This is a genomic window from Streptomyces sp. SID8374 (assembly GCF_009865135.1).
Classification (GTDB): Bacteria; Actinomycetota; Actinomycetes; order Streptomycetales; family Streptomycetaceae; genus Streptomyces.
In genome coordinates, this window is the sequence record NZ_WWGH01000002.1 from 401,813 (window position 1) to 457,780 (window position 55,968).

Annotated in this window: 55 protein-coding genes and 2 pseudogenes (1 of these 57 running past the window's edge); 43 read left to right on the forward strand and 14 right to left on the reverse strand. The window is 71.1% G+C overall.

What is annotated here, in order from left to right:
* The 8 genes from GTY67_RS25390 to GTY67_RS25425 form a co-directional block, all read left to right on the forward strand.
* Positions 1 to 250 carry the 3' portion of an acetolactate synthase large subunit gene (locus GTY67_RS25390; protein ID WP_161280403.1) on the forward strand. It extends 1,607 nt beyond the left edge of the window, so 250 of the gene's 1,857 nt are visible here — the last part of the coding sequence; the start codon falls outside the window, past its left edge; the stop codon is at positions 248 to 250.
* Positions 251 to 273: 23 nt separating this feature from the next.
* The gene (gene ilvN / locus GTY67_RS25395; protein WP_006127785.1) at positions 274 to 801 is read left to right on the forward strand and encodes an acetolactate synthase small subunit; all 528 of its coding nucleotides are present in this window, start codon (positions 274 to 276) and stop codon (positions 799 to 801) included.
* A gap of 109 nt (positions 802 to 910) precedes the next feature.
* A complete protein-coding gene (gene ilvC, locus GTY67_RS25400) occupies positions 911 to 1,912 on the forward strand; it encodes a ketol-acid reductoisomerase (RefSeq protein ID WP_093692566.1) in 1,002 nt (333 codons plus the stop codon).
* Between the two features lie 310 nt (positions 1,913 to 2,222).
* The gene (gene serA / locus GTY67_RS25405) at positions 2,223 to 3,815 is read left to right on the forward strand and encodes a phosphoglycerate dehydrogenase (RefSeq protein WP_093692567.1); all 1,593 of its coding nucleotides are present in this window, start codon (positions 2,223 to 2,225) and stop codon (positions 3,813 to 3,815) included.
* A 194-nt stretch (positions 3,816 to 4,009) separates the two neighbouring features.
* Positions 4,010 to 6,532, forward strand: coding sequence for a Tox-REase-5 domain-containing protein (locus GTY67_RS25410; protein WP_202462346.1), 2,523 nt, complete (start codon positions 4,010 to 4,012; stop codon positions 6,530 to 6,532).
* Between the two features lie 124 nt (positions 6,533 to 6,656).
* Positions 6,657 to 7,355: a hypothetical protein gene (locus tag GTY67_RS25415; protein WP_093692569.1), complete on the forward strand. Its 699-nt coding sequence runs from the start codon at positions 6,657 to 6,659 to the stop codon at positions 7,353 to 7,355.
* A complete protein-coding gene (locus tag GTY67_RS25420) occupies positions 7,352 to 7,882 on the forward strand; it encodes a hypothetical protein (protein WP_093692570.1) in 531 nt (176 codons plus the stop codon). The genes GTY67_RS25415 and GTY67_RS25420 overlap by 4 nt, the downstream gene beginning before the upstream one ends.
* Before the next feature lie 105 nt (positions 7,883 to 7,987).
* Positions 7,988 to 8,770, forward strand: a complete 783-nt coding sequence (locus GTY67_RS25425; protein ID WP_093692571.1) for an isoprenyl transferase — start codon at positions 7,988 to 7,990, stop codon at positions 8,768 to 8,770.
* Positions 8,771 to 8,803: 33 nt separating this feature from the next.
* Here GTY67_RS25425 and GTY67_RS25430 read toward each other — a convergent pair whose 3' ends face one another.
* Positions 8,804 to 9,955, reverse strand: a complete 1,152-nt coding sequence (locus GTY67_RS25430; RefSeq protein WP_161280404.1) for a helix-turn-helix domain-containing protein — start codon at positions 9,953 to 9,955, stop codon at positions 8,804 to 8,806.
* A gap of 214 nt (positions 9,956 to 10,169) precedes the next feature.
* Between GTY67_RS25430 and GTY67_RS25435 the strand changes: the two genes are divergently transcribed.
* From GTY67_RS25435 to GTY67_RS25520, 19 genes are all read left to right on the forward strand, one after another.
* The gene (locus GTY67_RS25435) at positions 10,170 to 11,150 is read left to right on the forward strand and encodes a proline dehydrogenase family protein (RefSeq protein WP_093692573.1); all 981 of its coding nucleotides are present in this window, start codon (positions 10,170 to 10,172) and stop codon (positions 11,148 to 11,150) included.
* An 80-nt stretch (positions 11,151 to 11,230) separates the two neighbouring features.
* Complete coding sequence (pruA, locus tag GTY67_RS25440; RefSeq protein ID WP_093692574.1) at positions 11,231 to 12,862, forward strand: L-glutamate gamma-semialdehyde dehydrogenase; 1,632 nt, start codon at positions 11,231 to 11,233, stop codon at positions 12,860 to 12,862.
* 225 nt (positions 12,863 to 13,087) lie between these two features.
* Complete coding sequence (locus GTY67_RS25445; RefSeq protein ID WP_161280405.1) at positions 13,088 to 14,158, forward strand: S1 family peptidase; 1,071 nt, start codon at positions 13,088 to 13,090, stop codon at positions 14,156 to 14,158.
* 126 nt (positions 14,159 to 14,284) lie between these two features.
* A complete protein-coding gene (locus GTY67_RS25450) occupies positions 14,285 to 14,836 on the forward strand; it encodes a GNAT family N-acetyltransferase (RefSeq protein ID WP_161280406.1) in 552 nt (183 codons plus the stop codon).
* A gap of 290 nt (positions 14,837 to 15,126) precedes the next feature.
* Positions 15,127 to 15,255: a hypothetical protein gene (locus GTY67_RS35360; RefSeq protein ID WP_093692577.1), complete on the forward strand. Its 129-nt coding sequence runs from the start codon at positions 15,127 to 15,129 to the stop codon at positions 15,253 to 15,255.
* Positions 15,256 to 15,418: 163 nt separating this feature from the next.
* Positions 15,419 to 16,465, forward strand: coding sequence for a 3-isopropylmalate dehydrogenase (locus tag GTY67_RS25455; protein ID WP_093692578.1), 1,047 nt, complete (start codon positions 15,419 to 15,421; stop codon positions 16,463 to 16,465).
* A 256-nt stretch (positions 16,466 to 16,721) separates the two neighbouring features.
* Positions 16,722 to 17,825, forward strand: coding sequence for a branched-chain amino acid aminotransferase (locus tag GTY67_RS25460; protein WP_093692579.1), 1,104 nt, complete (start codon positions 16,722 to 16,724; stop codon positions 17,823 to 17,825).
* Positions 17,826 to 17,986: 161 nt separating this feature from the next.
* The gene (locus GTY67_RS25465) at positions 17,987 to 19,018 is read left to right on the forward strand and encodes an agmatine deiminase family protein (RefSeq protein WP_161280407.1); all 1,032 of its coding nucleotides are present in this window, start codon (positions 17,987 to 17,989) and stop codon (positions 19,016 to 19,018) included.
* 48 nt (positions 19,019 to 19,066) lie between these two features.
* Entirely contained in the window at positions 19,067 to 19,681 is a 615-nt protein-coding gene (locus GTY67_RS25470; protein WP_161280408.1) for a TetR family transcriptional regulator C-terminal domain-containing protein, read from the forward strand.
* 376 nt (positions 19,682 to 20,057) lie between these two features.
* The gene (gene cimA, locus GTY67_RS25475; protein WP_161280409.1) at positions 20,058 to 21,665 is read left to right on the forward strand and encodes a citramalate synthase; all 1,608 of its coding nucleotides are present in this window, start codon (positions 20,058 to 20,060) and stop codon (positions 21,663 to 21,665) included.
* Between the two features lie 313 nt (positions 21,666 to 21,978).
* Positions 21,979 to 22,953, forward strand: coding sequence for a LacI family DNA-binding transcriptional regulator (locus GTY67_RS25480; RefSeq protein WP_093692583.1), 975 nt, complete (start codon positions 21,979 to 21,981; stop codon positions 22,951 to 22,953).
* An 87-nt stretch (positions 22,954 to 23,040) separates the two neighbouring features.
* Entirely contained in the window at positions 23,041 to 24,720 is a 1,680-nt protein-coding gene (locus GTY67_RS25485; protein ID WP_093692584.1) for an ABC transporter substrate-binding protein, read from the forward strand.
* 18 nt (positions 24,721 to 24,738) lie between these two features.
* Positions 24,739 to 25,812 carry an ABC transporter ATP-binding protein gene (locus GTY67_RS25490; RefSeq protein WP_161280410.1) on the forward strand — a complete coding sequence of 358 codons (1,074 nt, stop codon included), beginning with the start codon at positions 24,739 to 24,741 and terminating at the stop codon, positions 25,810 to 25,812.
* The gene (locus GTY67_RS25495) at positions 25,809 to 26,789 is read left to right on the forward strand and encodes an ABC transporter permease (protein ID WP_093692586.1); all 981 of its coding nucleotides are present in this window, start codon (positions 25,809 to 25,811) and stop codon (positions 26,787 to 26,789) included. The genes GTY67_RS25490 and GTY67_RS25495 overlap by 4 nt, the downstream gene beginning before the upstream one ends.
* A gap of 6 nt (positions 26,790 to 26,795) precedes the next feature.
* Entirely contained in the window at positions 26,796 to 27,821 is a 1,026-nt protein-coding gene (locus GTY67_RS25500) for an ABC transporter permease (protein WP_161280411.1), read from the forward strand.
* A complete protein-coding gene (locus GTY67_RS25505; RefSeq protein WP_161280412.1) occupies positions 27,818 to 28,813 on the forward strand; it encodes an ABC transporter ATP-binding protein in 996 nt (331 codons plus the stop codon). The genes GTY67_RS25500 and GTY67_RS25505 overlap by 4 nt, the downstream gene beginning before the upstream one ends.
* Positions 28,814 to 28,856: 43 nt before the next feature.
* A complete protein-coding gene (locus GTY67_RS25510) occupies positions 28,857 to 30,269 on the forward strand; it encodes a GH1 family beta-glucosidase (protein ID WP_161280413.1) in 1,413 nt (470 codons plus the stop codon).
* 132 nt (positions 30,270 to 30,401) lie between these two features.
* On the forward strand, positions 30,402 to 33,500 hold the full coding sequence (locus GTY67_RS25515; protein ID WP_161280414.1) for a glycoside hydrolase family 3 N-terminal domain-containing protein: 3,099 nt from the start codon (positions 30,402 to 30,404) through the stop codon (positions 33,498 to 33,500).
* Positions 33,501 to 33,558: 58 nt separating this feature from the next.
* A complete protein-coding gene (locus GTY67_RS25520; RefSeq protein WP_161280415.1) occupies positions 33,559 to 34,947 on the forward strand; it encodes a DUF4449 domain-containing protein in 1,389 nt (462 codons plus the stop codon).
* A 17-nt stretch (positions 34,948 to 34,964) separates the two neighbouring features.
* On the opposite strand, the gene GTY67_RS25525 is transcribed toward GTY67_RS25520, so the two are convergent.
* Complete coding sequence (locus GTY67_RS25525) at positions 34,965 to 35,972, reverse strand: ElyC/SanA/YdcF family protein (RefSeq protein WP_161280416.1); 1,008 nt, start codon at positions 35,970 to 35,972, stop codon at positions 34,965 to 34,967.
* Positions 35,973 to 36,063: 91 nt separating this feature from the next.
* Between GTY67_RS25525 and GTY67_RS34685 the strand changes: the two genes are divergently transcribed.
* From GTY67_RS34685 to GTY67_RS25540, 4 genes are all read left to right on the forward strand, one after another.
* Positions 36,064 to 36,228 carry a hypothetical protein gene (locus tag GTY67_RS34685; RefSeq protein WP_202462755.1) on the forward strand — a complete coding sequence of 55 codons (165 nt, stop codon included), beginning with the start codon at positions 36,064 to 36,066 and terminating at the stop codon, positions 36,226 to 36,228.
* Positions 36,229 to 36,295: 67 nt separating this feature from the next.
* Entirely contained in the window at positions 36,296 to 36,529 is a 234-nt protein-coding gene (locus tag GTY67_RS25530) for a hypothetical protein (protein WP_093692595.1), read from the forward strand.
* Between the two features lie 177 nt (positions 36,530 to 36,706).
* On the forward strand, positions 36,707 to 37,591 hold the full coding sequence (locus tag GTY67_RS25535; RefSeq protein WP_161280417.1) for an AraC family transcriptional regulator: 885 nt from the start codon (positions 36,707 to 36,709) through the stop codon (positions 37,589 to 37,591).
* Positions 37,592 to 37,767: 176 nt separating this feature from the next.
* Positions 37,768 to 38,010 (forward strand): hypothetical protein, encoded by a 243-nt coding sequence (locus GTY67_RS25540; protein WP_093692597.1) that lies wholly within the window; start codon positions 37,768 to 37,770, stop codon positions 38,008 to 38,010.
* 100 nt (positions 38,011 to 38,110) lie between these two features.
* On the opposite strand, the gene GTY67_RS25545 is transcribed toward GTY67_RS25540, so the two are convergent.
* Together GTY67_RS25545 and GTY67_RS35170 are read right to left on the reverse strand one after the other, a co-directional pair.
* Complete coding sequence (locus GTY67_RS25545; RefSeq protein WP_161280418.1) at positions 38,111 to 38,380, reverse strand: DUF397 domain-containing protein; 270 nt, start codon at positions 38,378 to 38,380, stop codon at positions 38,111 to 38,113.
* 29 nt (positions 38,381 to 38,409) lie between these two features.
* Positions 38,410 to 39,204 (reverse strand): annotated as a pseudogene (locus GTY67_RS35170) (helix-turn-helix transcriptional regulator); the annotation flags it as partial.
* A 113-nt stretch (positions 39,205 to 39,317) separates the two neighbouring features.
* Between GTY67_RS35170 and GTY67_RS25555 the strand changes: the two are divergent.
* Positions 39,318 to 39,731 (forward strand): ATP-binding protein, encoded by a 414-nt coding sequence (locus tag GTY67_RS25555; protein ID WP_161280420.1) that lies wholly within the window; start codon positions 39,318 to 39,320, stop codon positions 39,729 to 39,731.
* Positions 39,732 to 39,808: 77 nt separating this feature from the next.
* A complete protein-coding gene (locus tag GTY67_RS25560; RefSeq protein ID WP_237502912.1) occupies positions 39,809 to 40,798 on the forward strand; it encodes an NAD(P)/FAD-dependent oxidoreductase in 990 nt (329 codons plus the stop codon).
* Between the two features lie 37 nt (positions 40,799 to 40,835).
* Here the strand turns inward: GTY67_RS25560 and GTY67_RS34690 are convergent, their stop codons facing one another.
* Positions 40,836 to 41,009, reverse strand: a complete 174-nt coding sequence (locus GTY67_RS34690; protein WP_202462756.1) for a hypothetical protein — start codon at positions 41,007 to 41,009, stop codon at positions 40,836 to 40,838.
* A 146-nt stretch (positions 41,010 to 41,155) separates the two neighbouring features.
* Entirely contained in the window at positions 41,156 to 41,551 is a 396-nt protein-coding gene (locus GTY67_RS25565) for a hypothetical protein (protein ID WP_161280421.1), read from the reverse strand.
* A gap of 101 nt (positions 41,552 to 41,652) precedes the next feature.
* Here GTY67_RS25565 and GTY67_RS25570 point away from each other — a divergent pair.
* A pseudogene (locus tag GTY67_RS25570) lies at positions 41,653 to 42,582 on the forward strand (S66 peptidase family protein).
* 31 nt (positions 42,583 to 42,613) lie between these two features.
* Here the strand turns inward: GTY67_RS25570 and GTY67_RS25575 are convergent.
* On the reverse strand, positions 42,614 to 43,228 hold the full coding sequence (locus GTY67_RS25575) for a GNAT family N-acetyltransferase (RefSeq protein WP_161280422.1): 615 nt from the start codon (positions 43,226 to 43,228) through the stop codon (positions 42,614 to 42,616).
* Positions 43,229 to 43,358: 130 nt separating this feature from the next.
* On the opposite strand from GTY67_RS25575, the gene GTY67_RS25580 reads away from it, so the two are divergent.
* On the forward strand, positions 43,359 to 43,634 hold the full coding sequence (locus tag GTY67_RS25580; protein ID WP_161280423.1) for a hypothetical protein: 276 nt from the start codon (positions 43,359 to 43,361) through the stop codon (positions 43,632 to 43,634).
* A 75-nt stretch (positions 43,635 to 43,709) separates the two neighbouring features.
* Here GTY67_RS25580 and GTY67_RS25585 read toward each other — a convergent pair whose 3' ends face one another.
* Entirely contained in the window at positions 43,710 to 44,159 is a 450-nt protein-coding gene (locus GTY67_RS25585) for a hypothetical protein (protein ID WP_161281599.1), read from the reverse strand.
* On the reverse strand, positions 44,159 to 44,584 hold the full coding sequence (locus tag GTY67_RS25590; protein WP_093692605.1) for a helix-turn-helix domain-containing protein: 426 nt from the start codon (positions 44,582 to 44,584) through the stop codon (positions 44,159 to 44,161). Before GTY67_RS25590 ends, GTY67_RS25585 begins: the two co-directional genes overlap by 1 nt.
* Positions 44,585 to 44,693: 109 nt before the next feature.
* Between GTY67_RS25590 and GTY67_RS25595 the strand changes: the two genes are divergently transcribed.
* Positions 44,694 to 45,101 carry a RidA family protein gene (locus GTY67_RS25595; protein ID WP_093692606.1) on the forward strand — a complete coding sequence of 136 codons (408 nt, stop codon included), beginning with the start codon at positions 44,694 to 44,696 and terminating at the stop codon, positions 45,099 to 45,101.
* A 24-nt stretch (positions 45,102 to 45,125) separates the two neighbouring features.
* Here GTY67_RS25595 and GTY67_RS25600 read toward each other — a convergent pair whose 3' ends face one another.
* Positions 45,126 to 45,857: an MBL fold metallo-hydrolase gene (locus GTY67_RS25600; RefSeq protein WP_161280424.1), complete on the reverse strand. Its 732-nt coding sequence runs from the start codon at positions 45,855 to 45,857 to the stop codon at positions 45,126 to 45,128.
* A gap of 393 nt (positions 45,858 to 46,250) precedes the next feature.
* On the opposite strand from GTY67_RS25600, the gene GTY67_RS25605 reads away from it, so the two are divergent.
* Positions 46,251 to 46,517, forward strand: a complete 267-nt coding sequence (locus GTY67_RS25605; protein WP_093692608.1) for a GlsB/YeaQ/YmgE family stress response membrane protein — start codon at positions 46,251 to 46,253, stop codon at positions 46,515 to 46,517.
* A 177-nt stretch (positions 46,518 to 46,694) separates the two neighbouring features.
* Positions 46,695 to 48,218, forward strand: coding sequence for a catalase (locus GTY67_RS25610; protein WP_093692609.1), 1,524 nt, complete (start codon positions 46,695 to 46,697; stop codon positions 48,216 to 48,218).
* 91 nt (positions 48,219 to 48,309) lie between these two features.
* Here GTY67_RS25610 and GTY67_RS25615 read toward each other — a convergent pair whose 3' ends face one another.
* Entirely contained in the window at positions 48,310 to 48,885 is a 576-nt protein-coding gene (locus GTY67_RS25615; protein ID WP_093692610.1) for an MSMEG_1061 family FMN-dependent PPOX-type flavoprotein, read from the reverse strand.
* Positions 48,886 to 49,098: 213 nt separating this feature from the next.
* On the opposite strand from GTY67_RS25615, the gene GTY67_RS25620 reads away from it, so the two are divergent.
* From GTY67_RS25620 to GTY67_RS25635, 4 genes are all read left to right on the forward strand, one after another.
* Positions 49,099 to 50,169, forward strand: a complete 1,071-nt coding sequence (locus tag GTY67_RS25620) for an iron chelate uptake ABC transporter family permease subunit (protein WP_176727539.1) — start codon at positions 49,099 to 49,101, stop codon at positions 50,167 to 50,169.
* Positions 50,166 to 51,242, forward strand: a complete 1,077-nt coding sequence (locus GTY67_RS25625; RefSeq protein ID WP_161280425.1) for an iron chelate uptake ABC transporter family permease subunit — start codon at positions 50,166 to 50,168, stop codon at positions 51,240 to 51,242. Before GTY67_RS25620 ends, GTY67_RS25625 begins: the two co-directional genes overlap by 4 nt.
* Position 51,243: 1 nt before the next feature.
* The gene (locus GTY67_RS25630) at positions 51,244 to 52,116 is read left to right on the forward strand and encodes an ABC transporter ATP-binding protein (protein ID WP_093692612.1); all 873 of its coding nucleotides are present in this window, start codon (positions 51,244 to 51,246) and stop codon (positions 52,114 to 52,116) included.
* Between the two features lie 94 nt (positions 52,117 to 52,210).
* On the forward strand, positions 52,211 to 53,233 hold the full coding sequence (locus GTY67_RS25635) for an iron-siderophore ABC transporter substrate-binding protein (protein ID WP_093692613.1): 1,023 nt from the start codon (positions 52,211 to 52,213) through the stop codon (positions 53,231 to 53,233).
* Positions 53,234 to 53,382: 149 nt separating this feature from the next.
* Here GTY67_RS25635 and GTY67_RS25640 read toward each other — a convergent pair whose 3' ends face one another.
* Positions 53,383 to 53,643 carry a hypothetical protein gene (locus tag GTY67_RS25640; protein ID WP_237502914.1) on the reverse strand — a complete coding sequence of 87 codons (261 nt, stop codon included), beginning with the start codon at positions 53,641 to 53,643 and terminating at the stop codon, positions 53,383 to 53,385.
* 62 nt (positions 53,644 to 53,705) lie between these two features.
* Positions 53,706 to 54,332, reverse strand: coding sequence for a YceI family protein (locus tag GTY67_RS25645; protein WP_161280426.1), 627 nt, complete (start codon positions 54,330 to 54,332; stop codon positions 53,706 to 53,708).
* A gap of 293 nt (positions 54,333 to 54,625) precedes the next feature.
* Between GTY67_RS25645 and GTY67_RS25650 the strand changes: the two genes are divergently transcribed.
* Positions 54,626 to 55,150, forward strand: coding sequence for a hypothetical protein (locus GTY67_RS25650; protein ID WP_093692615.1), 525 nt, complete (start codon positions 54,626 to 54,628; stop codon positions 55,148 to 55,150).
* 49 nt (positions 55,151 to 55,199) lie between these two features.
* Here GTY67_RS25650 and GTY67_RS25655 read toward each other — a convergent pair whose 3' ends face one another.
* Positions 55,200 to 55,862 carry a peptidoglycan-binding protein gene (locus tag GTY67_RS25655; protein ID WP_161280427.1) on the reverse strand — a complete coding sequence of 221 codons (663 nt, stop codon included), beginning with the start codon at positions 55,860 to 55,862 and terminating at the stop codon, positions 55,200 to 55,202.
* Positions 55,863 to 55,968 lie beyond the last annotated feature (106 nt).

Genomic DNA, 55,968 nt, shown 5'->3' on the forward strand with positions numbered 1-55,968 from the left:
CACCCGCGTCCCGGACTTCGTCAAGCTGTCCGAGGCCATGGGCTGCTACGCCATCCGCTGCGAGGACCCGGCCGACCTGGACAAGGTCATCGAAGAGGCCAACTCCGTCAACGACCGCCCCGTCGTGATCGACTTCATCGTCCACGAGGACGCCATGGTCTGGCCGATGGTCGCCGCCGGCACCTCCAACGACGAGGTCCAGGCCGCACGCGGCGTCCGCCCCGACTTCGGCGACAACGAAGACGACTGAGAGACAGAGAGAGAACGACTCCCATGTCCGAAAAGCACACGCTCTCCGTCCTGGTCGAGAACAAGCCCGGTGTCCTCGCCCGGATCACCGCCCTGTTCTCCCGACGCGGCTTCAACATCGACTCGCTCGCGGTCGGTACCACCGAGCACCCCGACATCTCCCGCATCACCATCGTCGTGAATGTCGAGGGCCTGCCCCTGGAGCAGGTGACCAAGCAGCTCAACAAGCTGGTCAACGTCCTGAAGATCGTCGAACTCGAGCCCTCCGCCGCGATCCAGCGGGAGCTCGTCCTGGTGAAGGTCCGTGCCGACAGCGAGACCCGCTCCCAGATCGTCGAGATCGTCCAGCTGTTCCGCGCCAAGACCGTCGACGTCTCCCCGGAGGCCGTCACGATCGAGGCGACCGGCGGGGCCGACAAGCTGGAGGCGATGCTCAAGATGCTGGAGCAGTACGGCATCAAGGAGCTCGTCCAGTCCGGCACCATCGCCATAGGGCGTGGCGCGCGGTCCATCACCGACCGCTCCCTGCGCGCCCTTGACCGCTCCGCCTGACCGGCGGAAGGACGGCGCCCGCGCCGCTCGCATGGCGAGACCCGATCACGTACACGACGCCCCCGCCGTACGGTGGGACGCAACACCTGCACACCAAGGAGAAGACCCAGTGGCCGAGCTGTTCTACGACGACGATGCCGACCTGTCCATCATCCAGGGCCGCAAGGTCGCGGTTCTCGGTTACGGCAGCCAGGGCCACGCCCACGCGCTGTCGCTCCGTGACTCCGGCGTCGACGTCCGCGTCGGTCTGCACGAGGGCTCGAAGTCCAAGGCCAAGGCCGAGGAGCAGGGCCTGCGCGTGGTGACCCCGTCCGAGGCCGCCGCCGAGGCCGACGTCATCATGATCCTCGTCCCGGACCCGATCCAGGCCAAGGTCTACGAGGAGTCCGTCAAGGACAACCTCAAGGACGGCGACGCGCTGTTCTTCGGCCACGGCCTGAACATCCGGTTCGGCTTCATCAAGCCGCCGGCCAACGTGGACGTCTGCATGGTCGCCCCGAAGGGCCCCGGCCACCTGGTCCGCCGCCAGTACGAGGAGGGCCGCGGCGTCCCGTGCATCGTGGCCGTGGAGCAGGACGCCTCGGGCAAGGGCCTGGAGCTGGCCCTGTCGTACGCCAAGGGCATCGGCGGCACGCGGGCCGGCGTCATCAAGACCACCTTCACCGAGGAGACCGAGACCGACCTCTTCGGTGAGCAGGCCGTCCTCTGCGGTGGCACCGCCGCCCTGGTGAAGGCCGGTTTCGAGACGCTGACCGAGGCCGGCTACCAGCCGGAGATCGCGTACTTCGAGTGCCTCCACGAGCTGAAGCTCATCGTCGACCTCATGTACGAGGGCGGCCTGGAGAAGATGCGCTGGTCCATCTCGGAGACCGCCGAGTGGGGCGACTACGTCACCGGCCCGCGGATCATCACCGACGCGACCAAGGCCGAGATGAAGAAGGTCCTCACCGAGATCCAGGACGGCACCTTCGCCAACGCCTGGATGGCCGAGTACCACAACGGCCTGCCCAAGTACAACGAGTACAAGAAGGCCGACAGCGACCACCTGCTGGAGACCACGGGCCGTGAGCTGCGCAAGCTCATGAGCTGGGTGAACGACGAAGAGGCCTAGGCCTCGGGGGAGCGGGGCGGGTCCTGCTGGACCCGCCCCGCTCCGCACCCCGCCTCGCACCCCCGTGTCACTGCGGAGACCGGGTGCGAGGCGGTCGCGGATGCGGTGGTTCCGTACGGGTGTACACCACGTCCACCCTCGTGCGGGTGATCCTTCCACCAGGGCGCAGTGGAGAGCCCTCCGCACCACTACACTTCTCAACACATACACGCGTCAGGGCCCACAGTGTCGTGCGTCTACCACGCGGCTAGCCCCTCCACCGCCTGCGGCCGTCGGGACGGCCGTCCGCACTGGACTTGTGAGGACTCACGTGAGCTCGAAACCTGTCGTACTCATCGCTGAAGAGCTGTCGCCCGCCACGGTCGACGCCCTGGGTCCGGATTTCGAGATCCGGCACTGCAACGGCGCTGACCGCGCCGAACTCCTCCCCGCGATCGCCGACGTCGACGCCATCCTGGTGCGTTCCGCCACGAAGGTCGACGCCGAGGCCATCGCCGCCGCGAAGAAGCTCCGCGTGGTGGCCCGCGCGGGCGTCGGTCTGGACAACGTCGACGTCTCCTCGGCCACCAAGGCCGGCGTGATGGTCGTCAACGCCCCGACCTCCAACATCGTGACCGCCGCCGAGCTGGCCTGCGGTCTGCTGGTCGCCACCGCGCGCAACATCCCGCAGGCCAACACCGCCCTGAAGAACGGCGAGTGGAAGCGCTCCAAGTACACCGGGGTGGAGCTCAGCGAGAAGGTCCTCGGCGTCGTCGGCCTCGGCCGCATCGGCGTCCTGGTCGCGCAGCGCATGTCGGCCTTCGGCATGAAGATCGTCGCCTACGACCCCTACGTCCAGCCGGCCCGCGCCGCGCAGATGGGCGTCAAGCTCCTCAGCCTGGACGAGCTCCTTGAGGTCGCCGACTTCATCACCGTGCACCTGCCCAAGACCCCCGAGACCCTCGGTCTCATCGGGGACGAGGCGCTGCACAAGGTGAAGCCCTCGGTCCGCATCGTCAACGCCGCCCGTGGCGGGATCGTCGACGAGGAGGCGCTGTACTCCGCACTCAAGGAGGGCCGCGTCGCCGGCGCCGGCCTGGATGTGTACGCGAAGGAGCCCTGCACGGACTCCCCGCTCTTCCAGTTCGACCAGGTCGTCTGCACCCCGCACCTCGGCGCCTCCACCGACGAGGCCCAGGAGAAGGCGGGCATCGCGGTCGCCAAGTCGGTGCGCCTCGCACTCGCCGGTGAGCTGGTCCCGGACGCGGTCAACGTCCAGGGCGGCGTCATCGCCGAGGACGTACGCCCCGGCCTGCCGCTCGCCGAGAAGCTCGGCCGGATCTTCACCGCCCTCGCGGGCGAGGTAGCGGCCCGCCTCGATGTCGAGGTGTACGGCGAGATCACCCAGCACGACGTGAAGGTGCTGGAGCTCTCCGCGCTCAAGGGCGTCTTCGAGGACGTCGTCGACGAGACCGTCTCGTACGTCAACGCCCCGCTCTTCGCCCAGGAGCGCGGGGTCGAGGTCCGCCTCACCACCAGCTCCGAGTCGCCCGACCACCGCAACGTGGTCACGGTGCGCGGCACGCTCGGCAGCGGCGAGGAGGTCGCGGTCTCCGGCACGCTGGCGGGCCCCAAGCACCTCCAGAAGATCGTGGCCATCGGCGAGCACGACGTGGACCTGGCCCTCGCCGACCACATGGTCGTCCTGCGCTACCAGGACCGCCCCGGCGTGGTCGGCGCGGTCGGCAAGATCCTCGGCGAGGCCGGGCTGAACATCGCGGGCATGCAGGTGTCGCGGGCGGCGGAGGGCGGCGAGGCCCTGGTGGTCCTCACCGTCGACGAGACCGTCCCGCAGACGGTGCTGACTGAGATCGCCGACGAGATCGGCGCCTCCTCGGCCCGCTCGGTGAACCTCACCGACTGACGCACCCAGCACCCGTACGACCCCGGCTGCCGGGCGCCCCTTCACCGGGGTGCCCGGCAGCCGTTTGCGTAAGAAGCACCAACCCGCCCCTATGGGCCCCGGGTTGGGTCCTGGGGCCCACGACGGGTGAGGCGCCCCGACCCTAGGGTGACCGGTTGTCATGTCACTCATGGGCACCGGGGGTCGGATCACGTATGTCTGCTGTCGGTGGCATACCCGTAGCGGGAGGCCCGGCTCCGGCCCCGGCCCCGCGGCGTGACCTCCCGGGCCCGCTCGCCGCCGTGCGGGTGCTGCTCCTCGTCCTGGTCGGCGCGACGGCACTCGGCGCGATCGGCCTCTCCGGCTCCGCGATCGCCGCCGACGCCATGGGCGCGCAGGTGCTCGGCATCCTGCTGTACGCCTCCGCCCCCGGGGTGCTCTGCGCCCTGCTGGCCTGGCACCTGCGGACGGGCGGCAGGCTCGTCCGGTGGGGGATCGTCGCCGCCCAGGTCTGGCTGATCGCCGGGGGCCTCGGCAACCTGGCGGACGGTTCACCGGACGGCCTCACCCAACTGGTGCTGCCCGTCCTGATCCTGGTGCTGCTGAGCCGGGCGCAGAGCCGGGCGTGGTTCCTGCTGCCGCCCCGGGAGCGCGGGGAGCCGCCGAAGTTCTCGCTCCCGCACATGATCACCTGGAAGCGGGACCGGGGTCAGTCCGCGCTGGAGTACCTGGGCCTGGTCCTGATCGTCGTCGCGCTGATCGCGGCGCTGACGGTGGGGGGCCTCGGCGGCCGGATCACGGAGGGGCTCCAGTCGGCGATCTGCTCGCTCACCGGCAGCTCGTGCCCGGTCTCGGGCGGCAGCGGCTCGGTGGAGGCGGGGGACACGTCGGGCGGGACGGGGGCGGACGGGGGTTCGTCGCAAGGCGCTGACGGGGGTTCCTCCCAGGGTGCTGACGGGGGTGCGGACGGCGGTTCGTCGGGTGATGCCTCCGGTGGTACGGACGCGGGTTCGACCGTCACGGGCGGTACGGGAGCCTCCGGCGGCGACGCGACCGGCGGTACGGGTGCCACGGGCGGGACTGGTGGGACCGGCGGTGACACGACCGGCGGCGAGACCTCCGGCACCGAAGGCTCCACGGGATCATCAGGCTCCACCGGCACCACCTCCGGCACTACAGCAGGCGGCGGCACCGGCGGCCCCGACGACGACGGCCGCCCCGGCACCGGTGAGGACACCTTCCCCGAGGACCACGAGGAGCCCGAGGCCGCCTACGACATCCCCGCCTCCGCCGACGGGGACGGCGAGAGCGGCGGCGAGAAGGCCGACGAGCAGGAGGACTGTAGCGGCTGGGGCTTCTTCGGCTGCGCCTGGGACCGTACGACGCAGGTCTTCAAGGGCCTTGTGGTGGACGGCATCTGGGGCGACATCTCCGGGATCATCGACCTGTTCAAGCCCGAGACCTGGGCCGGGCTCGCGGAGTACGGACGGCAGCTCGGCGACCAGTGGCTGAAGGACTCCCAGGGCGCGGGCGACAAGTGGAGCGACGGCGACTACCTGGGCGCCCTCTGGGACTGGGGCAAGGCCTCCGTCAACACCGTGGTCACGGTCGGGGACGACGTCTTCGTCGGCGACGAGGTCCGCGAGCGCTGGAACAACGGGGAGAAGACCCGGGCCGTCACCGATGTGATCTGGAACGTCGGTTCGCTCTTCATCCCCGGCTACAACGTGGCCAAGGTGGTCGGCAAGGCCGGGAAGCTCGGCAAGGTCGGCAAGGTGGCCTCCGAGCTGGCGGACGCGGCGGGCGACGCGGGCGCGGCCGCGCGGCGGGCCCGCAAGGCGGCGGAGGCGGGAGACCTCGACGGCGTACGCAAGGCGGCGAAGGAGGCGGACGAGGCGGCCGACAGCGCCGAGGCCGCCGCGCGCCGGACCGGTTGTGTCATCGCCTCCGGGCCGTCGCCCCTGGTGCCGTACGGGGGCGGGTCGCCGGGCGGAGTCCCCGGCTCCGGTACGGGGGTCCTGGCGGGCGGTTCACCGGGCCGGGTGATCCTGGCCAACGGCGGCTGCGACGAGGCGGCCAAGAAGGCGGCGGCCGAGGCGCGGGCGGCGGAGCGGGCCGCTCACCTGGAGCAGAAGCGTCTTGAGGAGCCGGAGCGGGCGCGCAAGGCGCAGCTGGAGAAGAAGCAGCACCCGGAGCCGAAGCGCAACGACACCTCCGACCCGCGCAACTACAACCCGCCGTCCTGGGCGGACGACCTCAAGTCCCGCACCCTCGGTGACGCGGACGCGGGCGACGGCTACTGGGCGAGCCGGGACCGCAACCCCGCGCCCAACTGGAAGAACGAGTCCTGGCTGCGCTACCAGGAGCAGATCACCGGCACGAACCGGGGCCACGAGTACGTCGTCCCCCACCCGCACGAGGGCAAGCCGGCCGTGGAGTTCGACGGCTGGGACTCCTCCCGGCAGACGTATCTGGAGGCCAAGAACGGCTACGACAGCTATCTGTCCAAGTCCGACAGGGGCGCCCTCAACGAGTCCGGCAAGAACAAGTTCGTCACCGAGGCCCGCGCCCAGGTGCAGGCGTCCGGCGGGCGGACCGTGGAGTGGCACTTCTCCGACCCGGACGTGGCCAGGGCCGCGCGCAAGGCGTTCCGTGAGGAGGGACTGCCGATCAAGGTGGTCCACAGCCCGGCGAAGCCCAACGACAGCACGCGGAAGCCGGGGGCCTTCGACGAGTAGGCCGCGCCTGTACGCGAGGCCCCGCACGGAAGGCCGCAAGCCGAGTAGCCTGCGACGCGTGGTGATCCCCGGCCCCCGGCCGGGGGCCGCGTGGAGCGGGCCGGCCGACGGAGGAGAGACGAGCATGCAGCGTGTGGTGCGGGGCTTCTGGGGCCCCCGGGCGGAGCCGGTCGAGACAGTGGCCGACCGGTGGCTGCGGACCCTCGACGGACTCGCCGAGCTGGTCCCGCAGGCGGCCGACGCCTGGAGCCAGGTCCACAGCAGCGGTCCCGCCACCGCCCTCACCGCCGACCGGGACGCCCTGCTCGGCGCGCTCGCCACCGCCCGGAGCGCCACCGACTGGTCGGACGTCACCGGCACCGGGCTGCGGCTCGTCGGCACCGGGGCGCCCGGCTGGCAGGCCGAGGTCAGCGGACTGGCCGGGGGAGCGCCGGAGTTCCTGCTCCAGTCGCTCGCGGTCATCCTGCACGCCCCGGACGAGGCCGTGGTCCCCGAGGAGGCGCTTCTCACCCTGGTCGCCCGGGTGTGGGAGCCGGACTTCGGCGATGTGAGCGACGACGACGTGCTGGACGCGCTGGAGGACGACGCCGACTACTCCGTCGGCGATCCCGTCGTCGGGCGCGTCGGCTACCTCTCCCCGGCCCGCGCCGCCCTCGTCCCCGACGACCTGGGGACCGTACGCGAACCCCTGCCCGGCGGCGGGGAGTTGCTGAGCATCGCGGCTCCGGGCGACAGCGCTGCCGTGGTGCGGGTGTACGAGCGGCTGCGCGAGGCGGGGGCGCTGGCTCCGCTGCCCCGCCCGATGGACCGGGCCGTCCTGTGACCTGCCGGGCGGGCGAGGCCTTCGACGTGGAGCGTGCGACGGCGGAGGTGGCCGGGCTCCTGACCGCTCCGGTGCCGTCCGAGGGCCCCACCGCCGCCGCGGGCGACCCGGTCACCGGCGAGTGGACGGTCACCGTGGGGGAGGGCTTCCGGATCGTGCCGCTCTGGGAGGGCGACCCGCTCACCGGCGTGTACGCCCCCGAGTGGAACGACGCCGAGGAGGCCGCCGCGTCCCATCTCGCCGAGCTGGCCCGGGCGTTGGACGGCCGCTGGGGGCCGCACCGCACGGTGCGGCTGGACGGGCCGCTGATGCGGCGGCAGGCCGGCTCGCCGGTGGAGCCGCTGTTCGAGGCGCTGTTCGCCGAGGACCTGTACGGGGACCTGGAGGTCTGGGGCCCTGTCGGACCGGGCGGCCGGTGGATCGCCCTGATCTGCGGCCACAGCGACGGGGACGCGCCGTTCGTGCTGGCCGCCCTGGTCGGCGACCGCCCGCTCCCCGAACCGGCGGACGCCGACTGGCCGTTGTGAGCCCTGCCCGGTCCGGCCGGAGGGGGCCGCGGCCGCCGATGCGGAGGGGCCACGGGCCGCTGATAAGGTCCTGCGGCATCAGCCGTCATGTGTTGGAGAGGGTCCATGAAGCTGCTTCCCCTGTTCCTCCGACGGCCCATCGAAGCGGTGTACGAGCGCCGGCTGGCCTCCACCCTGGTCGGGCTGCCGCGCCCCCAGCACGTCGGCATCATGGTCGACGGCAACCGGCGCTGGGCCCGCAAGGCCGGGCACACGGACGTCCGCGAGGGGTACCGGGCGGGCGGCGCCAAGGTGACCACGTTCCTCGGCTGGTGCACGGCCGCCGGGATCGAACACGTCACCCTCTTCATGCTCTCCGACGACAACCTGGGCCGCCCCGCCGAGGAGCTGGGCCCCCTGATCGAGGTCATCGAGGAGACCGTCCGGGACATCACCGCCGAGGGCCGGGACTGGGAGGTCCAGGTGATCGGCTCCCTCGACATGCTGCCCGGCACCAGCGCCCAGGTGCTCAAGGAGGCCACCGCCGCGACGACCGGGCGCGGCGGCCTCAAGGTGGACGTGGCCGTCGGCTACGGCGGCCGGCGCGAGATCGTCGACGCGGTGAAGCGGGCCTTCGAGGAGCACATGGCGGCCGGGGGCGACCCGGCCGAGCTGGTCGCCCGGTTCGGGATCGACGACATCTCCCGCCACCTCTACTCGCCGATCGCCGACCACACCGACTTCATCATCCGCACCTCCGGCGAGCAGCGGCTCTCCGGCTTCCTGCTCTGGCAGTCCGCCTACGCCGAGATGCACTGGGTGGACTGCTACTGGCCGGCCTTCCGCCATGTGGACTTCCTGCGCGCCCTGCGCTCGTACGCCAACCGGGAACGCCGTTTCGGCAAGTGACGGGGCCCGCGGAGCCGCCCCCACAGCAGCCCTCTACAGCCGCGCCCGCTTCACCGCCATGTGCAGCAGCAGCCGGTCCTCGCCGTCGGCCAGGTCGAGGCCGGTGATCTGTTCGATGCGGGAGAGGCGGTAGTAGAGCGTCTGGCGGTGGATGCCCAGCTCGGCCGCCGTCCGGCTCGCCTGGCCCGCGCAGTCCAGGAACGCTTCCGCCGTGTGCGCCAGCTCCTTGTGCAGCGGGGTGAGCAGCGAGGCGACCGCCGGGTCGGCGGGGTCGGTGCCGGTGCCGGGGAGGGCGGTGAGCAGGCGGTACGGGCCGATGGCCGACCAGCGGGCGACCGGGCCGAACCGGGTCTCGGCCCGGGCCGCGCGGGCGGACGCCACCGCCTCGCGCCAAGAGGCCGGCAGCGCGTCCAGGCCCCGCCGGGGCGCCGCGATCCCCCCGGTGGCCCCCGGCCCCGCCCCCGTACGCAGACGTTCGGCGGCGCTCACCGCCGGGTCCAGCCGGTCCGCCGAGCGCAGCCGGATGAGCGCGGCCAGCGAGACGGCTCCGGCGCCCCCGGGCGGGGAGACCGCCGCCAGGGCGGCCGCCGAGGCCACGCCCCGTACCGACGGGGTGTCGTCCGCCCCCCACGGCGTCACGCACACCACCGTGTGCAGCCCCTCCGCGTCCTGCCCCAGCGCCTCCCGCAGCGCCGCGACCGCCGTGTCGTGCTGCCGCCCGGGCCCGGCCGTGAGGACCGCGCCGAACTCCCGGGAGAGGTCCGCGCCCGCCCGGGCCTCGTCGGCGAGCAGCGCCCCGATCCGGGCGGCGACCTCCATCGCGGCGGCCAGCCGGTCCTCGGTCGGCCCGGGGTCGGTGTCGAGGAGCCAGACGTAACCGAGGACGACACCCCGATGGCGTACCGGAAGGCAGATCCTGTCCCGGAAGACCCCGGCCTCCGGGGCGGCGGGGATGCGGACCGGGCCGGTCGCCCGGGTGATGCCGAACCCCTCGAACCAGGCGCGGACGGCCGGGGTGGAGCGGCGGGTCAGGATCGACCGGGTGCGGACCGGGTCCATCGCCGTGTCGTCGTCGCTGTCATGGGCCCCGAAGGCGACCAGGCCGAAATCGCGGTTCTCCAGGGTGGCGGGGGCGCCGAGGAGGGCGGAGATCTCGTCGACCAGTTCCTGGTAATCGCCTGTCACACCGCCATTCTCGCACCCCTCCCCGCCGTTCTTCATACAGATGTCTGAGATGGCGGCCACGGATGCGTGACAGGTGTCGATGGCACAGGGCGGAAGGGGTACCTAGATTTCACAGTGGTTATCCGTGCCGTACCGGTCTGTTCATGCCCGTTCATCTACGTTCATGTATCTGCCGTTACGCCCCCTCTCGTCCGTACATTCGTGGAGGTACCCCGTGCTGGGTCCCGTGATTCTCGCCGCGTCCCGCAGCGACAAGATGCGCCGGTTCGTCTCGGCCGCGCCCGGCACCAAGCAGGTCGTCGACCGCTTCATCGCCGGGGAGAGCGTCGACCAGGTCGTCCCGATCGTCCAGGACGCCGCGGACAAGGGGCTGGAGGTCACCCTCGATGTCGTCGGCGAGGACATCACCACCCCCGCGCAGGCCGAGGCCGCCCGCGACGCCTACCTGGAGCTCATCGAACGCCTGAAGGTCCTGGACCTGGGCCCCCGCGCCGAGATGTCCGTGAAGCTGTCGATGTTCGGCCAGTCCCTCCCGTCGCCCGCCGCCACCCTCAACGGAGAGCCCTCCGGGCTCGCCCCCACATTCCCGGGCGGCCATGAGCTGGCCCTCGCCAATGTGCGTCCCGTCGTCGAGGCGGCGGCCGCCATCGGCACCACGGTCACCCTGGACGCCGAGGACCACACCACCCTCGACTCGATGTTCGCCATCCACGAGGAGCTGCGGAAGGACTTCCCGCAGACCGGCTGTGTCATCCAGTCCTACCTGTTCCGCACCGAGGACGACGCCCGCCGCCTGGCCGCCGCCGGCAGCCGCGTCCGCATCGTGAAGGGCGCCTACAAGGAGCCCGCCTCCGTCGCGTACCAGGACAAGGCCGAGATCGACAAGGCGTACGTCCGCATCACCAAGATCCTGATGGCGGGCGAGGGCTACCCGATGATCGGGTCCCACGACCCCCGTCTCATCGCCATCGCCCAGGAGCTGGGCCGCCAGTACGGGCGCAAACTGGATGAGTACGAGTTCCAGATGCTGTACGGCATCCGCAGCGACGAGCACATCCGGCTCGCGGCCGAGGGCCACCGGATGCGCGTCTACACGGCGTACGGCACCGACTGGTACGGATACTTCATGCGCCGCCTCGCGGAGAAGCCGGCCAACCTGCTGTTCTTCGGCCGCTCGGTCCTCACCAAGGGCTGAGCACTCCGGCCCCGACCCGGGGCCGAACCGGCCACGGCCGACCCACCCACCCCCGCCGACACCAAGGAGACAAGGCAACCATGGACGCCGTCACCCAGGTCCCCGCGCCGGTCAACGAGCCGGTCCACTCCTACGCCCCGGGCTCCCCGGAGCGCGCCCGTCTGGAGGTGAAGCTCAAGGAGCTCGCCGACAACCCGATCGACCTGCCGATGACCATCGGCGGCGAGAAGCGGATGGGCGGCGGCGAGCGTGTGAACGTCGTACAGCCGCACAACCACCAGGCCGTCATCGGCACCTTCGCCGGGGCCACCCAGCAGGACGCCCAGGACGCCATCGACGCGGCCCTCGCCGCCGCTCCGGCCTGGCGCGCGATGTCCTTCGACGACCGCGCCGCGATCATCCTGCGCGCCGCCGAGCTGCTGTCGGGCCCCTGGCGCGAGACGCTGGCCGCCTCCACCATGCTCGGCCAGTCCAAGACCGCCCAGCAGGCCGAGATCGACACCCCCTGCGAGCTCGTCGACTTCTGGCGCTTCAACGTGCACTACGCGCGCCAGATCCTCGCCGAGCAGCCCCCGGCCAACTCCCCGGGCGTGTGGAACCGCATGGACCACCGCCCGCTGGAGGGCTTCGTCTACGCGATCACGCCGTTCAACTTCACGGCCATCGCGGGCAACCTCCCCACCGCCCCCGCCCTCATGGGCAACGTCGTGGTGTGGAAGCCGTCCCCGACCCAGACCCACGCCGCCGTGCTGCTGATGCAGCTGCTGGAGGAGGCCGGTCTGCCCAAGGGCGTCATCAACCTGGTCACCGGCGACGGCAAGGCCGTCTCCGAGGTGGCGCTGAACCACCGCGACCTGGCCGGCATCCACTTCACCGGCTCCACCCCCACCTTCCAGCACCTGTGGAAGACGGTCGGCAACAACATCGCCAACTACCGCACCTACCCGCGGCTCGTCGGCGAGACCGGCGGCAAGGACTTCGTCGTCGCGCACCCCAGCGCCGACCGCGCCGTGCTGAAGACCGCGCTGACCCGCGGCTCCTTCGAGTACCAGGGCCAGAAGTGCTCCGCTTCCTCCCGTGCGTACGTCCCCGCCTCCATCTGGAACTCCGGTTTCAAGGAGGAGTTCGCGGCCGAGGTCGACTCCATCAAGATGGGTGACGTCACCGACCTGAGCAACTTCATCGGGGCCGTCATCGACGAGCGCTCGTTCGCCAAGAACAAGGCCGCGATCGACCGCGCCAAGTCCGACCCGGCGTGCGAGATCGTCGCGGGCGGTACGTACGACGACTCGGTGGGCTACTTCGTCCGCCCGACCGTCATCGTCTGCTCGGACCCCGAGAACGAGGTCTTCACGACCGAGTACTTCGGCCCGATCCTCGCGATCCACGTCTACGAGGACGCGCACTACGACGCCATGCTGGAGCAGATGGAGTCGGTCTCCGACTACGCGCTGACCGGCTCGGTGATCGCGGGCGACCGCGCGGCGGCCGCGTACACGATGGACAAGCTCCGCTACGCCGCGGGCAACTTCTACATCAACGACAAGTCGACCGGCGCCGTCGTCGGCCAGCAGCCCTTCGGCGGCGGCCGCGCCTCCGGCACCAACGACAAGGCGGGCGCCCCGCAGAACCTCCAGCGCTGGACCCTCACCCGGGCCATCAAGGAGACCCTGGTCGCGCCGACCGAGTACACCTACCCCCACCAGGGCTGACCCCCTCCCCGGGGCGCCGCAGCACGACGCCCCGGGCTCCAGGGGCCGAGCCCCTTCCCGAGCACCGCCCCCCGTCCGGTCCCCCAACCGGCCGGGGGGCGGTTTCCATGTACGCGGGCTCCCGCCACGCGCCCCCGGGGCCACGCGGTCTTGTGGTGAAGGTAATGAACATGTCAAATTCCTTCTCGGTACGTCCCCACACGTCACCCGAGAAGGAGTTCCCCCATGAGACGCGACTCCCGCGCGCCCCTGAGCCTTTCCCTGCTGCTCCTCGTCGGCGCCCTCGGCCTCGGCGCCACCCCCGCCACCGCCGCCGAAGTCCACTCCGCCGCTGCCCCCTCGGCGATCCCCTCCGCGTCCGCGTACGCACTCGACGCCACCGTCGAACGCACGCTCGGCGCCGACACCGCCGGAACCTACCTGGACCGCACGACCGGCGAACTCGTCGTCACCGTCACCACCGACCGGGCCGAGGAGCAGGCCCGCGCCACCGGGGCCACCGTGCGCCGGGTGGCCCGCAGCGCCGCCCAACTCGACGCCGCCATCGAGACCCTGGAGGCCGAGGCGAAGATCACCGGCACATCCTGGGGCGTCGACCCGCGCACCAACCAGGTCGCCGTCGAGGCCGACTCCTCCGTCTCCGCACGGGACATGGCCCGCCTCGAAGCCGTCGCGAAGCGGCTCGGCGGGGCCGTCAGCATCAGCCGCGTACCCGGCGTCTTCCACCGCGAGGTGCTGGGCGGTGGAGCCATCTACGGCGGCGGCAGCCGCTGCTCGGCCGCCTTCAACGTCACCAAGGGCGGCGCCCGTTACTTCGTGACCGCCGGACACTGCACCAACATCTCCGCCAACTGGTCGGCCAGCTCCGGCGGTTCGGTCATCGGTGTCCGCGAGGGCACCAGCTTCCCGACCAACGACTACGGCATCGTCCGCTACACCGACGGCTCCTCGCCCGCCGGAACCGTCGACCTCTACAACGGCTCCACCCAGGACATCACCTCCGCCGCCAACGCCGTCGTCGGCCAGGCGATCCGCAAGAGCGGCTCCACCACCAAGGTGACCTCCGGCACGGTCACCGCCGTCAACGTCACCGTCAACTACGGTGACGGGCCCGTCTACGGCATGGTCCGCACCACCGCCTGCTCCGCCGGAGGCGACAGCGGCGGCGCCCACTTCGCCGGAACCGTCGCCCTCGGCATCCACTCCGGCAGCTCCGGCTGCTCCGGCACCGCGGGCTCGGCCATCCACCAGCCGGTGGTGGAGGCGCTCCAGGCGTACGGCGTCTCGGTGTACTGAGCCGGTGCACCGACCTCGCGGCGCACCGAGCCGTGAGCCCCGGGGTACGGAGCCGCCACGACCGGCTCCGTACCCCGGATCGCCCCTGCGTGCCTGGTCGGAGCGGGTGCCTGGGAAACTGGGATCATGACCGAGCTCCCCGCGGTGCGCGCCGCCCACACCTATGAGCTGACCGCGGCTGTACGGGACGAGATCCGCACCCTGCTGGACTCCGCCTTCGAGGGCGACTTCAGCGACGACGACTGGGAGCACTCCCTCGGCGGCGTCCACGCCCTGGTGCGCGACACCGGCGGGCTCCTCATCGCCCACGGCTCCATCGTCCAGCGCCGGGTGCTCCACGACGGCCGCTCGCTGCGCGCCGGATACGTCGAAGCCGTCGCCGTCCGCGCGGGCCGCCGCCGCCAGGGGCTCGGCCACCGGGTGATGGGCGCGCTGGAGCGGGTCGTCGACGGGGCGTACGAGTTCGGCGCGCTCTCCGCGTCCGACGCGGGCGCGGCGCTCTACGCGGCGCGCGGCTGGCAGGTGTGGCCGGGCGGCCTCGCCGCCCTCGGCCCGCACGGAACCGTGGCGCTGCCGGGGGAGGAGGGCTCCACCTACGTCCGCCCGGCCGCCGGCCACGCGCTGCCCCCGGCCACGTACCCCCTGGTCTTCGACTGGCGCGAGGGCGACCTGCTGTAGGGCGGGCGGAAGACGGCTGGTCGGAGAGGTGCCGTCTCAGATAGTAGGAAGTCCGACTAACTGTGGGGACAGATCGGCCGGACTGTCCTAGCTTTGTAGAAGCCGAACGAATCGCTCGATCGAGTGACTGTGGCGGTCGCGGGCGCACGCCCCTGAGCAGGTGACCCCTGTGGCGTACGCTCCCCGCTCCTTCCGGCACCTCGAAATCCGATCCCGGCCCGGCCTCGGCGCCGCACCGCGATGTGCGGCCTGCCCCCGGCATCCACGCGATCTCAAGGAGTCGATCCACCATGGCCAACACCACCACCCGCCGCGTCCGCCACTCCTCCCGCCAGGCCGAGGCCGAGCGCAAGAACGCCGCCGCCGCCCTCCAGCGCGCCCTCGACCGCCGGGACAACGGCGGCGCGACCGGCCACTGAGCCGCCGCGCCCGGCCGCGCGGGCCGCAGTGCCCGCCCCGCGCGCACCACTCGCCGCTCGCCCCCACCCCGTAACGCCCGTACACCGCCCCGAACGCCTTTGCGCTCGTCCGCATGGTGGACGTCGGATGTCATGGGGTGGGACGCACCGTTAGGCTTCCCGCATGTCTCGCAGCATCGATCTCGCAGTGATCCCCGGTGACGGAATCGGCCAGGAAGTTGTGGCCCAGGGCCTCAAAGTCCTCAACGCTGTCCTCCCGCAGGATGTGAAGCTGGAGACCAAGGAGTACGACCTTGGCGCCCAGCGCTGGCACCGCACCGGCGACACCCTCCCGGACGCGGAGCTGGAGGCGCTCAAGAACCACGACGCCATCCTCCTCGGCGCGATCGGCGACCCGTCCGTGCCCTCCGGCGTCCTGGAGCGCGGGCTGCTGCTGAAGCTGCGTTTCGCCTTCGACCACTTCATCAACCTGCGCCCCTCCAAGCTCTTCCCGAACACCGCGACCCCGCTCGCCGGCCGCCCCGACATCGACTTCGTCGTCGTCCGCGAGGGCACCGAGGGCCCGTACACCGGCAACGGCGGCTCGCTGCGCACCGGCACCCCCGCCGAGGTCGCCACCGAGGTCAGCGTCAACACGGCGTACGGCGTGGAGCGCGTGGTCCGGGACGCCTTCGAGCGGGCGGCCGCGCGCCCGCGCAAGAAGCTGACGCTGGTCCACAAGAACAACGTCCTCGTCTACGCCGGCCACCTGTGGAAGAACACCTTCGACAAGGTCGCCGCCGAATACCCGCAGGTCTCCACCGACTACCTGCACGTCGACGCCGCGACGATCTTCTTCGTCACCCAGCCGGAGCGCTTCGACGTCATCGTCACCGACAACCTCTTCGGCGACATCCTCACCGACCTCGCCGCCGCCGTCACCGGCGGAATCGGCCTGGCCGCCTCCGGCAACATCAACCCGACGGGCGCGTTCCCGTCGATGTTCGAGCCGGTCCACGGCTCCGCCCCCGACATCGCGGGGCAGGGCAAGGCCGACCCGACCGCCACGGTCCTCTCCGTCGCCCTCCTGCTGCGCCACCTCGGTTACGAGGCCGAGGCCGTGCGCATCGAGGACGCCGTCTCCGCCGACCTCGCGGAGCGCGACGGTGCCGCTGCCACGCGTACGACCGACGAGATCGGCGACGCGCTCGCGGTACGCGTAGCGAGCTGACCCGACGACTCCACTTCGAAGCCGCCGGGTCGCATCAGCGCCCGGCGGCTTCTCCTGTGCGGCCCCCGGGTGCCACCATCGACCCCTGGACCGCAAACCCACCATTTCGTGCCTGGCCCCCCGCGGGAGATAATCGAACGCGGGGCCGCGGCTCGCGGTGAAGCTCGGACGTCCTAGGACCTGGCCGGAAAGTGCCGGGCCGAGACGGGCGTGGGCGCGGTCCATCACACACAAGACCGGTGAAGGACACGCACTCATGACGACGCCCACGATCGAGCTCAAGCCCTCCTCGAACCCGCTGTCCGACGCGGAGCGCGAGGCGATCCTGGCCAGCCCCGGATTCGGCCGGCACTTCACCGACCACATGGTGACGATCCGCTGGACCGAGGGCCGCGGCTGGCACGACGCCGAGCTGGTCCCCTACGGTCCGCTGTCGCTGGACCCGGCCAACATGACCCTGCACTACGCGCAGGAGATCTTCGAGGGGCTGAAGGCCTACCGCCAGCCCGACGGCTCGGTCGCCTCGTTCCGCCCCGACGCCAACGCCCGCCGCTTCCAGCGCTCGGCCGCCCGCCTCGCCATGCCCGAGCTGCCCGTCGAGACGTTCATCGCGGCGTGCGACGCGCTGGTCCAGCAGGACAAGGCGTGGGTCCCGGCGCACGGCGGCGAGGAGTCGCTGTACCTGCGCCCGTTCATGATCGCGACCGAGGTCGGCCTCGGCGTGAAGCCGGCCAACGAGTACCTCTTCCTGGTCATCGCCTCGCCCGCCGGCGCCTACTTCCCCGGTGGTGTGAAGCCCGTCTCCATCTGGCTCTCCGAGAACCGCGTCCGCGCCGTCCCCGGTGGCATGGGCGACGCCAAGACCGGCGGCAACTACGCGGCCTCCCTGCTGGCCCAGGCCGAGGCCGCCGAGCACGGCTGCGCCCAGGTCGCCTACCTCGACGCCGTCGAGCACAAGTGGGTCGAGGAGCTCGGCGGGATGAACCTGTACTTCGTGTACGAGCAGGAGGACGGCTCCAAGAAGATCATCACGCCCGCCCTCACCGGCTCCCTCCTCGCAGGTGTCACCCGCGACTCCCTCCTCAAGGTCGCCCGCGACCTCGGTTACGGCTCCGAGGAGGGCCGTATCTCCATCGACCAGTGGCGCGACGACACCGCGAAGGGCACCCTCACGGAGGTCTTCGCCTGCGGCACCGCCGCCGTCATCACCCCCGTCGGCCTCGTGAAGACCGCGAGCGACGAGTGGAACCAGGGCGACGGCACCCCCGGCGAGGTCACCATGAAGCTGCGTGACCGCCTGCTGGACATCCAGCGCGGCATCGCCGAGGACACCCACGGCTGGATGCACCCGCTCGGCTAGGGCTTCGCGCCCAGGAACAGGCCGCACCCGGCGCCCAGCCGGTGCGGCCTTTTTCCCGCCCGAGGAATAGAGCACCGCTCGAAAGTGACCGGAGAAAACTTCCGTACGGCTTCCAAAAGTGGTTAGAGTGGCGCTCTAAAGTGCTACGACCAGGAGCCCCCATGTCCGCCACCCCCGCCCCCTTCCGCATGCCCCCCGAGTGGGCGCCCCACGAGCGCACCTGGATGGCCTGGCCCGGGCCCAACCCCACCTTCGCCTCCGACGCCGAGCTGGAGGAGGCCCGCCGCGCCTGGGCCGCCGTCGCCCGGGCCGTACGCCGGTTCGAGCCGGTCACGATGGTCGTCGGGCCCGGGCAGGAGGAGGGGGCCGCCGCCCTGCTCGGCCCCGATGTGGAGCTGGCCGTCCGGCCGCTGGACGACGCCTGGATGCGGGACATCGGCCCCACCTTCGTCACCGACGGCCGCACCCTCGCCGCCGTCGACTGGACGTTCAACGGCTGGGGCGCCCAGGGCTGGGCCCGCTGGGAGAGCGACCAGCACATCGCCCGGGCCGTCGCCGAGCTGACCGGCACCCCCGCCCACAGCTCCCCGCTCGTCAACGAGGGCGGCGCGATCCACGTCGACGGCGAGGGGACCGTCCTGCTCACCGAGACCGTCCAGCTCGGCAAGGAGCGCAACCCCGGCTGGAGCAAGGAGCGGGTCGAGGCGGAGATCCACGCCCGCCTGGGCACCGAGAAGGCCATCTGGCTGCCGCGCGGGCTGACCGGCGACTACGGGACGTACGGCACGCTCGGCCATGTCGACATCGTCGCCGCCTTCGTCCGCCCGGGCACGGTCGTCGCCCACGTCCAGCCGGACCCGGCCCACCCCGACCACGAGGTCACCCGGGAGCTGCTGGCGGTGCTGCGGGCCGCCACGGACGCAAAGGGGCGCCCGCTGGAGGTCATCGAGGTGCCCGCGCCCACCGTGCTCCGCGACGAGGACGGCGAGTGGGCCGACTACTCCTACATCAACCACTACCTCTGCAACGGCGGCGTGGTCCTCTGCGCCTTCGACGACCCGCGCGACGAGGAGGCCGCCGCGATCTTCCGGGACCTGTTCCCGGACCGTACAGTGACCCTCGTCGATGCCCGTACGATCTTTGCCGGCGGTGGAGGCATCCACTGCATCACCCAGCAGCAGCCGAAGGTCTGACACCCGGCAGCCCAAGGCCGCCCCACCCCGAAAGCCCGGTCCCGTCCCATGCCCCCCGCCCCCCGCCGCACCCACCACGCCGCCCCGCCCCGCGAGGACGTCCTGGCCGCCGCCATGGCCACCATCGCCGCACGCGGTCTGGACGGGCTGACCATGGCGGGGCTCGGGCGCGAGGTCGGGATGAGCAGCGGGCACCTCCTCTACTACTTCCGCACCAAGGACGAGCTGCTGCTCCGGACCCTGGAGTGGAGCGAGAACCGCCTCGGGGCCGAGCGCCGCGCCCTCCTCGCCGAACCGGGCACCGCCCGCGAGCGGCTGGACGCGTACATCGACCTCTACCTCCCCGCCGGCCACCGCGACCCGCACTGGACGCTCTGGCTGGAGGTCTGGGGCCGCTCGCAGAACGCGGACGACGACGCCCGGGCCCGGCAGGCCGCCATCGAGGGGGCCTGGCACCGGGACCTGGTGGCGCTGGTCGCCGAGGGGGTCTCGCGGGGGGAGTTCCGGGCGGTGGACGCGGACCGGTTCGCGACCCGGCTGCGGGCGCTGCTGGACGGGTTCAGCGTGCATGTGACGGTCGGGATCCCGGGGACGGGCCGGGAGCAGGTGCTGAGCCAGGCGGCGGAGTTCCTGGACGAGACACTGACGCCGGCCGCCCCGTGACGGACGCGACCGGTGCCACGACCGGGGTCCTGAAGCGCGATGCGACCAGCGTCACGACCGCATCCTGAGACACCACCGTCACGGACGCGTCACTGTGCGAGACTTCTGCCGTGTCCTCGTTCGTCATGATTATTGGCAGCAGGCGCGCCGGTCCGCAGTGACCGTCCCGTACCACCATGTGCGGCACGGCCACCGTGCCCCAGACCCGCGCGCAGACCTCTCGCACCCGCGAGGGGTTTTTTCGTTTTCCGGCCCCCACCCGGGCCGGGCGGAGCGCGCGGGATGATGGGGGCAAGTGGAGCTGGGGGCTGTTCCGGGTTCCCCGGTACAGCCCCAGACCGTCCGGATCCACTCATCCGACAGGAGTCAGATCAGCATGACCACCAAGGCCAACGCCACCGACGACAGTTTCCATGTCTTCGACACCACACTGCGCGACGGTGCTCAGCGTGAGGGCATCAACCTGACGGTCGCCGACAAGCTGACCATCGCCCGGCACCTGGACACCTTCGGCGTCGGGTACATCGAGGGCGGCTGGCCGGGTGCCAACCCGCGCGACACCGAGTTCTTCGCCCGGGCCCAGCAGGAGATCGCATTCGAGAACGCCCAGCTGGTGGCGTTCGGCGCGACCCGCAGAGCCGGTGGCAGCGCGGCGACGGACCCCCAGGTGCAGGCGCTCCTGAACTCCGGTGCCCCGGTGGTCACGCTGGTCGCCAAGGCGCACGACCGCCATGTGGAGCTGGCCCTGCGCACCACCCTGGACGAGAACCTGGAGATGGTCCGCGACACCGTCTCCCACCTGCGTGAACAGGGCCGCCGGGTCTTCGTGGACTGCGAGCACTTCTTCGACGGCTACCGGGCCAACGCCGAGTACGCCAAGTCCGTGGTCCGTGTGGCGTACGAGGCGGGCGCCGAGGTCGTCATCCTCTGCGACACCAACGGCGGCATGCTCCCCGCCCAGGTCCAGGCGGTCGTCTCCACGGTCATCGCGGACACCGGGGCCCGGCTCGGCATCCACGCCCAGGACGACACGGGCTGTGCGGTCGCCAACACCCTGGCGGCCGTGGACGCGGGCGCCACCCACGTCCAGTGCACGGCCAACGGCTACGGCGAGCGCGTCGGCAACGCCAACCTCTTCCCCGTGGTCGCGGCCCTGGAGCTGAAGTACGGCATGAAGGTGCTGCCCGAGGGCGCGCTCGCCGAGATGACCCGGATCTCGCACGCCATCGCGGAGGTCGTCAACCTCACCCCCTCCACCCACCAGCCGTACGTGGGTGTCTCGGCCTTCGCCCACAAGGCCGGGCTGCACGCCTCCGCGATCAAGGTCGACCCCGACCTGTACCAGCACATCGACCCGGAGCTGGTCGGCAACACCATGCGGATGCTGGTCTCCGACATGGCGGGCCGCGCCTCCATCGAGTTGAAGGGCAAGGAGCTGGGCGTCGACCTCGGCGACGACCGCGCCCTGGTCGGCCGGGTCGTGGAGCGGGTCAAGGAGCGCGAACTCCAGGGCTACACCTACGAGGCCGCCGACGCCTCCTTCGAACTCCTGCTGCGCGGCGAGGTGGAGGGCAGGGCCCGGCGCTACTTCCGTACGGAGTCCTGGCGGGCGATCGTCGAGGACCGCCCCGACGGCACCCACGCCAACGAGGCCACGGTGAAGCTCTGGGCCAAGGGCGAGCGCATCGTCGCCACCGCCGAGGGCAACGGCCCGGTCAACGCCCTGGACCGGGCCCTGCGCGTCGCCCTGGAGCGGATCTACCCCCAGCTCGCCAAGTTGGAGCTGGTCGACTACAAGGTCCGTATCCTGGAAGGCCGTACGGGCACCGAGTCCACCACCCGGGTCCTGATCACCACGGGCGACGGCGACGCCGACTGGGCCACCGTGGGCGTCGCGGAGAACGTCATCGCCGCGTCCTGGCAGGCGCTGGAGGACGCGTACACCTACGGGCTGCTCCGCGCGGGTGTGGAGCCCACCGAGTAACGCGCCCCGTCCCGCCCGCGAGAGACCCGCGACAGACCCGCCGAAGCCGCCGTCCCGACCCGGGGACGGCGGCTTTCGTACGTTCAAGAGGTGAACGCACAACGCGCCCTGCCTGGTCAGCAGATGGGTCCGGACCAATCTCGGTGTGAAGTATTGACGGCCCTGTGTCGGCGGGGTTAACTCCTGCCGCAACGCCGGTACCGGTTCCGGAACCGGTACCGGAACGCGTCTCCCGTACGTGCTCCGCAGCCCTGCCCCAGCCCTGTCCCTGCTCTGCTCAGCCTGCCCCTTGCCTGGTCCAACGGAGGCCCAGATGCGTGTCACCATCGCCGATGTCGCCCGTGAGGCCGGCGTCAGCAAGACGACCGTGTCGCGGGTCATCAACACCAAGGGCGAGGTGGACGGTGCCACCGCCGCCCGTGTTCGTGAAGTGATCGCACAGCTCGGCTATGTGCCCAGCTCCGGAGCGGTGGGCCTGGCCCGTGGCTCCAGCCGTACCGTCGGGATGCTGGTCCCCTCGCTGACCTGGCCGTGGATGGGGGAGCTGCTCCAGGGGGTCGTCGACACCGTCGAGGCCGCCGACCACGGGCTGCTGCTGTTCACCTGCAACCGGGGTGCCGAGTCCGTCCAGCGCTTCACCACCCAGGTGACCGCGCGCGCCTTCGACGGGCTCGTCGTCGTGGAGCCGGAGAACACCCTCGGCCACCTCACCGCCCTGCACCGCGACGGCCTGCCGATCGTCCTCATCGACGACCGCGGCCACCACCCCGCGTTCCCCTCCGTCGTGACCACCAACCACGAGGGAGGAGCGTCGGCGGCCCGCCACCTGCTCGCCGCCGGACGCTCCAGGCCCGTCGTCCTCACCGGACCCCAGCACTTCGGCTGCGTACGGGACCGGCTCGGCGGGTTCCGCTCGGTCCTGCCCGAAGTCCGCGTCGTCGAAGGGGACTTCACCGAAGTCGGCGGCCGCCTGGCCATGGAGGAACTCCTCGCCCGGGGCGTCGGGTTCGACTCCGTCTTCGCGCACAACGACATCAGCGCGGCCGGTGTGCTGCGGGCCCTGCGCGCCGCCGGACGCCGGGTCCCGGACGATGTCGCGGTCGTCGGCTTCGACGACATCCCGATGGCCGAACACACCGAACCGCCCCTCACCACCGTGCGCCAGCCCACCCGCCGCATGGGTGAGACGGCCGCCCGGATGCTGCTCTCCCACCTCGGCGGCACGCCCGTACCCGACGGCCCGGCCGTGCTGCCCACCGAACTGGTCGTGCGCCACTCGGCGCCGTGACGGACCCGGCCCCCGGCCGCGCCCCGCCTCACCCCTTCCACCCTCCGCCGGATCGACCCGACCCGGCAGCCCTTCCCTGGAGTCGCCATGCCCGTACGCCGTCGCACCACGCTCAGAGCGGTCGCCGCTGCCACCGTCGTGATCGCCCTCGCCGCAGGCTGCTCGAACGCCAACTCCGGTGCCAACAAGGGCGGTGGCGCCTCCGCCACCGGCGTACTGACCCTCGGCAAGCCGGACGGGCCGCAGACCAACAACAGCAACCCGTTCCTCAACACCTCGGCGGGCGCCACGCTCGGCTACCGGTACATGATCTACGAGCCGCTGGCCATGACGAACATGATCAAGCCCACCGACAAGGCGGACCCCTGGCTCGCCACCGACTGGGAGTGGGAGGCCAACTTCACCAAGGTCACCTTCACCCTGGACGCCCGGGCGAAGTGGGCCGACGGCAAGCCCCTGACGGCGGCCGACGTGGAGTACACGTTCAACCTCTTGAAGAAGCACCCGGCGCTCAACGGCAACGGAATCCCCTTCGACGGGATCGCGGTCGAGGACGGGAAGGTCGTCCTGACCTTCAAGGAGTCCCAGTTCGTCAACCAGAACAAGATCATCCAGACCTTCATCGTGCCCAAGCACATCTGGGAGAAGGTCGACAACCCGGAGACGTGGCCCAACCGCACGCCCGTCGGCTCCGGCCCGTACAAGCTGAAGACGTTCACCCCGCAGACCACCACCCTGATCGCCACGCCGACCTACTGGAACGGCAAGACCAAGGTGAAGGAGCTGCGCTACACGGCGTACAACGACAACAGCGCCGCCACCACCGCGCTGGCCACCGGCAAGGTCGAGTGGTCCTTCGTCTTCATGCCGAACCACAAGCAGCTCTTCATCGACAAGGACCCCAAGAACCACAAGCTGTGGTTCCCCTCCGGCCTCGGCATCCACGGCCTCTGGTTCAACACCGCCCGCAAACCCTTCGACAACCCGGCGCTCCGCAAGGCGATGGCGATGGTGGTGGACCGCAAGGCCATCCACATCCAGGCCCAGGCCACGCTCTACCCGGAGATCACCAACCCCACCGGCATCCCGCTCCCGGCCGGTGAGCCCTTCCTCGCCCCCGAGTACCAGAGCGCCAACACCAAGCCCGATGTCGCCGGGGCGAAGAAGCTGCTGGCCGACGCCGGGTTCACACTTCAAGGCGGGGTGCTCAAGGACCCGTCCGGCAAGCCGGTGACACTCACCTTCACCGACCCGGCCGGCTGGAACGACTACATCACCGGTCTCGCGATCATCAAGGACAACATCAAGCAGCTCGGCATCGAGGCCAAGGTCAAGACCCAGACCGCCGAGGCCTGGGGCGTGGACGTGGCCAACGGCAACTTCGACGCCACCCTGCACTGGACCAACAGCGGCGCCACGCCCTACGACATGTACCAGAACATCATGGACGGCGCCCTGCTCCAGCCCATCGGCAAGAGCTCCCAGCTGGGCAACTTCGGCCGCTTCAAGAACGACGAGGCCACCGCCGCCCTCAAGGAGTACGCCAACGCCAAGGACGAGGGGACCCGTACCAAGGCGCTGCACACCCTCCAGAAGATCTTCGTGGAGCAGGCGCCCGTGATCCCGACGGCCGCCGCCCCGATCGGCGCCGAATACTCCACCAAGAACTGGATCGGCTGGCCCACCGAGGCCAACCCGTACGCCCCGCCGCAGCACACCCAGCCCAGCGCGCTGGAGATCGTGCTGAACCTCACGCCCGCCAAGTAGTACGGGGAAGAACCGGCCATGACCACCGATCAGTCCGAGCCCGTGCGCACCGGCACCGATGTGGTGCTGGAAGCGCGCGGGGTCACCAAGCACTTTCCCCTGCGCCGCACCGCGCGCGACCTGTTCGCCCGTGAGCGCCGCAGCGTCCACGCCGTCGACGACGTCTCGCTCCGGCTCCGGCGCGGCACCGTCACGGCCCTGGTGGGGGAGTCCGGCTCGGGCAAGTCCACCGTCGCCCGCCTGCTCGCCCAGCTCTATCCGCTCACCTCGGGTGAGATACGGCTGGGCGGCAAGCCGGTCGTGGCCGGTCGTGGCCGGTCCTTCCGCCGTTACGTCCGCCGGGTCCAGCTGATCTTCCAGGACCCGTTCGCCTCGCTGAACCCGGTGCACACCGTGCGCTACCACCTCACCCGCGCCCTGAAGATCCACGGCCGGGCGGGCAGCGGCGACAAGGAGCTGGAGCAGGCCCTCACCGACCTGCTGAACCGGGTCCAGCTCACCCCGCCCCACCAGTACCTGGACAAGTTCCCGCACGAGCTGTCCGGCGGGCAGCGCCAGCGCGTCGCCATCGCCCGCGCCCTCGGCGCCGACCCGCAGGTCCTCCTCGCCGACGAGCCGGTCTCCATGCTGGACGTGTCGATCCGGCTCGGCGTCCTCAACCTGCTCCGGGACCTCAAGGAGCGCCTGCACCTGGCGATCCTCTACATCACCCACGACATCGCCTCCGCCCGCTACTTCGCCGACACCACCCTCGTCATGTACGCGGGGCGGATCGTCGAGGGCGGCGACAGCGAGACCGTCACCCAGCGCCCGGCCCACCCCTACACCCAGCTCCTCATCGCCTCCGCGCCCGACCCGGACCGGATCGTCGCCGAGGAGGAGCAGGAGGAGACCGGCACCGGCGAACCGCCCTCCCTCATCGCCCCGCCGGCCGGCTGCCGCTTCCACCCCCGCTGCCCCAAGGCGATGGAGCGCTGCCGCACCGAACTCCCGCCCCGCTTCGACCTGGCGGACGGGCAGTGGGCGGCGTGCTGGCTGTACGACGGCACGGGTGCCGGTGCGACCGTGGCCGGCAAGGAGGCCTCCCGGTGAAGTACCTCCTCCAACGGCTCGCCTTCTACGCCGTCACCGCCTGGGCCGCCATCACCATCAACTTCCTCATCCCGCGCCTGATGCCCGGCGACCCCGTGCAAGCCCTGCTCAGCCGCTACCAGGGCCAGCTGGACACCAAGGCCATCGACTCCCTCAAGGCCCTGTTCGGCCTCGACAAGCAGCAGTCGCTCTGGCAGCAGTACACCGACTACTGGGCCCACCTCCTCGACGGCGACCTCGGCCTCTCCTTCACCTTCTTCCCGACCCCGGTCAGTGAGGTGATCACGCAGTCCCTGCCGTGGACGCTCGCCCTGGTCGGCGTCACCACCCTCCTCAGCTTCGTCCTCGGCACCGGCATCGGCGTCTACAGCGGCTGGAAGCGCGGCTCGTGGCTGGACGGACTGCTGCCCGTCACCACCTTCATCTCCTCCATCCCCTACTTCTGGCTCGGCCTCATCGCCATCGCCCTGTTCGCCGAGAAGTGGTCCCTCTTCCCGAACTCCGGCGGTTACGACAACAGCCTCGTCCCGGCCTTCGACTGGCCGTTCATCTCCAGCGCGCTCTACCACGCCTTCCTGCCCGGTGTGACGATCGTGCTCAGCGCGGTGGCCGGCTGGATCCTCGGCATGCGGAACATGATGGTCACCGTCTCCTCCGAGGACTACGTGATGGTGGCGCAGGCCAAGGGACTCTCCGAGCGGCGCGTGATGTTCGGCTACGCCGCCCGCAACGCCGTCCTCCCCAACATCTCCGGCTTCGCCCTCTCGCTCGGCTTCATCGTCGGCGGCACGCTGCTGGTCGAGATGGTCTTCACCTATCCGGGGATCGGCTTCCAGCTGCTCCAGGCGGTCGGCGCCAAGGACTACCCGCTGATGCAGGGCGTCTTCCTGATCATCACGCTCTCGGTCCTGGCCGCCAACCTGCTCGCCGACCTCGTCTACGCCGCCCTCGACCCCCGCACCCGGAAGGAGGCGTAGCCCGCCATGTCCATCACCGCCACCGATGTCGCCGTCCTGGACGGCGCGCCCGCACCCGAGGCGCCCACCCGCCGGGCCCGGCTCCGGTTCCTGCGCGGGGGCAAGACCCGTACCGGGCTGCTCATGCTCGCGTTCTTCGTCCTGCTCGCCGTGATCGGCCCGTGGATCGCCCCGTACGACCCCGACGCGATGAGCGACCAGCTCCTCCAACCGCCGTCCGGCGCCCACTGGTTCGGCACCACCCACACCGGGCAGGACGTCCTCTCCCAGATCCTCGTGGGCACCCGGGGCGTCCTGATCGTGGGGTTCGTCGCGGCGGTCATCGCCACCGTGCTCTCCGTCCTCATCGGGGTCAGCGCCGGGTTCCTCGGCGGGGCGGTCGACGAGATCCTCTCCGCGCTCGCCAACATCTTCCTGGTGCTGCCGGGCCTCCCGCTGATCATCATCGTCGCGAGCTTCGTCCCCGACACCGGCGATCTGCTCATCGCGTTCGCCATCGCCCTGACCTCCTGGGCCTGGGGCTCGCGCATCCTGCGCGCCCAGACCCTGTCGCTGCGCCGCCGCGACTACGTGGAGGCCGCCCGCGCCACCGGCGAGTCGACCTGGCGGATCATCCTCTTCGAGATCATGCCGAACCTGACCGCCGTGATCGCCTCCGGCTTCGTCGGCACGGTCATCTTCGCCGTCCTCACCGAGATCACCCTCGCCTTCATCGGCGTCGCGGACATCTCGCACTGGAACTGGGGCACCGTCCTCTTCTGGGCCCAGTCCAACCAGGCCCTCGCCCAGGGCGCCTGGTGGTGGTTCGTCCCGGCCGGCCTCTGCATCGCCCTGCTGGGCACCGCGCTCGCCCTGATCAACTTCGGCATCGACGAGTTCGTCAACCCGCGCCTGCGCACCGCCACCGGCTCCTCCCGGAAGGTCAAGATGCGCGTCGGCTTCACCCCCGTCGCCCGCAAGCCCCTGAACGGCGGCCACCGGCCCCCGGGTGCCGACCACCGCAAGCACAGCAGCAAGGAGCCGCGCCCATGAGCGCCGAGCCGGTCCTCACCATCAGCGGACTGAACGTCGACTACGGCACCGACGAGCGGGCGGTGCACGCCCTGCGGGACATCGACCTCACCCTCCACCGGGGCGAAGTCCTCGGCCTGGCAGGGGAGTCGGGGTCGGGCAAGTCGACCCTGGCGTACGCCGTGACCCGGCTGCTCCAGCCGCCCGGGGTGATCACCGGGGGAGACGTCCACTACCACCGGCCGGGCGGCGACCGCCTCGACATCCTCTCGCTCTCCCCGGAGCAGCTGCGCGCCTTCCGCTGGCAGGAGCTGTCCATCGTGTTCCAGGGGGCGATGAACTCCCTCAACCCGGTGCACACGGTCCACAGCCAGCTCACCGACGTCCTCAAAGCCCACCGCCCCGAACTGAAGAAGGCCCAACGCACGGACCGGGCCAAGGAGTTGCTGAGCCTCGTCGGGATCTCCGCCGACCGGCTCGCCGCCTACCCGCACCAGCTCTCCGGCGGGATGCGGCAGCGCGTGATGATCGCGATGGCGCTCGCCCTGGAGCCCGAGATCGTCATCATGGACGAGCCGACGACCGCGCTGGACGTCGTGATGCAGCGTCAGATTCTGCGGCGGCTGGTCCAGTTGAGGGAACAGCTCAACTTCTCCGTCGTGTTCATCACCCATGACATCTCGCTCCTGATCGAATTCTCGGACCGGATCGCGATCATGTACGGGGGCCGCATCGTGGAGGAGGCGGGCGCGGCGGAGATCTACCGCGACCCCCGACACCCCTACAGCGACGGGCTGCTCCACTCCTTCCCCGCGCTCCACGGCCCGCGCCGCGAGCTGACCGGCATCCCCGGCTCGCCCCCGCACCTGTCCGCGATGCCGACCGGCTGCGCGTTCCACCCGCGCTGCGGCAAGGCGTTCGAGCCGTGCGACGTACGGGTCCCGCTGCTGGCGGCCCCGGCCCTGTCACCCGCCGAAGACCGCCGCACGGTCGCCTGCCACCTGCACTCCTGACCAGGCTGCCCCACCCGACCAGGCCCCTACGTACGGAGACCGGATGAACCTCGCCACCACCCCGCAGCGAATCCTCCGTCCCACCGCGGTACGGGGACTCCCGGCCGGCTTCCGCTGGGGCGTCGCCACCTCCTCGTACCAGATCGAGGGAGCCGCCGCCGAGGACGGCCGCACCCCCTCCATCTGGGACACCTTCTGCCGGGTCCCCGGCGCCGTCGAGGGCGGCGAGAACGGGGACGTGGCCTGCGACCACTACCACCGGATGCCGCAGGACGTGGAGCTGATCGCGGGCCTCGGCGTCGACACGTACCGCTTCTCGCTCGCCTGGCCGCGCATCCAGCCGGGCGGCCGGGGCCCGGCCAACGACAAGGGGCTGGACTTCTACAAGCGGCTGGTCGACGAGCTCCAGGGGCGGGGCGTCACCCCCTGGATCACCCTCTACCACTGGGACCTGCCGCAGGAGCTGGAGGACGCGGGCGGCTGGCCCGCGCGGGACACGGCCCTGCGGTTCGCGGAGTACGCCGCTCTCGCGTACGAGGCGCTCGGCGACCGGGTGGAGCACTGGACCACGCTGAACGAGCCCTGGTGCTCGGCGGTGCTCGGGTACGCGGAGGGCGTCCACGCCCCCGGCCGCAAGGACTTCGGCGCCTCCCTGCACGCCGTCCACCATCTGCTCCTGGGCCACGGCCTGGCCGCGCGGGCGATGCGGGAGGCGGCGGGAAGCAACCCGCTGGAGCTCGGCATCACCCTCAACCTGGGCACCGCCACCCCGGAGACGCCCAGCGAGGCCGACCGGGAGGCCTGCCGCCGGGCCGACGGCATGGGCACCCGCCTCTATCTGGACCCGCTCGTCCACGGCCGCTACCCGCAGGACGTCGTCGCGGACCTGGCCGACCGGAACATCGAACTCCCCGTACAGGACGGCGACTTGGCCGCCATCTCCACGCCCCTGGACATCCTCGGCGTCAACTTCTACCGGGGCATGCAGTTCTCCGGCACCACCGAGGACGGATCGACGGCCGACACCGACGGGCTGCCCGTGGTCCGGGTGGTGGAACGGGATCTGCCGCGTACGGCCATGGACTGGGAGATCACCCCCACCGAACTCACCGACCTCCTCGTGCGGTTGGAGAACGACTACGGAATCCCGACCGTCATCACCGAGAACGGCGCCGCCTTCGACGACACCGTCGCCGACGACGGCTCGGTCCCCGACGCCGACCGCACCGCCTACCTCGCCGACCACATCGACGCCGTCGTCGCCGCCCGCGCCCAAGGGGCCGACGTACGGGGCTACTTCGCCTGGTCGCTGATGGACAACTTCGAGTGGGCCTACGGCTACGACAAGCGGTTCGGCATCGTCCGCGTCGACTACGCCACCCAGACCCGCACCCTCAAGGACAGCGCCAAGTGGTACCGCGACACGATCCGGCTCACCCGGGACGAACAGCGGTAACATCCCCGGCCCATCCGGGACGAACAGCGGTAACATCCGTGCGCACCCCGGGACTCCACCGCGTGATGCCTCAACGCCCCTGATCCGTAACACCGTCAATCCACCCGGCCCCAAAATGAGAGCGCTCTCACCATGGCTGACACCCCGTACCGCCGCCCCCGCAAGGGCAGAAGCAGACCGGCGACCGCCTTCCTGGCCGCCGCCGCGATCCTGGCCACCCTGCTCGCCGGAGCCGCGCCCAGCCAGGCCGCCGCCGACGACCCGGCCCCCGTGCTCATCGACCGCTTCGAGGGCGAGGTGCCGCTCGGCAACAACCCGCCCGCCGACGCCATCTTCACCTGGGGCGGCAACGCCACCGACCACCCGCAGCTGAAGCTCGCCGAGCGCGCGGACGCCCCCGAGGGCGAGAAGGTCCTCGAAGGCTCCTACGACATCAGCGCGTACGGCGGGTTCAGCCACGAGTTCGCCGTCGACACCCCGCCGCAGGACTGGACCGCGCACAAGGGCGTCCGCTTCTGGTGGTACGGCCAGAACACCGCGCCCCTGCCGCCCGGTTCGGGCAAGCGCATCCACTTCGAGATCAAGGACGGCGGCGCGAACGGCGGCGCGTCCGAGCTGTGGACCACCTCCTTCACCGACGACTGGGAAGGCTGGCAGCTGGTCGAGATCCCCTTCGCGGACTTCGTCTACCGGGCCGACTACCAGCCCGTCGGCGGCATCGACCAGATCCTCGGCCTCAACGAGATGTGGGGCTACGCCTTCACCTTCCCGACCGGCGCCCCCGGCACCTTCGCCCTGGACGCCGTGGAGCTGTACGGCAAGGCGGACCCGGCGCTCACCGCGAGCGTGGTCGCCGACGCGGCCGTCCACCCCGTGAAGAACGGCACCAGCGCGGGCATCACCCTCTCCGTCGCCACCACCGGCTCCGTCCCCACCGAGGAGCCCATCACCGTCGAGTACGCCACCAAGGGCGGCACGGCGGTCGCGGGCAAGGACTACACCCCGGTCACCGGCAGCCACACCTTCCCCGCGGGCACCGCGTCCGGGACCACGCACAAGGTCACCGTGCGCACAGCGAAGGCGGCCGCGCCCTCCGAGGCGAAGACGATCCCGCTGGAGCTGACCGTCACCGGCGCCAAGGCCCCCGCGGAGAACCCGCAGGTCGTCATCGACGCCCACGGACTCCCGTACCAGAACGCCAAGTTGCCGGTGAAGCAGCGCGTCGCGGACCTGCTGGCCCGCATGTCGCCCGCCGAGAAGGCCGGCCAGATGACCCAGGCCGAGCGCAACGCGCTGCGCACCCCCGGCGACATCGCCGCCTACGACCTCGGCTCGCTGCTCTCCGGCGGCGGCTCGGTCCCCACCCCCAACACGGCCGCCGCCTGGGCCAAGATGGTCGACGCCTACCAGCTGCGCGCCCAGGCCACCCGCTTCCAGATCCCGCTGATCTACGGCGTGGACGCGGTGCACGGCCACAACAACGTCATCGGCGCGACGATCATGCCGCACAACATCGGCATCGGCGCGGGCCGCGACCCGAAGAGCGCCGAGAAGACGGGCGCCGTCACCGCCAGGGAAGTCCGCGCCACCGGCATCCCGTGGGACTTCGCCCCCTGCGTCTGCGTGACGCGCGACGAGCGCTGGGGCCGCTCCTACGAGGCGTTCGGTGAGGACCCGGCGCTGGTCGAGGCCATGGAGACGGTCATCCAGGGCATGCAGGGCGCCCCCTCCGGCAAGGACCTGCACCGCAACGACAAGGTCCTCGGCAGCGCGAAGCACTTCGTCGGCGACGGCGGCACCGAGTACGGCTCCGCCACCACCGGCTCGTACACGATCGACCAGGGCATCACCAAGGTCACCCGCCAGGAGCTGGAGGCCGTCCACCTGTCGCCGTTCGCGGAGTCGGTCAAGCGGGGCGTGGGCACGGTCATGCCCTCGTACTCCTCCCTCGACATCCTGGGCGACGGCCAGGGCCCGGTGAAGATGCACGCCAACGCCGAGATGATCAACGGGGCCCTCAAGGACCGCATGGGCTTCGAGGGCTTCGTCATCAGCGACTGGCAGGCCATCGACCAGATCCCCGGCGACTACCCGAGCGACGTCCGTACGTCGATCAACGCCGGACTCGACATGATCATGGTCCCGACGGCGTACCAGGAGTTCACCAAGACGCTCAAGGACGAGGTCGCGGCGGGCCGGATCAGCCAGGCCCGGATCGATGACGCGGTCTCCCGCATCCTGACCCAGAAGTTCCGCCTCGGCCTCTTCGAGAAGCCGTACGCGGACACCACGCACCTGGGCAGGGTCGGCTCGGCCGAGCACCGCGCGGTGGCCCGCGAGGCGGCCGCCAAGTCGCAGGTGCTCCTGAAGAACTACGGCGCCGTCCTGCCGCTCAAGCCCGACCAGAAGGTGTACGTCGCCGGGTCCAACGCCGACGACATCGGCAACCAGGCCGGCGGCTGGACGATCAGCTGGCAGGGCTCGTCCGGCAAGATCACCCCGGGCACGACGATCCTGGAGGGCATGAAGAAGGCGGCGAAGAACCCCGACTCCGTCACCTACTCCAAGGATGCCTCCGCCGCCACGGACGGTTACGACGTCGGTGTGGTGGTCGTCGGCGAGACCCCGTACGCCGAAGGCATCGGGGATGTCGGCAACGGCCACGACCTGGAGCTGACGGCCGCCGACAAGGCCGCCGTCGACAAGGTCTGCGCGGCCATGAAGTGCGCGGTCCTCATCGTCTCGGGCCGCCCCCAGCTCATCGGCGACCAGCTCGGCAGGATCAACGCGCTGGTGGCCTCCTGGCTGCCGGGCTCCGAGGGCGACGGCGTGGCCGACGTCCTCTACGGCAAGCGCGCCTTCACCGGACAGCTGCCGGTGACCTGGCCGAAGTCGGAGGCGCAGCTTCCGATCAACGTCGGGGACACGGCGTACGACCCGCAGTTCCCCTACGGCTGGGGCCTGACCACCCTGAACAAGCCCCCGGCCGGCGGCGAGCTGACCCTCGCGGCCCTCGCCGTCGCCGCCCAGGTCGCCGAGAAGGCGAAGCTGGGGAAGACCCCGGCGGGCAAGGCGATCGTGGACCAGGCCCGGCTGCTGGTCCAGCAGAAGATCAACGGGAAGTTCACGCAGGCGGTCTCCAAGCCGTTCGCGGAGGCGGACCACCTGCTGCTCACCGGTGATCTGACCGGAGCGGTGGCCAAGCTGCGTACGGCGTACCGCGCGGCCTAGCAGTGCGGTGCTCCAGGCGGGCGACGGCGTTCGTCGCCCGCCTGGAGTAGCGTTAAGTATGAGGAAAAGGCTCTTCCCCACGCTGTTGGCGGGCCTGCTGCTCATCATCGCAGCGGCTGCACTCGCCCTGACCTCCCCTGCGTCGGCCGCCCCCGCGGCGACGATCACCGACGCCGCCCAGGCCCTGCGCGAGGACCCGGTCCATGTGGACCCGGCCGCCCGCGATCAGCTCTCCGTCGCTGACGAGAAGGCCCTGGAAGCCACCATCCAGAACGCGGACAAGCCGGTCTTCGTCGCCGTACTGCCCGACACCGAGGCCTTCCCCGAGGAAGGCCTCCTCCGTACGCTGCGCAACGACACCGGCATCACCGGGGTCTACGCGGTCCGCCTCGGTGACGGCTTCAACGCGGGCGCGGACCCGCAGGTCATGCCCACGAGGGCGGTCGAGAACCTGACCGCATCCGTCAAGAACCCGGCCACCGCCGCCGACGCATCGGCCCAGCTCAACGCCTTCGTCGACCGGGCCGTCGAACAGGCCCGGGGCACCGCCCCCGCCTCCTGGTCCGGCGGAGGCGGCGCGGCAGACGACCCCGGCGCCCCGGTCTCCGGCCTGATCACGCTCGGCGCCCTGGTCGCGGCGGGCGGCGCGGGTGCGTACGCGATCTCGCGCCGGAACAAGCGGAGGAGGGCGGAGGAGGAGCGGGCGGCCCTCGACAAGCTGCGGGTCGTCGTGGACGAGGACATCACCGCGTACGGCGAGACGCTGGAACGCCTGGACTTCCACCCCGCCGAAGCGGGCGCCGACGACACCATGCGCGGCGACTACGAACGCGCCCTGGACTCCTACGAGAGCGCCAAGACGAGGATGGAGAAGGCCGAGCACCCCTCGGACGTGCGCGGGGTCACCCAGTCCCTGGAGGACGGCCGCTACTCGCTGGCGGTCCTGGAGGCCCGCCGCACGGGGGCGGAGATACCGGCCCGCCGCCCGCCCTGCTTCTTCGACCCGCGCCACGGCCCCTCGGTCACCGACGTGCTCTGGACCCCCTCCGGCGGCGCGTCCCGCGAGGTACCGGTCTGCGGCGCCGACGAGATCCGGCTGACCCGGGGCGAGGACCCCATGAGCCGTACGGTCGACGTCGGCGACGGCAACCGCCGCCCGTACTGGGAGGCGGGCCCGGCCTACGGCCCCTGGGCCGGCGGCTACTTCGGCGGCGGCCTGCTCCCCGGCCTGCTGATGGGCACGATGCTCGGCTCCATGCTCGCCACCCCGGCGTACGCCTCCGAGTACGGCGGCGGTGACTTCGGCGGCGGCGCGGGCGGCGAATGGGGCGGCGGCGACTTCTCCGGCTCCGACTTCGACTCGTCGGGCTTCGGCGGCTTCGGGGACGGAGGCGGTTTCGGCGACGGCGGAGGGTTCGGCGGCGGCGACTTCGGCGGAGGCTTCTAGAACCCCCTGCCACCGGTCTACCGCACGGCCCACCAGACGAGCACGCCGCCCAGGACGATCAGCGAACACAGCACCACATTGATCCGCTTGTAGTCGACGAGGACGGCGGCGAACTCGCGGAGGGTCGCGTTGGGCCAGAAGTACGCGGCGGTGGGCGAGCCCACGACCTGCCCCCGGATGTGGACCCGGCGGGCGGTGAGGGCGGCCCGGAAGGCGTGGTAGTTGTTCGTGACGACGACGCACCGGTAGTCGGGCTTCGCCTCCTCCATGATCGCCTTGCTGAACCGCAGGTTCTCCTCGGTGTTCGTCGACCGGTCCTCGCGCCTGATCAGGTGGGCCGGGAACCCCTCGGCCACCAGGTGGTCGGCCATCGCGTGGGACTCCGGCACCTCCTCGTCGGGCCCCTGCCCGCCCGAGGTGATGAGCAGGGGCGAGCCCCCGCGCTTGGCGAGCTGCGCGTGTACGGCCTGCCCCCGCTTGAGGCGGCTCGCGAGGAGCGGCGGCACGGTGGACCCGCCGATGAGCCCGGAGCCGAGCACCACCACGAAGTCGGCCTTGCGGCGCACGCGCAGCCGCCCGTAGAGGAACGCGTAACAGACGAAGCACAGGAACAGGAACGAGAAGTACAGCGCCAGCCCACCGGTCGCGGCCGCCACCCCGATCAGCACCGGATTCCGTACGCTCACGGCGGCGGCCAGCAGCGCGACGACCCCGACGATGGCGAGGGCGGCGCCCAGCGAGAGCAGATTGGTCGGACTCCGCCCCTCTTTCCGCAGCATCCGTACGCCGTTGACGAAGAGGAAGTACGTCAGCAGGAGGACGGCCACCGCCCCGAGCGTCAACAGCGCCCAGGCCGCGACCGCGCCCGAGGTGGACTCGGACCGGATGAGCTCGTACAGCCAGGCGGCCAGGGCGCAGAGCACGGCAAGCCCCAGGACGATGGCGTTGCTGAACTTCCTGCGATCGTGCAGGACGCTCACACAGAAGAAGAGGAGGAGGAGCGCCGCGGGGGCGTAGACCAGCATGAGCCCACAGTAGGCGGCGGGGTCCGGGCGGTTGACGGCGAGGTGGGGCCCGGTGGTGGCCGGAAACGGTCGCTGTGTCAGGCTGCGGCGCATGGGGTGGACATTCAAACTGCACGGGGGCGTGGCGGCCGGGTTGGGCGCCGTGTTGCTGACGCTGGCCGCACTGATCCCTGGCGTGCTGCTTGTCGGCGCCTCCTGCATGGTGCTGGCCGCGGGGGAGGTGCGCCGGGCGGACCGAGGCGTCGCGGCCCGGTGACCCCCACCGTCGGCACCTCGGAAATTCAGGGCGTGCCCTTTCCGGGGGCTGAGCCGTTGAACCCGTCATGAAGAAGCGAAGCGTTCTCGCCGCCGTCACCCTCGCCACCGGAGCGGTCATCGCCGCCATCGCCCCGCACCCCGGAGGCGGGGACACCGCCCATGCGGCCGAGCCGCCCATCAGCCTCGGCGCGCTGGACAACGTCAGCGAGCTCGGCGCGCTGGTCGACGGAGCGGCGGAGACGACCTCCTCCACCGCCGGCACGGTGACCACGACCCTCTCCGACGCCCGCTTCAGCTGAGCCGACGCACAGAGACCACAGACACGGACGCAGTCACGGAACACAGGCGGCCCACCGGGAAGAACCGGTGGGCCGCCTTTCGTGTGCGCGGCTCCCCGACCGATCCGGGCGTGGATCGGTCGGGTCCGGCAGGGTGGTCCCTTCCTACGGTGAACGGGAAAGGAAGGCGGGACAAGATTGCTGGACCGGCTGAACGAGGCCATGGAGTACATCGAGACGCATCTCGGTGAGCGCATCGAGGCCGCAGAGCTGGCGCGCACCGCGATGACCTCGGAGTACCACTTCCGCCGGATGTTCTCCGCGCTGGCGGGCGTGCCGCTCGGGGAGTACATCCGCCGTCGCCGCATGACCGTCGCGGGCGCCGAGGTGCTCGGCGCCCCGGACCGCACGCTGCTGGAGGTGGCGGTGCGGTACGGATACGACACCGGGGAGGGCTTCGCCCGTGCCTTCCGGGCCGTCCACGGCATCGGGCCCGGCGAGGCGCGACGTACCGGTGCGGTTCTGCGGTCCCAGCAACGCCTGACCTTCCGACTCGTCGTCGAAGGGAGCAGTGCCATGCGCTACAGGCTGGTGGAGAAGGACGCGTTCCGGGTGGTGGGGAGGCGGGCACGCGTCCCCCTCGTCCACGAGGGTCCGAATCAGGCCATCGCGGAGTTCATCCGGGGGATCGGCCGGGAGGAGCTGGACCGTATCGCGGCCCTCTCCGACCAGGAGCCGGCCGGGCTGGTCGGCGTGAGCGACCAGCTGGACCCGAGCCGGGCCGAGGGCACCGAACTCGACTACTACCACGGCGTGGTGACGGGGCGGCAGCAACCTCCGGAGGACTTGGACTCCCTCGCCGTACCCGCCGGTTCCTGGGCGGTCTTCGAGAGCGAGGGCGCGTTTCCGCAGGCCCTCCAGTACCTCTGGCGGGACGTGTTCACCCAGTGGTTCCCGTCGAACCCGTACGCCTCCCGGCCCGGCCCGGAGATCCTGCGGGTGCGGCTGTACGAGGAGGGCAAGCGGGCGGAGGCGGAGCTATGGATCCCGGTGGAGCGGTCGGACGGGCGGCCGGGCGAATAAGGGGCAGGGCGCAGGTTTACGGCCAGGGGGCATATGCGATGCCTTATTGGTCCAGACCTATTGTGCGGGGGCTCGCCGCTCGCTAGCTTTCTCCTGGCGGCGCGCGCTGATCGGTTCGGCTCTACTCATTCACTGATGCACCGTCATGTGCATTGACTGAAAACGGAGTTACCGACATGCGTAGACGTATCACCACGCTCGCGGTCACCGCTGTAGCGGCGGCCACGATGGTCCTGGGCGCGGCCTCCACCGCCTCCGCGACCGGCCCCGGCTTCTGGCTCCGCAGCCACCACTCCAGCCTGGCGGAGTGTCAGTCCGTCGGCAACGCCGGTGCTGACGCGGCCCTCTGGAGCCGCGTCTTCATCTGCAACCCGTACGCGGGCAAGCCCGGCGTGTACGAGCTGTGGGTGCGCTACTAGGCCGCCCCCGCACCCATGAGAACCGCCCCGCTTCCGGCCGAGATGCCGGGGGCGGGGCGTGGCGGGTCCGTGGCGGTCGAGGTGCCGGGCGCGGTACGGCTCAGAGAGCGGTACCGCTCCGGACGAAGGCGCCCCAGGCTGCGGGCTCCACGGTGAGGACGGGGCCGTCGGTGACCTTGGAGTCGCGGATGTGGATGGCGGTGGGGTGGGCGGCGACTTCTACGCAGTCTCCGCCGTCACCGTTGCTGTAGCTGGACTTGGTCCAGTGGTAGGCGACCTCGATGCAGTTGCCGCCGTCGCCGTCGCTGTAGCTGGACTTGAACCAGTGGAGGGCGGTGTGGCCGGGGGCCGGGTGTGCTGCGCGGGACATGTTTCTCCAAGCAGTGCGTCCAGTAGCCGGGCGCTTTCCTCGACGGTGAGCGCCTGTGAACGCAGCATCCCATACCTCTGCATAAGAGCGCTGACGTCGGCCGGATCGTCGTACAGCTCTGCACGCAGCTGGCCGCTGACGTAGGCGAGCTGTTCGTGGTCGGGAGTCTCCAGCAGGACGAACGGCCCTCCTAGTCCGGCGTGCCGAGGGGTATTCCGGGGCATGATCTGAATGGTGACGAACGGCAGATCCATGCAACGCCGCAGATACAGGAGCTGTTCTCGCATCACTTCGGGATCGCCCAACTCGGTGTGCAGGATGCTCTCCTCCAGGATGAAGTGGAGGATCGGCCGGGGCTTGCGATCCAGAATCTTTTGGCGGTCGAGACGATCCATCACCCGCTTCTCGATCTCCTCCTCTTCGAGCGGCGGGTAGTTGCAGCCGAAGATGAAGCGTGCGTACGCCTCGGTCTGGAGCAGCCCCGGAATGAGCTGGGACTCGTACGAGATGAGGCTCACCGCGCCCTGCTCGTACTGAACGAAGTCCCTGACCAGCGCCTGGTAGCGCTCCTTCCTGGGGATCTTCTCGACGGCGACTCGCAACGCGCCCTTGGTCTCCAGTAGTTCATCCAGCTTGACGGCCAAGTCCAACTGAAGCGCCCGTCGCCCCTGTTCGATGGAGGCGATGGTGTCCTCGCCGACCCCCACCCGCTCGGCCAGGCCTCCCTGTGTCAGGCCGGCCAATTTGCGGAAGTGGCGCAACTGCGCCCCGACCAGCTGCCACGAAGTGACCCGCCTGATGCCGCTCTGCTTTCCCGGTTGCATGAGATGGCTCTCCCCCGTTTCGTGCCGCTGTCTACCCGTCAGAGGTCGTACAGATTCATTTGTACGGCCTTCCGCCCTGCTTCAGCGTAGTGACGGTGTGTGAGCGTGGAAGCATGAACAAGACGATTCAACTCCCCTACTTCCGCACGGCCTTCTACTGTCGCGACCGCAGTTCGATCCCGGTCGTACGCAGGTTCACCCGCAAGGCGCTCATCGAGTGGGAGTGCGATGAGCGCGCGTACGACGTGCTGCTCTGCGTAACCGAACTGGCGACCAACGCCCTCCGCCATGGCGTCCCGCCGGGGCGTGGCTTCCGTGTGCTGATCTACCTGGAGCGGACGGAGCGGGCGCTCCGGATCGAGCTGCACGACAGCGGCGACGGCGAGGTCCGGGCGGCCGACGGCTGGCCGGACGTGGACGACGAGGGCGGCCGCGGGCTGCTGCTCGTCTCGGCGCTGGCGGACAAGTGGGGAGTGGCGGAGCGGAACCCCGGCAAGATCGTGTGGTGCGAGTTCAACCTCGGGTGACCTTGCTGTTCCGGCAAGTGTATTTGTCGTTCCGTCCGCCCTGCGCGCACCATCTCCACCAACTGGAGGTGGTCCGCATGACGAGCAGGACGGACGGGAGCGACATGGAGCAGCAGCGGTACGACGTGGTGGTCGTGGGTGGCGGGGCGGCCGGGCTGAGCGGGGCGCTGACCCTGGCGCGGGCCCGGCGCTCGGTGCTGGTGATCGACGCGGGGGAGCCCCGTAACGCTCCGGCGTCCCATGTGCACAACTACCTGGGCCGTGAGTCGACGCCGCCCGGGGAGCTGCTGGCGATCGGGCGGGGCGAGGTGGCCGGGTACGGCGGGGAGGTCGTCGAGGGCCGGGTGGCGTCGGCCGAGCGGTTGCCGGAGGGCGACGGATTCCGGGTGGTGTTGGAGGGCGGCGCGATGGTCGGGGCGCGCAGGCTCCTGGTGACGACGGGGCTCGTGGACGAGCTGCCGCCCGTACCGGGGCTGGCGGAGCGCTGGGGGCGTGATGTGCTGCACTGCCCGTACTGCCACGGGCGCGAGGTGGCGGACCGCCCGGTCGGGGTGCTGTCCACCGGGCCCCTCGCCGTACATCAGGCGCTGATGTGGCGGCAGTGGACCGATGACGTCACGCTCTTCCGTCACACGGGCCCGGAGCCGACGGACGAGGAGTACGAGCAGCTGGCCGCGCGGGGCGTGGCCGTGGTGGACGGCGAGGTGGTGGGCCTGGAGGTCGCGGACGACCGCTTCACCGGCGTACGACTGGCGGGCGGCCGGGTCATCGCGCGCGAGGCGCTCGTGATCCAGGCCCGGTTCACCGCGCGCTCGGCCGTACTCGAATCGCTGGGCCTGGTCCCGGTGGCGCAGGAGGTGGGCGGCGAGGTGATCGGTACGTACATCCCCACCGACCCGGTCGGCGCGACGGAGGTCCCCGGTGTCTGGGCGGCGGGCAACGTCACCCGCCTCATGGAACAGGTCATCGGCGCCGCCGCGGCCGGGCTGATGGCGGGGAGCGCGATCAACGGGGACCTGATCGCCGAGGACACCCGTAACGCGGTGGAGGCCCGGCGGCGCGGCTGAGGACGAGCGCGCCTGGGTCGGGGCCCGGCGGGTGGCGTTACGAGAACACGGCGGAGAGGAGGTCGCCCGCCCACCCGAAGAACGTATGGATCAGCACCGCCAGCAGCAGGAAGATCCCGAGGATGACGACGGTGACCCAGGAGCAGCCGCCGCCTCCTTCGCCCGCCTCGGGCTCGTCCCGCCCGCCCAGCTCCGCGTCGAACAGATCCACGGTTCGTCCCACCCCATCGCGCACAGACCCGTCAGCCGGAGCCCCCCGGCTCCGTGGGCTGAACTCTCGCACGGGCGGGGGCCGGTGGTGGAGGGGGTGTCGTACTCAGGGCGGTGGTGGAAGGTACTCATGCGGCGGCGGGGCGCTCAGGCGGCGGCGTCGAACCGGGCCTCGTCCACCTCGGTCGTCGGGAGCGGCCCGCCTGCCTCGTCGACCGTGTCGGAGGAGAGCAGCCACGTGCCGTCGGCTTCCCGGGCGAAGGTCATGGTGCGGGGGAGCGACGCCTCCTCGCACTCGGGCGAACCGTCCTCGATCTCCTGCGGAGTGAGGACGAAGCAGAGGCGGGTGTGGTCGGTGAGTCGCAGCGTGGCCGCCTGGTCGGTGACGTCCATGGAGGTGACCTCGACGTCGACCCGCGCCTTTGCGTAGCCGATGCCTATGCCCTCGTACCGCAGGCCCTTCTTCACGAGCGCGGCCAGCTCGCCCCGGGTGCGGGCCGCCATGTCGGCGATGGCCCGGAGGCGCCCGCTCGCCGCTTCCACGGTCCTGGGCTGACCATGATCCCTGATCCCTGATCCCCCTGGTCGCGAGCCGATCGACCTTGTCGAGTGGAGTCCCGAAAGAGCTTCAGGGGCGCCTCGATGTGGCGATCCGTGAGGTGGAGGAACGGGGGGTACGAGGCCGTGGTCGGGCGCTGCATGAGCGGCGACGGCCATGTCGGTGCCCCGGCCGCCGACCGCTCCGCCGAGCTGACGGCAATGCTGACGGACCCCGGCATCAGGGCCGTGGTGCCGCCCTGGGGCGGGGAGACGGCGATCGACCTGCTGCCCCTGCTCGGCTGGGACCGCCTGCGTGAGGCCGAGCCGACCTGGTTGGTCGGGTTCTCCGACCTGTCGACCGTCATGACGCCGTTCACCCTCCTCGCGGGAACGGCCACCGTGCACGGAAACAACCTCATGGACACGCCCTACCGGGTGCCCGAGGGGCTGTCGTCGCGGCTTGACATCGTCGCCGCACCCGTGGGGCACCGCTTCACGCAGGTATCTCCCGGCCGCCACCGGGCCGCGGGGCAGGACGACTACCGCGCCCGACCCGACGTACGCACGTACACGCCGGACACACCCGGCGGATGGACCCGGCTGGACGGAGAGGGGGACGTGGAGGCCGAGGGGCGCCTGATCGGGGGCTGTATCGAGACGCTCTGCAACCTCACGGGAACGGCCTTTCCCGACGTCTCCGCCTTTGCGCGGGCCGAGTCCCGCAGGGGCTCCTCGTCCATGTCGAAGCGGGTGGCGACGACGCCTTCGCCATCTGCCGGAACCTGCACGGGATGCGGCCGGCCGGCTTCTTCGACGCGGCGAACGCGATCCTCGTCGGCCGGACCTCGGCACCCGGCACCGATTCGCTCACCCAGCACGAAGCGGTACTCGACGCGCTCGGCTCCCTGGATGTGCCCATCATCGCCGATGTGGAGTGCGGGCACGTTCCGCCGTACCCGCCGATCGTCAACGGGGCGCGCGGCCGGGTCGTGCATACCGGGACCCGCAGCGAGCTGACCCGGACGCTGGACTGACGCCTGGGCCGGCTCCCGCGCCCCCGGTCGCTCAGGTGCGCGGCTCGCGCCACATGCCCCAGAGCTTCGGGCCGCCGTCGCCCGGGAGTTGGAGCTCCTCGCGCACGGTGAAGCCGAAGTGTTCGTAGACGGGGAGGTTGGAGGCCTTGGAGGACTCCAGGTAGACGGGCTGCCCCGCCGCGTCGGCCTTCGCCAGGCCCGAGCGGAGGAGGCGGGCGCCGTGGCCCTGGCCCTGGGCGGCGGGGTCGGCGCCGATCAACGCCAGGGACCAGTGCGGTTCTTGGGGCGTGTGGCGGGCGGCCGTCTCCACGGCGTCCCGGAACAGGACGGCCCGGTCGCCCAGGAGGTTCTGGAGCTCCTGGATGGTCTCCGCGTCGGGAACGGCCTTGGCCTGCGCCTCCGGTGCCACCCAGAACGCGGCCGCCGCGCCGGTGCGCTCGCACACGCCGTGGCGGACGTACTGCCGGGTGAAGATCGTGGTGAAGTAGCGGGCCAACTCCGCCTCGCGCGAGGCGCCTTCGGGGAAGAACCAGCGCATCATCGGGTCGTCGTCGAAGGCGAGGGCCAGGATGCGGCTGATGTCCGGGGCGTCGTCGGCCGTGGCCGTGCGCGGCAGGTTCGACAGCGGAAGGTTCGATATCGGCATAAAGGCCATTCTGCACGCGATGATCTTGGTGACTGCCCCGGGGTCCCTTCCGAGGTTCCCGGGGCCGTACAGTCACAGTCCAGGGGAAGCCGACGGGAATGAGTAATGAGTCAGGTCGTTGAGGCAAGTCATGGATCACCACGCGGAGTTCATCATCGTGACGCTCGTCGGCTCGCTCCAGCGGCAGACCGGCGAGCGTCGGATCGCCGTTCCGGCGCTCCGGTCGATGCGTGAACTTGCGGCCAACGACGAGCCGGAGATCGCCATCGACCACCTCGTCAACACGGTGAACTCGTACGGGCTGACGCTGAAGCGGGAAGAGTACGACCGGCTCTCCGCGCTGGCCGTTCGCCTCGACCACCTGGACGTTCTGGCCGACATCCGGCCCGAATTGATCCTGCCCTGACCGCCGGCGCTCTCTGCCCCCGCCCGAGGTCTTCGTGCCCGAGCCTTCCGTGTCCGAGCGCGGCAGCGCCTGCGGTCACGGCCGGACTTCGGCCCTGCTCCCGTTCCGCAGGGCGATGCCCGCCCAGACGGCCGCCAGTACCACCGCGGCCCCCGCCATCGCGGCGAGCTCCGGTGTCTCCGGGCGCCAGCCCAGGGAGAGGCGCGTGCCGATGAAAAGGAGGATGACGGCGATCGTGCCGGGGGAGGGGACCGGCACCCGCGCCGCCGCGGCCCGCAGAACGGCCGCCGCCGCCAGGCCTGTGGCGGCCCAGGTGCCGACGTACGTCCAGGGCGACCCCGGGGCGGCGGTGAGCAGCCCGTAGTCATCGGGGCCGAGGCGGAACAGCGAGCCGGCCCAGCCCAGGCCCACCCCGAAGGCGGCGACGCCCACCACCCAGAGGGCGTGGCGCCACAACGGGCCCGGGCGCACGGTCACTTCGTCGTCTGCGGCGCCGCCCTGATCGGACGGGTCCAGGAAATCCATCACGTCCGTACAGACGCACGAAGGGGGCCGGGCGTTCCGTCGGACGGGCCCGTGAACCGGCCGCGGGCCTCCTCGATATGGCCGAGGTGCTTCTGGGTCCAGTCGCACATGAGGTGGACGGTGCCCCGCAGGCCCTGGCCCGGCTCGGTGAGGGTGTACTCGACCTTCGGTGGCACGGTGGGGTACACGGTCCTCTCGACCAGGCCGTTGCGCTCCAGCATGCGGAGGTTCTGGGTGAGCATCTTGTGGCTGATGCCGTCGACCTCCTTCAGGACCTCGCTGAAGCGCAGGGTGCGGTCGCCGAGGGCCTCGATGATCAGGAGCGCCCACTTGTTGGCGACGTCCGAGAAGATCTCCCGCGCCAGGGAGTCCGCGCGCCGCAGGTCCGCCTCGTCGGGCGAGCCGCTGAACTGCTGGGTCACCATGAGGTTCCTCCGTCACCGAAAAGTGCGTTCTTCCACGTCAGGGCTGACTCTCCTACGGTTCCTGGGTAACCACAAGAGACCGAGAGGTCTTCACGAGGAGGCGTCGGACATGGCCATCACTCTGCTGGACCCCGAGGGACTGCCGAAGGTCGGTGTCTACCGGCAGGTCGCGATCGCGACGGGCTCGAAGCTCGTCTTCGTCGCCGGACAGGTCGCCTGGGACGCGGACGGCACGACGGTCGGTGAGGGCGACCTCGCCGCCCAGGTGGAGCGGTGCTACCTCAACATCGCGACCGCCCTGGCCGGGGCCGGGGGGTCCTTCGAGGACGTGGTGAAGCTGACGGTGTACGTCGTCGACTGGACGCCCGACAAGATGCCGCAGTTCCTGGAGGGCGCGGCCCGGGCGGCGGAGAAGCTGGGCACCACCCCGGTGCCGCCGGGCACGCTGGTGGGCGTCGCGGCCCTCGACGTACCGGAGCATCTGGTCGAGATCGAGGCGACGGCGGTCCTGGACTGAGCAGGTCCCCCGAGCCACCGGCCCTCAGCGCAGACCGGACCGGCGTGCCTGGTCCGTGGCGGTCCGGGGGGCGCCGGTGACCGGCTCGCCGTGGCCGGGCAGGAGCACGGTCTCTGCGGGCAGCCCGTCGATCCGGTCGGGGGACGCCAGGGCCGCGTGGCTGTCATGGGTGAAGCCCCGGCAGACCAGGGAGGGGCCGGTGTGTCCGGTCAGGCCGTCATGGGTGACCAGCGCGTCGCCGGTGAAGAACAGGCCGCGCTCGGGGAACAGGTAGCCGGTGCTGCCCTGGGTGTGGCCGGGCAGGGCGACGGCCCGGGGGCTGCCGGGGACCTCGTCCAGCCGCCGGTCGGTGGCGAAGACCCGCACGCCGGGAGTGGCGGGGGCCGTGAAGGCCCCCTTGCGGGCGAGGTGCAGCGGGGTGGTGATCGCTGCGGACCGGTGCAGCAGGTAGGCCAGCATGGAACGTTCCGGCTTGGCGTGGCGCAGGGCGCTGCGTGGGCCGTCGCGAAGGATGGCGGCGTCCTGCTCATGGACCCGGATGTCGGCACCGGCCCGCTGGAGGGCGCGGGTCAGGCCGGTGTGGTCGGGGTGGCCGTGGGTCAGCAGTACGGCGCGGATGTCGGCCAGGGAGCGGTCGGAGCCTGCCAGGTGTTCGCGCAGTCGGCCGGGGTGGGACGGGAGTCCCGCGTCGATGAGGACCAGGGCCGTCGGACTCCTCGACCAGGAGACGGGCGCCCTGCCCCCGGGCGCCGACACCGCCCGCCTGGCGGACTCCTGCTGGGCCCTGACCGGGCCGCACCTGTTCACCCGGCTGACCGCCGGCCGCGGCTGGCACGCCGACGCCTACGAGGACTGGCCGGCCGGCCTGCTCGCCTCGGCGCTTCTGGGCCCCGGATCCTCCCGCCCGGCGTGACGGGCCGAGGGGTGCCGGGCTCCCTTCGGCGTACCGGGACGAGGGGTGCCGGGCCCCTTTCGGTGCAGCGGGCCGAGGGGCGCCGGGCTCTTTTGGCGTAACGCGTCCCGGTCGATGACGGAACCCGGGGTGAGGACCCTGCCCGGTCCATGTGTGAGCTTGCGTTACGGGGATACGCGGAGGGTGCCGGGCGCCACAGGGGTGCCGGTACGTCGGCAACGTAAAGGGAGAATTTCGTGGGCATCATCGCCTGGATCCTCATCGGCCTGTTCGCGGGACTCATCGCCAAGGCGCTGACGCCGGGCAAGGACCCCGGGGGCTGTCTCATCACGATCGTGATCGGCATCGTGGGCGGGCTGCTCGGCGGCTGGCTGGGCAAGGTGATCTTCGGCGTGGACTCGATCGACGGATTCTTCAGCCTGTCGACGTGGATCGCCGCCATCGTCGGTTCGGTGATCGTCCTGCTGCTCTACCGCGTGGTCACGGGGCAGCGGTCCCGCTGACGGGGCCCCGCGCCTCGGAACGACCCGGTCCTCGACTTCCTCGATGTCCACTTCCTCGACGTCCTCGACGGGTCGTTTCGTCCGCGTTTGCCTACATTGGCAGAGGGTCAGTAGGGCAGCCGTAGTAGGAGCCATCGCCGACACGTCTGCGGAAGACAAACAAGAGGAAACGACGACATGACCGACACCTCGCGCAAGCCGACCACGTCCGACTCCGGCGCCCCGGTGGAGAGCGACGAGCATTCGCTCACCGTCGGCCCGGGCGGACCGATCCTGCTCCAGGACTCGTACCTGATCGAGCAGATGGCGCAGTTCAACCGCGAACGCATCCCCGAGCGGCAGCCGCACGCCAAGGGCAGCGGCGCGTTCGGGAAGTTCGAGGTGACCGCGGACGTCTCCGCGTACACGAAGGCCGCGCTCTTCCAGCCCGGCACCACGACCGAGCTGGTCGCCAGGTTCTCCACCGTCGCCGGGGAGCGGGGCAGCCCGGACACCTGGCGGGACCCGCGCGGCTTCGCGGTGAAGTTCTACACCAGCGAAGGCAACTACGACATGGTGGGCAACAACACCCCCGTGTTCTTCGTGAAGGACCCGATGAAGTTCCAGCACTTCATCCGGTCCCAGAAACGCCGGGCGGACAACAACCTCCGCGACCACGACATGCAGTGGGACTTCTGGACGCTCTCGCCGGAGTCGGCGCACCAGGTCACCTGGCTGATGGGCGACCGGGGCATCCCGCGCTCCTGGCGCCACATGAACGGCTACACCTCGCACACGTACATGTGGATCAACGAGGCGGGCCAGCGGTTCTGGGTGAAGTACCACTTCAAGACCGACCAGGGCGTCGAGACGTTCACGCAGGACGAGGCCGACCAGATGGCCTCCGCGGACACGGACTACCACACGCGTGATCTGTTCGAGCACATCCGCGACGGCGAGTACCCGAGCTGGACGCTGAAGGTCCAGATCATGCCGTACGAGGAGGCGAAGGACTACCGGTTCAACCCGTTCGACCTGACCAAGGTGTGGCCGCACAGCGACTACCCGCTGATCGAGGTCGGCCGGATGACGCTGGACCGCAACCCCACGGACAACCACGCCGAGATCGAACAGGCGGCGTTCCAGCCGAACAACTTCGTCCCCGGCATCGGCCCGAGCCCGGACCGCATGCTCCTGGCGCGGCTGTTCTCCTACGCCGACGCGCACCGCTACCGCATCGGCGGCAACTACCAGCAGCTGCCCGTCAACGCTCCCATCGCCCCGGTGCACACGTACTCCAAGGATGGGGCGATGGCGTACCGGAAGACCAGCGACCCGGTCTACGCCCCGAACTCCAAGGGCGGCCCGGCGGCCGACACGGAGCGCTACGGCACCCCGCCGAGCTGGTACGCCGACGGCGAGATCACCCGCGCGGCCTACGTCGACCACGCCGAGGACGACGACTGGGGCCAGGCGGGCACGATGGTCCGCGAGGTCCTGGACGACGCGGCACGGGACCGGCTGGTGGACAACATCGTCGGCCACCTGCTCAACGGAGTGACCGAGCCGGTGCTCCAGCGGGCGTTCACGTACTGGTCGAACGTCGACAGCACGCTCGGCAAGCGCGTGGAGCAGGGCGTACGCGCGAAGGCGGGCGAGAAGGACCCGAAGGCGGCGAAGCAGGCCAACCCGGCCCGCTCGTCGATGCAGCACAAGGCCTGAGACGAGAGCGCACTTCCCAGGACCACGGCACAGGCCCCCTTCCCCGCTGCCGGCGGGGAAGGGGGCCTGTCGTGTGCGGTGGGCCGGCCGGTCAGCCCCCCGCCCCCTCCCACGTCTGAGGCGCCCACACCCCCGACCGTTGCAGCGCGTTCGAGCAGTGGCGGAAGATCTCGTCTATCTCCACGACCAGGGCGAGCTTCGGGCGACGGCCCTTCAGGGTCATCGCGTCGAAGAACGGGGCGTCCGTGAGGATGCGGGCGCGGCCGTTGATGCGGAGGACGTCCATCGCGCCGGGGATCAGGTAGAGCAGGCCCACGTGCGGGTTGGACAGGATGTTGTGGAAGCTGTCCGCCCTGCGGTTGCCCAGGCGGTCGGGGAGGGCGAGGGTGGCGGGGTCCAGGACGTGGGTGAAGCCGGGGGCGTCGCCGCGCGGGGTGACGTCGCAGTTGCCGGCCGCGTCGGAGGTGGAGACCGCGCAGAACGGGGAGCGGGCCAGCAGGTCCAGGTCGTCCTCGGTGAGCCGGTCGTGGACCTTGTCGATCACGATGGGGTGCGGCGTGCCCAGGATCTCGCGCAGCTCCTCCGCCGAGCCCAGGGGGACGGCCCCGGCCAGCGGGCCGGAGGTGGGGGCGGCGGGGGAGTCGGCGGCGTCGGCGGCGTACGGCAAGGAAGCGCTCCGGGCTTGTGGGGTGCGGCGGTGTGGGGGCGGACCGGCGCTGTTAGGGTGACCTTACTTTGGGCCCCCTGTCCTGCCTTCTCCGGGGTGCCCGGGTGCGGACGGCCGCGCGCCGGGGCGCCCCCTGCCCGAACGCGCCGATGAGCAAGGGTGAGACACCGTGCACAACCGTATTCCGGTCGCCGCCGTCCCGGTGGCCCGGCCGTGAGCGGGTCCGTCCTCCTGCGGAAAGGGGAGGCGACGGGCGGCGGTGGCAAGGAGGCGCGGGCCAGGCGCAGCCGGCCCGTCCTCGCCCTCGGGCTGCTGGCCGCCCTCGGTGTGCTGGTGCTCGCCGTCGTGGCGAGCCTCGCCATCGGCTCCGGGGACGTGCCGTTCCGCGATGTGCTGCCCGGCGTCTTCGACCCCGACCTCACCGTCAAGGGCCAGCTGGTCATCCAGGAGGTCCGCATCCCGCGCACCGTCGCCGGGCTGCTCGCCGGTGCGGCGCTCGGCCTCGCGGGGACCGTCATGCAGGGCGTCGCCCGTAACCCCCTCGCCGACCCCCAGCTCCTCGGCATCAACGCGGGCGCCTCCGTCGCCGTCGTCTGCTCCATCACGCTGCTCGGCTTCACCGTCGCCACCCAGTTCATCTGGTTCGGCTTCCTCGGCGCGCTGCTCGCCGCCCTCCTCGTCTACGGGGTCGGCTCGCTCGGCCGCGAGGGCGCGACCCCGGTCAAGCTGGCCCTCGCGGGCGCCGCGACCAGTGCCGTACTCACCTCGATCACCAGCGCGATCCTGCTCCAGGACCGTGGGAGCTACGACCAGTTCCGGTTCTGGCAGCTCGGGGCGCTGACCGCCCGCTCCTCCGAGGTGCTTTGGCAGGTCTCCCCGTTCATCCTCGTCGGGGCCGTACTCGCCCTCTCGCTCGGGCCGCAGCTCAACGCCCTCTCCCTCGGCGACGACCTCGCGCGCGGCCTCGGCCAGCGGGTCGGGGCCGCCCGGATGGTCTCCGCCCTCGCCGTGGTCGTGCTCTGCGGCGCCGCCACCGTCGTCGCCGGGCCCATCGGCTTCGTCGGCCTCGCCGTACCGCACGCCGCCCGCCTCATCACCGGGCCCGACTACCGCTGGGTGCTCCCGTACAGCATGGTCCTCGCCCCGATCATGCTCCTCGTCGCGGACATCATCGGCCGTGTGATCGCCCCGCCCGGCGAGGTGCAGGTCGGCGTGATCACCGCCGCCATCGGCTGCATCCCCTTCATCTGGCTGGTCCGGCGCAGGAAGCTGGTGGAACTGTGAGCGCCCCTCCGATCGCCAAGGAAGCCGCAGGGGACCGGCTCGCCGATGCCGTACGGCAGGTCAACGCCGTACGCGGACGGGGGCGGCGGCGGTCCGTGACCGTCGCGGCGGCCCTGTTCGTCGCCGCGGTCGCCATGTTCGGCCTCTCGCTCAGCGTCGGCGACATGGTCATGCCCATCGGCAAGGTCGTCGAGACGCTCCTCGGTGGCGGCGACGGCGGCTCGCAGTTCGTCGTCCTGGAACTCCGGCTGCCCCGCGCCCTTCTCGCGGTCCTCGTCGGCGCCGCGTTCGGGCTCTCCGGCGGCGTCTTCCAGACCGTGCTGCGTAACCCGCTCGCCAGCCCGGACCTCATCGGCATCAGCGCCGGGGCCAGCGCCGTCGCCGTCACCGCGGCCCTCCTCTTCCAGGTCAGCGGGCTCGCCCTCTCCGGGAGTGCCCTGGCCGGGGCGGTCGGTGCCGGGGCCGCCATCTACGTACTCGCCTGGCGGCAGGGCGTCGCCGGGCAGCGGCTCGTCCTCGTCGGGATCGGCGTCGGCATGGGGCTCTCCAGCGTCGTCTGGTACGTGATGGCCCGCTCCGACGTCACCGACGCGCAGGAGGCCTTCCGCTGGCTGGCCGGCAGCCTCAACGGCCGCTCCTGGAACCAGTTCTGGCCGATCCTCGGCGCGCTCGCCCTCCTCGTCCCGCTCACCGCCGTCGCCGCGCACGCGCTGCGGCCCCTCCAGCTGGGGGACGACGCGGCCGCCGGACTGGGTACGAAGGTGGAGCCGAGCCGCCTCGCCCTGCTCGGGTGCGCCACGGCCCTGGCGGGGGTCGCCACGGCGGCGGCCGGGCCCGTCGGGTTCGTGGCCTTCGTCGCCGCACCGATCGCCCGCCGCCTGGTCCCGGGCCGGGGCGCCGCCCTGCCCCACGCGGCCCTGACCGGCGCCCTGCTGGTCCTCGTCGCCGACTTCGCCGCCCAGCACATGCTGCCCTCGGTGCAGCTGCCGGTGGGCGTGGTCACCAGCATCATCGGGGCCCCGTACCTGCTCCTGCTCCTGGCCCGCGCCAACCGCGTGGGGAGTGGCGGCTGAGATGGCGAAGCAGACAGTCCGGAAAGACGACGAAAGGCATGGCCCGGTCGTGGCTGAGCACACTCTTCAAGCCCGGGACGTCCGGCTCGGCTACGGCGACCGGGAGATCGTCCCCGGTCTGAGCGTCACCGTCCCGCCCGGGAAGATCACCGTCATCGTCGGCCCCAACGCCTGCGGCAAGTCGACCCTGCTGCGGGCGATGGCCCGGCTGCTCGCGCCCTCCGCCGGGGCGGTGCTCCTGAACGGCCGGTCCATCCAGGAGATGCCGACCAAGGAGGTCGCCGCGGTCCTCGGCATCCTGCCGCAGAGCCCCACGGCACCCGAGGGCATCACGGTCTCCGACCTGGTCGGCCGGGGCCGCTACCCGCACCAGGGCTGGTTCCGCCGCTGGAGCGCGGAGGACGACGAGGCGGTCGCGCAGGCGCTGCTCTCCACCGACGTCCTGGAACTGGCCGACCGGCCGGTGGACGAGCTCTCGGGCGGTCAGCGCCAGCGGGTGTGGATCGCCATGGCGCTGGCGCAGCGTACGGACATCCTGCTGCTGGACGAGCCGACGACGTTCCTGGACGCCAGCCACCAACTCGACGTCCTGGACCTGCTGACCGACCTCAACCGCGAGCGCGGCGTCACGATGGTGGCCGTCCTGCACGACCTGAACCTGGCCTGCCGGTACGCGGACCACATGATCGCCATGAAGGACGGGCGGATCCTGGCGGAGGGGCGGCCGGCCGACATCGTGACGGAGGAGCTGGTCGGCGAGGTCTTCGGGATGCGCTGCTCGGTGATCGAGGACCCGGCGTCGGCGACCCCGATGGTGGTGCCGCTGGGCCGCCACCATGTGAAGGGGGCTGACGCGAAGGACCCGGCGGCCTGAACCACGTACGGGATCGGCGGCCTGACCTGCGTACGGACGCGGAAGAGCCAGCCCGATGGCACCGTTGTCATTAGGTGAGGCTAACCTAAAGGACATGAACGCTTCCGCTTCCCGGCGCCCGCGCCGCACCCCCGTCCTGATGGCCGGTGCCGTCGCCGCCCTGCTCGTCGGCGTCTCCGCCTGCGGTACGTCGGACGACTCCTCCGACACCTCCGGCTCCGCGTCCCCCGCCGCCTCCGAAGGCGCCTTCCCCGCCAAGGTCGCGACGAAGTTCGGCGAGGTCACTGTCGACAAGCAGCCCAAGCGCATCGTCGCGCTCGGCTGGGGCGACGCCGAGACCGTGCTCGCGCTCGGCGGCCAGCCGGTCGGGGCGAGCGACTGGCTGCCGTTCGGCGGCGAGGGCGTCGGCCCCTGGGCGAAGGGCATGTACGACAAGGCCCCCGAGCTGATCGGCACGATGGAGCCGGAGTTCGAGAAGATCGCCTCCCTCCAGCCGGACCTCATCCTGGACACCAAGTCCAGCGGTGACCAGACCCGGTACGACACGCTGAAGAAGATCGCCCCGACCGTCGGCGTGCCCAAGGGCGGCGACCAGTACAAGATCTCGTGGGAGCAGCAGACCACGATGATCGCCGCCGCGATGGGCGTGCCCGAGAAGGGCAAGGAGCTGATCGCGGAGACCGGGAAGAAGTTCGAGGCGGCGGCGAAGGCGCACCCCGAGTTCAAGGACGCCACGATCGTGCTCGGCTCGCGCACCTCCGAGGGGTACGGCGCGTACGTCGGCGGCACCGGCCGGGTCGACTTCGTGGAGCGCCTCGGCTTCAAGAACAGCCCGGCCGTCGAGGCCAAGGGCGGTGAGGGCTTCTCGGTCTCCATCTCCAAGGAGAACCTGGAACTCCTGGACGCCGACCTCACGGTGATGACCCCGATCGGCGTCCCCGCCACGGACATCAGCAACGACCCGCTGTACAAGGCGGTCCCGTCGGTCAAGGCCGGCAACGCGCTGATCTTCGACGACCAGCTGATCTCGCAGGCGTTCGCCACGGACTCGGTGCTCTCCGTCTCGTACGCACTGGAGAAGGTCGTCCCGCTCTTCGCGGAGAAGGTCAAGAAGTAACCCCCGTACAGCCGTTGCGTGTACGTACGACAGCGCGCCCCGCACCCGTGACATCCGGGTGCGGGGCGCGCTGCTTTCTGCGCACGGCTTTTCGCGTACGGCCTTTCGGCTACGGCTCTGGCGTACGGCTTTTCGCATACGGCCCTGAATCAGCCGACGGGAGCCTGCGCGTACCCCCACCACACTCCGTGCTCGCGGGCCAGCTGGACGCGGAGGCGCTTGCCGTCGGCCAGGGTCGGATCGGCCTGCGAGGTGCCCCCGCCGGGCGCCTTCACCCGCTGGGACAGCGGCCGCGCGTCCTCGGCCCCGGCCACCTTCGCCGTGACCTTCCCGGCCGCCGCCGACGCGGCGAGCGGGCGCAGGAAGTCCGATTCCCCCGGGGATGCGCGGACAGCCCCTCCATGATCCACCGGGTGCCGAAACCCCGTACGGACGGCCCTAGGGCCGTCCGTGCTGCCGCGTCAGGCGCGGGTCACGCCTGCGGTGCCGCCGCCTTGATCGCGGAGATGTCGAAGTTCAGCTTCACCTTGTCGCTGACCATGACCCCGCCCGTCTCCAGCGCCGCGTTCCAGGTCAGGCCCCAGTCGGAGCGCAGGATGTCCGCGCTGCCCTCGAAGCCGACGCGCTCGTTGCCGTAGACGTCGGTGGCGGAGCCGTTGAACTCCAGGTCGATGGAGAGCGGGCGCGTGACGTCCTTGATGGTCAGGTCGCCGGTGATCCGGTACGCCTCGCCGCCCAGCTGCTCGGCGCGCGTGGACCGGAACGTCATCAGGGGGAACTTCTCGGCGTCGAAGAAGTCGCCGCTGGCCAGGTGGCCGTCGCGGTCGGCGATGCCGGTGTCGACGCTCGCGATCTTCACGTCGATGGCGGCGGAGGAGTTCGCGGGGTCGGTGCCGTCCAGGGTCAAGGTGCCCTCGTGCTCGCCGAAGGAGCCGCGCACGTTGGTGACCATCGCGTGGCGCACGGTGAAGCCGATGCTGCTGTGGGCCGGGTCGATGGTGTAGGTGCCGGTCAGGGCGGCCAGTGCCGGGTCCACCGCGGGGGCCTCGGCGGTGGCGGTCGGGGCGGCGGCGGTCGACTTGCGGGTGAACAGAGCCATGGCTCCTCCTCGGGGGACGTGTGCGAGCGGTGCTGTGCGGGGGTGGCACAGGTGCAGGGGTGTCTTCGTCAGCGGTGTCGTCGGTGTTGTTTAACCTTCAACGAGATTGACCCTAGCGCCATCTTGTTCAAGTTTCAACCTTTGCCTCGCCCGGGGTGTCGCGTCGGGGGCGGCCGTCAGGTGTCGCCCTCTGGCGGACGCGCGTAGAACTCGGGCACTATCTCCCTGCCCGGCGTGCGCGGCCCCGCGCCCGTGCGCCCACTGTTTTGTCATGAGCAGGAGGAAAATCCCCCATGGTGAACCGCCCACGACTCCGCTCCGCCCTCACCGCCCTGGCCCTCGTCCTCGGCGCCCTCTTCGTCCCCGGCGTCGGCGCCCTCGGCAGCGGGGCCACCGAGGCGCACGCCGTCACCAAGCTGACCCACGCGCAGGCGACCTCCCGGTTCAGCTCCTCCGGGATCACCTGGTCGTCCTCGGGCAACTGCTCCAACCGCAACGTCTCCACCTGCACCTCCTTCGACCAGCTCAACCTGCCGACCGCCCAGGGCGCCCAGACCCTCAAGAGCGCCACCGGCTGCGCGCTCAGGATCACCGGCGGCACGGAGACCGGGCACGCCGGCGGCACGTACTCCCACTGGAACGGCTACAAGCTGGACTTCGCCAAGAGCACCTGCCTGAACAACTACGTCACCGGCGTCTTCACCTACATCGGGGTACGCGGCGACGGCGCCCGGCAGTACCAGTCCGGCTCCGGCAACATCTACGCCGACGAGGGCAACCACTGGGACGTGACCTACTACAACTGCGGAGGCTGCTGACCCCCCGCGCATGGGCCGCCCCTCCCGAGGGGCGGCCCGCCGTGCCCGCTCAGTCGATCGGGTCCACCGTCGGCCCCTCCCGCTCCAGCAGATCCCGGGCGAACCCCTCCCACTGCGCGTACCGGTCGGGGTGCGCGGACCGCTGCACCGCCTGGCACGCCTTGCCCGGCTCCATCGACTCCCAGCCCTTGATCTGGAGCAGCCCCGGGTTGTCGGTCGGCGACGGCAGCCCGTAGAAGGACTTCGACGCGGTCGGGACGTGGGTGATCTGCTTCGGGGTGCCCCAGCCCATGCTCGGGCGCTGCTGGAAGATCCCGAGCGAGTCGTGGTCCACCGGAGTCGTGTAGTTGACGAACTTCGACTCCTGCATGGCCGTCATCAGGGCGATCACCTGCCCCTGCTCGGGGAGGTCCGCCCCCTTCCCGACGCCGATGACCGTACGCGCGTGGGCGAGCTGTTCCGGGCCGAGGTCGGACGGGTCGGCGAAGGCCGCGCGCAGTTCGCTGTCCGGGGCCGTCCTGAGGAGGTGGGCCGTCGCCGTGTCCACCAGGCCGGTGGGCGCCAGCCCGTAACTCTGCTGGAAGGTGCGCAGGCCCTGGGCGGAGGCGGGCGGCGGGGGTGCGGTGGCGTGGGCGGCGGTGGTGGGGGCCGCCAGCAGGAATACGGCGGTGAGCGCCGCGAGCGTGCGGCGGGGGAGCCTGTTCTTGCGCATACGGATTCGCATACGGAACGGTTCCGGGACGCCGGAAAGAAAGTCAAGGATGCGGTGAATAGTATGAATTGATGGTGTGTCGCGTCCGGGGCCCTGACGTGCGAGT

Excerpts from the sequence above, each read along its gene's own strand:
- pruA (WP_093692574.1), top strand. The coding sequence starts at position 11,231 with ATGGACGCCGTCACCCAGGTCCCCGCGCCGGTCAACGAGCCGGTCCAC.
- GTY67_RS25510 (WP_161280413.1), top strand. The coding sequence starts at position 28,857 with ATGAACCTCGCCACCACCCCGCAGCGAATCCTCCGTCCCACCGCGGTA.
- GTY67_RS25520 (WP_161280415.1), top strand. The coding sequence starts at position 33,559 with ATGAGGAAAAGGCTCTTCCCCACGCTGTTGGCGGGCCTGCTGCTCATC.
- GTY67_RS25425 (WP_093692571.1), top strand. The coding sequence starts at position 7,988 with ATGAAGCTGCTTCCCCTGTTCCTCCGACGGCCCATCGAAGCGGTGTAC.
- GTY67_RS25465 (WP_161280407.1), top strand. The coding sequence starts at position 17,987 with ATGTCCGCCACCCCCGCCCCCTTCCGCATGCCCCCCGAGTGGGCGCCC.
- GTY67_RS25610 (WP_093692609.1), top strand. The coding sequence starts at position 46,695 with ATGACCGACACCTCGCGCAAGCCGACCACGTCCGACTCCGGCGCCCCG.
- GTY67_RS25555 (WP_161280420.1), top strand. The coding sequence starts at position 39,318 with ATGAACAAGACGATTCAACTCCCCTACTTCCGCACGGCCTTCTACTGT.
- GTY67_RS25525 (WP_161280416.1), bottom strand. The coding sequence starts at position 35,972 with ATGCTGGTCTACGCCCCCGCGGCGCTCCTCCTCCTCTTCTTCTGTGTG.
- GTY67_RS25630 (WP_093692612.1), top strand. The coding sequence starts at position 51,244 with ATGGCGAAGCAGACAGTCCGGAAAGACGACGAAAGGCATGGCCCGGTC.
- GTY67_RS35360 (WP_093692577.1), top strand. The coding sequence starts at position 15,127 with ATGGCCAACACCACCACCCGCCGCGTCCGCCACTCCTCCCGCCAGGCC.
- GTY67_RS25470 (WP_161280408.1), top strand. The coding sequence starts at position 19,067 with ATGCCCCCCGCCCCCCGCCGCACCCACCACGCCGCCCCGCCCCGCGAG.
- GTY67_RS25545 (WP_161280418.1), bottom strand. The coding sequence starts at position 38,380 with ATGTCCCGCGCAGCACACCCGGCCCCCGGCCACACCGCCCTCCACTGG.
- GTY67_RS25415 (WP_093692569.1), top strand. The coding sequence starts at position 6,657 with ATGCAGCGTGTGGTGCGGGGCTTCTGGGGCCCCCGGGCGGAGCCGGTC.
- GTY67_RS25485 (WP_093692584.1), top strand. The coding sequence starts at position 23,041 with ATGCCCGTACGCCGTCGCACCACGCTCAGAGCGGTCGCCGCTGCCACC.
- GTY67_RS25590 (WP_093692605.1), bottom strand. The coding sequence starts at position 44,584 with ATGGTGACCCAGCAGTTCAGCGGCTCGCCCGACGAGGCGGACCTGCGG.
- GTY67_RS25490 (WP_161280410.1), top strand. The coding sequence starts at position 24,739 with ATGACCACCGATCAGTCCGAGCCCGTGCGCACCGGCACCGATGTGGTG.
- GTY67_RS25410 (WP_202462346.1), top strand. The coding sequence starts at position 4,010 with ATGTCTGCTGTCGGTGGCATACCCGTAGCGGGAGGCCCGGCTCCGGCC.
- GTY67_RS25595 (WP_093692606.1), top strand. The coding sequence starts at position 44,694 with ATGGCCATCACTCTGCTGGACCCCGAGGGACTGCCGAAGGTCGGTGTC.
- GTY67_RS25530 (WP_093692595.1), top strand. The coding sequence starts at position 36,296 with ATGAAGAAGCGAAGCGTTCTCGCCGCCGTCACCCTCGCCACCGGAGCG.
- GTY67_RS25515 (WP_161280414.1), top strand. The coding sequence starts at position 30,402 with ATGGCTGACACCCCGTACCGCCGCCCCCGCAAGGGCAGAAGCAGACCG.
- GTY67_RS25655 (WP_161280427.1), bottom strand. The coding sequence starts at position 55,862 with ATGCGCAAGAACAGGCTCCCCCGCCGCACGCTCGCGGCGCTCACCGCC.
- ilvN (WP_006127785.1), top strand. The coding sequence starts at position 274 with ATGTCCGAAAAGCACACGCTCTCCGTCCTGGTCGAGAACAAGCCCGGT.
- GTY67_RS25575 (WP_161280422.1), bottom strand. The coding sequence starts at position 43,228 with ATGCCGATATCGAACCTTCCGCTGTCGAACCTGCCGCGCACGGCCACG.
- GTY67_RS25480 (WP_093692583.1), top strand. The coding sequence starts at position 21,979 with ATGCGTGTCACCATCGCCGATGTCGCCCGTGAGGCCGGCGTCAGCAAG.
- GTY67_RS25450 (WP_161280406.1), top strand. The coding sequence starts at position 14,285 with ATGACCGAGCTCCCCGCGGTGCGCGCCGCCCACACCTATGAGCTGACC.
- GTY67_RS25635 (WP_093692613.1), top strand. The coding sequence starts at position 52,211 with ATGAACGCTTCCGCTTCCCGGCGCCCGCGCCGCACCCCCGTCCTGATG.
- GTY67_RS25505 (WP_161280412.1), top strand. The coding sequence starts at position 27,818 with ATGAGCGCCGAGCCGGTCCTCACCATCAGCGGACTGAACGTCGACTAC.
- GTY67_RS25460 (WP_093692579.1), top strand. The coding sequence starts at position 16,722 with ATGACGACGCCCACGATCGAGCTCAAGCCCTCCTCGAACCCGCTGTCC.
- GTY67_RS25455 (WP_093692578.1), top strand. The coding sequence starts at position 15,419 with ATGTCTCGCAGCATCGATCTCGCAGTGATCCCCGGTGACGGAATCGGC.
- GTY67_RS34685 (WP_202462755.1), top strand. The coding sequence starts at position 36,064 with ATGGGGTGGACATTCAAACTGCACGGGGGCGTGGCGGCCGGGTTGGGC.
- cimA (WP_161280409.1), top strand. The coding sequence starts at position 20,058 with ATGACCACCAAGGCCAACGCCACCGACGACAGTTTCCATGTCTTCGAC.
- GTY67_RS25445 (WP_161280405.1), top strand. The coding sequence starts at position 13,088 with ATGAGACGCGACTCCCGCGCGCCCCTGAGCCTTTCCCTGCTGCTCCTC.
- GTY67_RS25645 (WP_161280426.1), bottom strand. The coding sequence starts at position 54,332 with ATGGCTCTGTTCACCCGCAAGTCGACCGCCGCCGCCCCGACCGCCACC.
- GTY67_RS25560 (WP_237502912.1), top strand. The coding sequence starts at position 39,809 with ATGACGAGCAGGACGGACGGGAGCGACATGGAGCAGCAGCGGTACGAC.
- GTY67_RS25500 (WP_161280411.1), top strand. The coding sequence starts at position 26,796 with ATGTCCATCACCGCCACCGATGTCGCCGTCCTGGACGGCGCGCCCGCA.
- GTY67_RS25650 (WP_093692615.1), top strand. The coding sequence starts at position 54,626 with ATGGTGAACCGCCCACGACTCCGCTCCGCCCTCACCGCCCTGGCCCTC.
- GTY67_RS25585 (WP_161281599.1), bottom strand. The coding sequence starts at position 44,159 with ATGGATTTCCTGGACCCGTCCGATCAGGGCGGCGCCGCAGACGACGAA.
- GTY67_RS25540 (WP_093692597.1), top strand. The coding sequence starts at position 37,768 with ATGCGTAGACGTATCACCACGCTCGCGGTCACCGCTGTAGCGGCGGCC.
- GTY67_RS25580 (WP_161280423.1), top strand. The coding sequence starts at position 43,359 with ATGGATCACCACGCGGAGTTCATCATCGTGACGCTCGTCGGCTCGCTC.